The 46,038-nt window shown below is 52.6% G+C and carries 40 protein-coding genes and 1 pseudogene; 20 read left to right on the top strand and 21 right to left on the bottom strand.

Going from position 1 to position 46,038, the window contains the following annotated elements; translation table 11 throughout:
• The first annotated feature begins 175 nt into the window (after positions 1–175).
• A complete protein-coding gene (locus NP589_RS13030) occupies positions 176–532 on the top strand; it encodes a hypothetical protein (protein ID WP_064008375.1) in 357 nt (118 codons plus the stop codon).
• A 30-nt stretch (positions 533–562) separates the two neighbouring features.
• Here the strand turns inward: NP589_RS13030 and NP589_RS13025 are convergent, their stop codons facing one another.
• Positions 563–2,593, bottom strand: a complete 2,031-nt coding sequence (locus tag NP589_RS13025) for a methyl-accepting chemotaxis protein (RefSeq protein ID WP_256607383.1) — start codon at positions 2,591–2,593, stop codon at positions 563–565.
• Between the two features lie 423 nt (positions 2,594–3,016).
• Between NP589_RS13025 and NP589_RS13020 the strand changes: the two genes are divergently transcribed.
• The gene (locus tag NP589_RS13020; protein ID WP_064008377.1) at positions 3,017–3,412 is read left to right on the top strand and encodes a CBS domain-containing protein; all 396 of its coding nucleotides are present in this window, start codon (positions 3,017–3,019) and stop codon (positions 3,410–3,412) included.
• A 61-nt stretch (positions 3,413–3,473) separates the two neighbouring features.
• Here NP589_RS13020 and NP589_RS13015 read toward each other — a convergent pair whose 3' ends face one another.
• The 6 genes from NP589_RS13015 to greB form a co-directional block, all read right to left on the bottom strand.
• Positions 3,474–3,986 (bottom strand): hypothetical protein, encoded by a 513-nt coding sequence (locus tag NP589_RS13015; protein ID WP_256607382.1) that lies wholly within the window; start codon positions 3,984–3,986, stop codon positions 3,474–3,476.
• 269 nt (positions 3,987–4,255) lie between these two features.
• Entirely contained in the window at positions 4,256–4,822 is a 567-nt protein-coding gene (locus NP589_RS13010; protein ID WP_256607381.1) for a hypothetical protein, read from the bottom strand.
• Positions 4,823–5,005: 183 nt separating this feature from the next.
• A complete protein-coding gene (gene dtd, locus NP589_RS13005; protein WP_256607380.1) occupies positions 5,006–5,452 on the bottom strand; it encodes a D-aminoacyl-tRNA deacylase in 447 nt (148 codons plus the stop codon).
• Entirely contained in the window at positions 5,449–5,859 is a 411-nt protein-coding gene (locus tag NP589_RS13000) for a gamma-glutamylcyclotransferase family protein (RefSeq protein ID WP_256607379.1), read from the bottom strand. The genes dtd and NP589_RS13000 overlap by 4 nt, the downstream gene beginning before the upstream one ends.
• A complete protein-coding gene (locus NP589_RS12995) occupies positions 5,856–6,020 on the bottom strand; it encodes a hypothetical protein (RefSeq protein WP_256607378.1) in 165 nt (54 codons plus the stop codon). Before NP589_RS12995 ends, NP589_RS13000 begins: the two co-directional genes overlap by 4 nt.
• A 6-nt stretch (positions 6,021–6,026) precedes the next feature.
• Positions 6,027–6,518, bottom strand: coding sequence for a transcription elongation factor GreB (gene greB, locus NP589_RS12990; RefSeq protein ID WP_256607377.1), 492 nt, complete (start codon positions 6,516–6,518; stop codon positions 6,027–6,029).
• Positions 6,519–6,575: 57 nt separating this feature from the next.
• On the opposite strand from greB, the gene NP589_RS12985 reads away from it, so the two are divergent.
• The 3 genes from NP589_RS12985 to NP589_RS12975 all read left to right on the top strand — a co-directional run bounded on the left by NP589_RS12985 (position 6,576) and on the right by NP589_RS12975 (position 10,420).
• Positions 6,576–7,052 (top strand): FKBP-type peptidyl-prolyl cis-trans isomerase, encoded by a 477-nt coding sequence (locus NP589_RS12985; protein ID WP_256607376.1) that lies wholly within the window; start codon positions 6,576–6,578, stop codon positions 7,050–7,052.
• 275 nt (positions 7,053–7,327) lie between these two features.
• On the top strand, positions 7,328–8,809 hold the full coding sequence (locus NP589_RS12980) for an SUMF1/EgtB/PvdO family nonheme iron enzyme (protein ID WP_256607375.1): 1,482 nt from the start codon (positions 7,328–7,330) through the stop codon (positions 8,807–8,809).
• A gap of 378 nt (positions 8,810–9,187) precedes the next feature.
• Positions 9,188–10,420, top strand: coding sequence for an SUMF1/EgtB/PvdO family nonheme iron enzyme (locus NP589_RS12975; protein ID WP_256607374.1), 1,233 nt, complete (start codon positions 9,188–9,190; stop codon positions 10,418–10,420).
• Between the two features lie 82 nt (positions 10,421–10,502).
• On the opposite strand, the gene NP589_RS12970 is transcribed toward NP589_RS12975, so the two are convergent.
• The 6 genes from NP589_RS12970 to ppc form a co-directional block, all read right to left on the bottom strand.
• The gene (locus NP589_RS12970) at positions 10,503–10,982 is read right to left on the bottom strand and encodes a hypothetical protein (protein WP_256607373.1); all 480 of its coding nucleotides are present in this window, start codon (positions 10,980–10,982) and stop codon (positions 10,503–10,505) included.
• A 69-nt stretch (positions 10,983–11,051) separates the two neighbouring features.
• Positions 11,052–12,785 (bottom strand): TolC family protein, encoded by a 1,734-nt coding sequence (locus NP589_RS12965; RefSeq protein ID WP_256607372.1) that lies wholly within the window; start codon positions 12,783–12,785, stop codon positions 11,052–11,054.
• Positions 12,786–13,001: 216 nt separating this feature from the next.
• Positions 13,002–14,312, bottom strand: a complete 1,311-nt coding sequence (locus NP589_RS12960; protein WP_256607371.1) for an HlyD family secretion protein — start codon at positions 14,310–14,312, stop codon at positions 13,002–13,004.
• Positions 14,305–16,398: a peptidase domain-containing ABC transporter gene (locus NP589_RS12955; protein ID WP_256607370.1), complete on the bottom strand. Its 2,094-nt coding sequence runs from the start codon at positions 16,396–16,398 to the stop codon at positions 14,305–14,307. The genes NP589_RS12960 and NP589_RS12955 overlap by 8 nt, the downstream gene beginning before the upstream one ends.
• 21 nt (positions 16,399–16,419) lie before the next feature.
• A complete protein-coding gene (locus tag NP589_RS12950; RefSeq protein ID WP_256607369.1) occupies positions 16,420–16,860 on the bottom strand; it encodes a hypothetical protein in 441 nt (146 codons plus the stop codon).
• A 151-nt stretch (positions 16,861–17,011) separates the two neighbouring features.
• On the bottom strand, positions 17,012–19,933 hold the full coding sequence (ppc, locus tag NP589_RS12945) for a phosphoenolpyruvate carboxylase (protein ID WP_256607368.1): 2,922 nt from the start codon (positions 19,931–19,933) through the stop codon (positions 17,012–17,014).
• A 113-nt stretch (positions 19,934–20,046) separates the two neighbouring features.
• Between ppc and nhaR the strand changes: the two genes are divergently transcribed.
• From nhaR to fucP, 6 genes are all read left to right on the top strand, one after another.
• On the top strand, positions 20,047–20,949 hold the full coding sequence (gene nhaR, locus NP589_RS12940) for a transcriptional activator NhaR (RefSeq protein WP_256607367.1): 903 nt from the start codon (positions 20,047–20,049) through the stop codon (positions 20,947–20,949).
• A 91-nt stretch (positions 20,950–21,040) separates the two neighbouring features.
• The gene (locus NP589_RS12935) at positions 21,041–21,511 is read left to right on the top strand and encodes an RDD family protein (protein WP_256607366.1); all 471 of its coding nucleotides are present in this window, start codon (positions 21,041–21,043) and stop codon (positions 21,509–21,511) included.
• A 288-nt stretch (positions 21,512–21,799) separates the two neighbouring features.
• On the top strand, positions 21,800–22,471 hold the full coding sequence (locus NP589_RS12930) for a class I SAM-dependent methyltransferase (RefSeq protein ID WP_256607365.1): 672 nt from the start codon (positions 21,800–21,802) through the stop codon (positions 22,469–22,471).
• On the top strand, positions 22,468–23,145 hold the full coding sequence (locus tag NP589_RS12925) for a thiopurine S-methyltransferase (RefSeq protein WP_256607364.1): 678 nt from the start codon (positions 22,468–22,470) through the stop codon (positions 23,143–23,145). The genes NP589_RS12930 and NP589_RS12925 overlap by 4 nt, the downstream gene beginning before the upstream one ends.
• A 295-nt stretch (positions 23,146–23,440) precedes the next feature.
• The gene (locus NP589_RS12920; protein ID WP_256607363.1) at positions 23,441–25,633 is read left to right on the top strand and encodes a glycoside hydrolase family 3 N-terminal domain-containing protein; all 2,193 of its coding nucleotides are present in this window, start codon (positions 23,441–23,443) and stop codon (positions 25,631–25,633) included.
• Between the two features lie 21 nt (positions 25,634–25,654).
• The gene (gene fucP, locus NP589_RS12915; protein WP_256607362.1) at positions 25,655–26,911 is read left to right on the top strand and encodes an L-fucose:H+ symporter permease; all 1,257 of its coding nucleotides are present in this window, start codon (positions 25,655–25,657) and stop codon (positions 26,909–26,911) included.
• A 14-nt stretch (positions 26,912–26,925) separates the two neighbouring features.
• On the opposite strand, the gene NP589_RS12910 is transcribed toward fucP, so the two are convergent.
• From NP589_RS12910 to NP589_RS12900, 3 genes are read right to left on the bottom strand one after another with little or no spacing between them, the layout of a single operon-like run.
• Positions 26,926–28,020 carry a protein-glutamate methylesterase/protein-glutamine glutaminase gene (locus NP589_RS12910; protein ID WP_064008392.1) on the bottom strand — a complete coding sequence of 365 codons (1,095 nt, stop codon included), beginning with the start codon at positions 28,018–28,020 and terminating at the stop codon, positions 26,926–26,928.
• Between the two features lie 38 nt (positions 28,021–28,058).
• Entirely contained in the window at positions 28,059–28,655 is a 597-nt protein-coding gene (locus NP589_RS12905; protein ID WP_064008393.1) for a chemotaxis protein CheD, read from the bottom strand.
• Positions 28,652–29,443: a CheR family methyltransferase gene (locus NP589_RS12900; protein WP_256607386.1), complete on the bottom strand. Its 792-nt coding sequence runs from the start codon at positions 29,441–29,443 to the stop codon at positions 28,652–28,654. Before NP589_RS12900 ends, NP589_RS12905 begins: the two co-directional genes overlap by 4 nt.
• A 182-nt stretch (positions 29,444–29,625) precedes the next feature.
• On the opposite strand from NP589_RS12900, the gene NP589_RS12895 reads away from it, so the two are divergent.
• The 6 genes from NP589_RS12895 to NP589_RS12870 all read left to right on the top strand — a co-directional run bounded on the left by NP589_RS12895 (position 29,626) and on the right by NP589_RS12870 (position 36,098).
• Positions 29,626–30,834 (top strand): methyl-accepting chemotaxis protein, encoded by a 1,209-nt coding sequence (locus NP589_RS12895; protein ID WP_305891003.1) that lies wholly within the window; start codon positions 29,626–29,628, stop codon positions 30,832–30,834.
• Positions 30,835–30,854: 20 nt separating this feature from the next.
• Positions 30,855–31,223 (top strand): response regulator, encoded by a 369-nt coding sequence (locus NP589_RS12890; RefSeq protein ID WP_020481515.1) that lies wholly within the window; start codon positions 30,855–30,857, stop codon positions 31,221–31,223.
• Positions 31,224–31,254: 31 nt separating this feature from the next.
• Positions 31,255–31,587, top strand: coding sequence for an STAS domain-containing protein (locus tag NP589_RS12885; protein WP_256607361.1), 333 nt, complete (start codon positions 31,255–31,257; stop codon positions 31,585–31,587).
• Complete coding sequence (locus NP589_RS12880; protein WP_256607360.1) at positions 31,584–33,773, top strand: chemotaxis protein CheA; 2,190 nt, start codon at positions 31,584–31,586, stop codon at positions 33,771–33,773. The genes NP589_RS12885 and NP589_RS12880 overlap by 4 nt, the downstream gene beginning before the upstream one ends.
• Positions 33,774–33,894: 121 nt before the next feature.
• Complete coding sequence (locus NP589_RS12875; protein ID WP_371929670.1) at positions 33,895–35,535, top strand: methyl-accepting chemotaxis protein; 1,641 nt, start codon at positions 33,895–33,897, stop codon at positions 35,533–35,535.
• Between the two features lie 17 nt (positions 35,536–35,552).
• On the top strand, positions 35,553–36,098 hold the full coding sequence (locus NP589_RS12870) for a chemotaxis protein CheW (protein ID WP_064036905.1): 546 nt from the start codon (positions 35,553–35,555) through the stop codon (positions 36,096–36,098).
• Positions 36,099–36,113: 15 nt separating this feature from the next.
• On the opposite strand, the gene NP589_RS12865 is transcribed toward NP589_RS12870, so the two are convergent.
• From NP589_RS12865 to rpiA, 5 genes are all read right to left on the bottom strand, one after another.
• Positions 36,114–36,503, bottom strand: a complete 390-nt coding sequence (locus NP589_RS12865) for a bacteriohemerythrin (protein ID WP_256607359.1) — start codon at positions 36,501–36,503, stop codon at positions 36,114–36,116.
• A 23-nt stretch (positions 36,504–36,526) separates the two neighbouring features.
• Positions 36,527–36,940: a bacteriohemerythrin gene (locus NP589_RS12860; protein WP_256607358.1), complete on the bottom strand. Its 414-nt coding sequence runs from the start codon at positions 36,938–36,940 to the stop codon at positions 36,527–36,529.
• A 23-nt stretch (positions 36,941–36,963) separates the two neighbouring features.
• A complete protein-coding gene (locus NP589_RS12855) occupies positions 36,964–38,841 on the bottom strand; it encodes a methyl-accepting chemotaxis protein (RefSeq protein ID WP_256607357.1) in 1,878 nt (625 codons plus the stop codon).
• A 142-nt stretch (positions 38,842–38,983) separates the two neighbouring features.
• Positions 38,984–40,657 carry a formate--tetrahydrofolate ligase gene (locus NP589_RS12850; RefSeq protein ID WP_256607356.1) on the bottom strand — a complete coding sequence of 558 codons (1,674 nt, stop codon included), beginning with the start codon at positions 40,655–40,657 and terminating at the stop codon, positions 38,984–38,986.
• Positions 40,658–40,866: 209 nt separating this feature from the next.
• Entirely contained in the window at positions 40,867–41,544 is a 678-nt protein-coding gene (rpiA, locus tag NP589_RS12845) for a ribose-5-phosphate isomerase RpiA (RefSeq protein ID WP_256607355.1), read from the bottom strand.
• Positions 41,545–41,734: 190 nt separating this feature from the next.
• Between rpiA and ilvA the strand changes: the two genes are divergently transcribed.
• From ilvA to NP589_RS12830, 3 genes and pseudogenes are all read left to right on the top strand, one after another.
• On the top strand, positions 41,735–43,273 hold the full coding sequence (ilvA, locus tag NP589_RS12840; RefSeq protein ID WP_256607354.1) for a threonine ammonia-lyase, biosynthetic: 1,539 nt from the start codon (positions 41,735–41,737) through the stop codon (positions 43,271–43,273).
• Between the two features lie 586 nt (positions 43,274–43,859).
• Positions 43,860–45,737, top strand: coding sequence for a type II secretion system protein GspD (locus NP589_RS12835; RefSeq protein WP_256607353.1), 1,878 nt, complete (start codon positions 43,860–43,862; stop codon positions 45,735–45,737).
• Positions 45,734–46,038 (top strand): annotated as a pseudogene (locus NP589_RS12830) (hypothetical protein); the annotation flags it as partial. The gene NP589_RS12835 and the pseudogene NP589_RS12830, both read left to right, overlap by 4 nt.

Raw genomic sequence — 46,038 nt, 5'->3', positions numbered from 1 at the left:
TTAAACCTAAGCTGTATATTCTGTCCGGTCGCGTGGCCCGTTACAAATGTGCAGGACTGAACTTGAAATATTTAAAGTAATACTTGACCCAGATGAGAGTATTATCCTGCCATCAGGCATATTTGCCAGACCTACGACTTGATTATAAGAATAGCTAGACGCTACTGGAGGACACATGGCTTCACTTGATATGCAAGGGGCTTACGATTTGAGCAATGCCAAAATCAACGAACTAATCACCGAAAGCGCCGAGGGCAATTATGCCTTGGGCATCATCAATCAGAAAACCAATAAATTTGTCGTCAAATACGTCGGCCGCTCGGAAACCGATCTAAACGCCCGTCTGAAGCAACATGTCGGCAGGTATCCCAAATTTAAATTCAGTTATGCCGCATCGCCCAAGGCCGCGTTCGAAAAAGTCTGCCGAAACTACCATGATTTCGGCGGCTCGAAAAAACTGCTGAATCACGTACACCCGACGCGGCCGGCGGATGTCGATTGGAAGTGCCCTTGCTGCAACGCGTTCGATTGAGCTTTTGAGCCGAGTACTTTCAAACCGTGGCTAATAGGTTGCGGAGTGGTTGAAAAAGGCGAAACAGGCTTTCAAGCTCTGCGCCGTTTCCGGCGGCATGAACTCATTGAATTTGACGCCGTAGTGGTGTTCGCCGTCCACGGCTTTGTGCCAGACTAGGGTACATGTAAGCTCCAGCGGTAGTTGGGTTTCATATTGCTGGATATTGTCGTAAGGAATGCGTAGCTGAACGGCAATGGCGCTGTTTAGCGGGCAGGGCAGTGCCACAGGTAAGCGCAGACAGGCGCCGGACATGCTGAAATCGGCGGTGACCCCGTCAAGCACCAAATCGTTGATTTCGATATGCGCCAGCAAATAGTGGCTGCTGCGTGGGAATTTGCGATGTTCGTTGGCGGCGGGTTTGGCAGTCCACTGCGCATCGAAACTGAAGTGCTCGAGCATGGTGCGCATTTTTTCGGTGACCACATAGAGATCGTCGCTGATAGTCCGGGTGATGTGCACCTTGGATTCGTTTTGTCCCAACGCCTCGAACAAAGCTTGCACTCTGGCTTGCAACTGGTTGACATTGTCCAGTTGGTGTTGAGCGACCATGGAAATTTGTTGCGCGGTACCCGCGTTTTCCGCTATCTGGTCGACAATCTCGTTAATGACTATGCTGGTGGTTTCGGCTTTTTCCATACCTTGTTTGGTGGTCTGGATGATGGAACCCATCGCGTGCGTGTTTTCTTCTATGATTTTGGTTAGTTCCCCAATAATACTGGCGATTTCGGCGGTAGCGCTGGAGGCGTTTTGCGCCAATTTGCGCACTTCATCGGCTACCACCGCAAAGCCTCTGCCGTATTCGCCGGCTCTGGCGGCTTCGATGGCGGCGTTTAAGGCCAATAGATTGGTTTGCTCGGTGATGTTGCGGATGGTGGTGGTAATATCCTGAATTTGCCGATTGGCTTGGCGCAACGCCAGGGTTTTCGCTTCCGCGCTTTCCACTTCTTTCACAACCCGGCGCATTTCATCCAGATTTTCGTTAACGGCGACGATGCCTTTTTGCGCGGTGTTTTGCGTTTCCTGGGTGCGGTGGCGGATTTCTACGGAAAAGCGTTCGACTTCTTCGGTGGTGGTACGTAATTGTTCAGTGGCGGTTTTTACCTCGGATGAGCGAGCTTGTTCCGAGCGGTTGGCATTGGAAATACCGCCGGAGATATTGGATATTTGGTAGGAAGACTGGCCGATTTGCTTGCTAACCGCGTTGATCTCGCGCATATGACTGGTCAGTTCCTGGCCCATCAGCTTCATAATCGCCAATAGACTGCTGGTATCGTTTTTCTCGGTAGCGACGTTGATGTCTAGCTGGCCCTTGGCGATACTGCCGGCTATTTTCGACGCATAGCTGGGTTCGCCGCCCAGTACGGTAAATAATTTTCGCATCAGCCAGACATTTGCGGACACGATCAATAACAAAGCCAGGCCGGCAACCGTGGCGCTGACCGTGAACATTTGGCTTTGCATCTGGTTTTGCTGCTGCGAGGCGGCGTTGGCTTGTTGTTCCAAGGTGCCGGCAAGCTGATTGAGTTTGTTGGCCAGAATTTCCGAGGCCGCATCGAAGCCATCCGCCGGGGCTTTCATGATCAGGTTGCCGGCTTCCCGACCTTGCTGAAAATAAGCGTCCGCCATGCGTTCGCCGGTGGCGTAAAGCTCACTCACGGCGTTATCGGCATCTTTAATCGCCAGCTTCATGTCCGGCATCATCGTCAGTAAACTCGTCAGTTCCGCATGAGCGGCGTTTTTTTCCGCTAAGGCCTCGCTGTAATCGTCTTCACCTACCGCTGACGCATCGGTAAGAAATTGCTGGATTTGCACTACGTGATAGCGAACATTTTTAAACGCCAGGGTAGCGTTTATCAGACGCTGTTTTTCGGCTTCCGCTGTTTGTAGTTTGTCATGGCTGATCCAAACAAATAGATTACCGACCACCAGTAGTAGAGCGACCGTGGCAGTCAATACGGTCAACAGTTTGCGTAAGGAAAAATCCTGGGGGCCGGAGTGATTACTAAGGGGGTTAAGCATAAGGGGTATCCATATTCAGCAGAAACGTCAATGTGCGGTTTGACAAGTTTAGACTGATACGCGAGCTGCACAGTCATTTTGTAGCGTATTAGCCCGACCCTTGAGTGTCGTGTTCCCGCGCGGGTGGGGGCGCAATTGCCAAAGGCCCGGTAGAGAACTCCCGCGTTCTTGGAAATAGCCGTTACAGGGAATTGGCGGCTGGGGTAAATAGCGGATTAGCCAGTTATCCCGGACTTGGTTTCCGACGCCGAAATCGCTACGTATTTCGGTAGCCGTTGCTTCCATGTTGCCGGGAATAATAAAGCTAGCTAGTGCGGGGAATTTTTATAATAATCGCATAGGGCAGAAGTTAGCTGATCGCTGAACCGGTCGCTTGCATGGCTGTCCAACCGTAGAATAAAAAATAATAACAGGAGGTACACCATGCTAGCCAAAATAGCTGTAGTCGATTATATGTCGACCAAAATCGTTACCGTTACCCCCGATACCGAAATTTCTCAGGCGGTTAAAATCTTACTGGACCACAAAGTGACTAGCGTGCCGGTTGTGGACCAGCAAGGTAAGTTGGTGGGGATATTTTCCGAAAAAGACGGCATGAAAGTGTTTGTCGAATCCGCTTACAACCAAAGCATGGCCGGAAAAGTCGGGGAGTTCATGAGCAAAGACCCTCAATTTGTTAATGCCGATGCCAGTCTCGTGGATGTTGCCAGCAAATTTCAGGAATCGCCGACCAGGAGTTTCCCGGTTTTTCAAAACGATCAGTTTGTCGGCATGATCAGCCGGGTCGATGTGTTAAGAGCGTTGTTAGCCATTCGCTAGATGTTTTAGTTCAAGGACAGACAGCCATTCCTCGCGAGTCGTTGTCTGTGCCTTGTCCAGCTTATTGCCGCACGCCGGCGGACACATAGGTACCCATGATGGTATCGGTGCAAGTCGCGGTAATCTTCGCGCCGTTCGGCGTTACCGTGCCGGTGCAATTACCCTTCGATACCCAGCCGTTTTGGTACTGTGCAGTGTAATCGTAAGTCAGGGTTTGATTGATCAGATTGCCGCTTCCCTTTGATGTGTAGCCTACGCCTTGCGCTAGCATCCCCCACCCCTGGAATTCAAAACTGTCGCTCCGTTGGTCGATGTGGGTGCCGCCCGCACTCGGCGCGGCGGGGTTATACCAGTCGCCGCTGATGTCGATGACCGGCAAAGTCTCCACTACTGCGGGTTTTGTCTTGGCAAGCGGTGGATAAGTTGCCGTCGCGATTTGCTGCGTCGGGGGCGATTCGGCGGTCTTTTGCTGTCCAGTCAATTTATCCCAGTTAGAGATGATGGCGACGCTGATCGAACCGATTACACCAATGATCGCGGCGGCGATAGCGGGATTTTGATTGGATTCGGCCATGAGGTCCTCTATTGCTGAATAAAAATGTCTGGCGGCCTGTTGTGGCCTGATTTGAGAATTTAGCGCAGATATAAGCTATTCGGCAATCTAAAAGATGCACTTGTCGGCTGTTGAATAAGTTGGCGGCTAGTCTAGCCGTCCGGAGAAGCGTGGTATTGGACTTTTTGAAGGGCTAGGGCAAGCCCGAAGAGCGGGATTTGTTTGATCGGGTTTAACTGCGGATGGTGTAGTCGCCGCAGTTAAACCCGAATCTGATCTGAGATTACAAATTACTTATCGCATTTATGCGCGGAGCCGCAGCAATCGGCCATGTCACCGCCGTGCTTTTTGCAATGATCCGCACTGCAATCATGGGCTGCGCCGCCTTGGTGATGGGCGCAATGGTGGCTGCTGCAATTGGCGGCAGCGGCGGCTTCGTGATGCGCACAATGCTCGGTGCCGCATTGGTGGGCGCTGGCATTGGCATCTTGCGCGCAATGTTGGGCACAGACTTTGTCTTTAGCACCTGGGTGATCAGAGCAATGTTTCGTGCAATCGTGTTCCGCTGCCGCTTTATCGGCGCAATGTTTCAGGCAAGCTTTGCCTTTTTTACCTTTGTGTTTGGCGCAATGCTCGACGCAGTTATGTGCTGCGGCATCGGCTTTATGTTTAGCGCAATGTTCCGGTGACATGGCGGGTGCGGCTGGCGCGGGGGCAGCAGTTTCAGCCGGTACAGCGGTTGCTGGCGCCACTACCGCAGGCTCAGCAGTTGCTTCGACCGGTTTTGCCGATTCGCATCCTGTCAGGGTTAGCAAAGCCGGCAAGGTTAAGGCGATTAGCAAATGTTGAAGTTTCATATGTATTTCTCGTTTGGTAATTAATGTGGCGCAATTGTAGGGGGGAAGGTGCATGTTAGGCAAATATAATTGTGTTATTTAACACAGTTATATTTATCGGTAGGCGCACGGGTCTTACGGATGTTGATTCAAATATGGGCTTGGCTTGACCCAAAGCGTCGGAGTAAACGGGGTGATACAGGATTACTTTTCCAGACAACGCAGCGTAAACGTCACCGGCCCATCGTTGACCAATGCCACTTTCATGTCGGCGCCAAATTCGCCGAATTGGCTGGATGGGTATATCTCCAGCGCGCGCTTTTGTATATAAGCGAATAACTCACGGCCCATTTCAGGTGGAGCCGCCGAGGCAAAACTGGGCCGGTTGCCGCTATCGGTGTTGGCCGCCAAGGTAAATTGCGGTACCAGCAGCAGCCCACCCTGAATATCGCGCAAACTCAGATTCATTTTGTCGTCGGCGTCCGCAAAGATTCGGTAATTTAAAATCCGTTCCAGCAAGCGGTCGGCTTGCTTGGGCGTATCGGCATTTTCAACCGCTACCAGCGCCATAATGCCGGTGCCGATCACGCCGATGTCGATACCGTTTACCGTGACTTTGGCTTGGGTGACGCGCTGGATAATGCTGATCATGAGTGTTCCTGCAGATAGTTAAGATAGTCGCCGTCGTCGATACGTATTAATCCGTCCAGCGACCGATTGTAAAGATAGATCCAAGCAGAAACGGTTTGTCCACCTGGCAAACTTACCTGTAACTCACGGCGGATGTATTCATGTGGCTGCGGAAAATGTGCGGCGCATTCTTCGTAAATATCAAGAGCCGACAGCGTTCGCTCTGGGTCTTGCATCAAGTAAATTTCACCTGTGATTAGAGCGGTTCCACCAGCGATAGCGCCGGGATAGCCAGAGATTTCGTATAATTCGCCGAACGCGGATGCGCTGCTGATGAAATCGCAAGCGTCGAGAAAGGGGTGTTGGCGTTGATTTTGGCGATTTCTGCGCAGAGTGCCATAAACAAACAGGTATTGCGTTTGTGTCATGAATAAATGCGGTCGACCAATTCCTTGAACCAGCGTGGACGGATAGCAATGATATACAGCATGGTCAATCCCAGTAGCGGAATCGGACCGATTTCTACAATAGTCAGCAGCAGGATGATCACGAACCATTTCAAACGTGTAAACGAGGCTTGCGTGCTCATAGGTTTTCAGTAACGGATTGCGGTAATGTAATACCGCGTTTCCTGCTCGGCGTAACGGACTGCTATTTCGTCATCCAGATTTTTCTTCAATAGCGCCTTAGCCAGCGGCGAATCCAGGCTGATCAAGCCGCCCGTGGTATCGATTTCATCTGCGCCGACGATGCGATAAGTGATTTCGTCGCCGTCCATGGTTTCCAAGGTCACCCAGGCGCCGAAAAACACCTGATTCCGATTAGCCGGCTTTTCGGACACCACAGTCAGAGACGGCAAACGTTTCTGCAGATAATGAATGCGCCGGTCGATTTCCCGCAGTTCTTTCTTCCGGTAGATATACTCGGCGTTCTCAGACCGGTCGCCCTCTGCCGCCGCCGCCGTCAAGGCAATGGTGACGTCCTTGCGGCGTTCCCAGAGCTGTTTCAGTTCGGTTTCCAGTGTGCGATAGCCTTCGGCGGTGATGTACGGCGAAGATTTAGGGCGGGGCGGTCGCCAGCGTGACATGTTTTTTCGGGAAAAAGGTTATATGATGTCGGCTTTTTTCATCCAGCGAAGACGCTTATGCAAATCACAGACAAAACAGCCGTTACCATCCATTATACCTTAACCAACCAAGACGGTGAGCAGCTGGATAGTTCCAGAGGCGAAGAGCCTTTGTTGTATTTGCATGGCGCGGGCAACATTATCTCCGGACTAGAAGCTGCGTTAGCTGGCAAGCAAGCCGGCGACAAATTCAACGTCACCATCGCTGCAGACCAGGCCTACGGTGAAGTCTCCGAAGAGATGATCCAAGTGGTCTCCAAAAAAATGTTCGACGGTATGGATATCGATATTGGCATGCAATTTCACGCCGACGTTAGCCATGGCCCCGGCATCATCACCATCGTCGAAATCGACGGCGACGATGTCACCATCGACGGCAACCATCCCTTAGCTGGCGAAGATTTGACCTTTGACGTGGAAATTATCGCCGTCAGACCAGCCACTGCCGATGAAATGGCCCATGGGCATATCCACGGTGCAGGCTGCCACCACTAATATCTCATTCCCTCTGCCGACAGTACAACTACGTTAAGGCAAGCTGCTTCCCCCTTTGAAAAAGTACCCGCAGGGCACAAGGGGGATCGAGGGGGATTTAGTCATAAAATCTCCCCCTAACCCCCCTCTTTTCCACAGAGGGGAAGTTGCCACAGCAAACCTCAACTCAACGGCATTGTCCCGCCGCGTTAGCGCGCAGCCACAGCGGCGCGCGCCGTTCCGCATTTTTTGCATTACAATCCGCAAACTATCAATTTCCAAATACCGGGGTCTAAGTGGCCGACATATTCCTGAGTTATGCCAGAGAAGACGTAGCCAAGGCTAAACTGCTGGCACTTGCCCTGGAAAATCAAGGCTGGTCGGTATTTTGGGATCGCTCGTCTATTCAGGTCGGCCATGATGTCGATGAAGTGATCGAACTAGCTATCGAAAGAACCGGCTGCATGATAGTGGGCTGGTCCAGCGCGGCCAAACACTCCGACTGGGTACGCGGTGAGGCAACGATAGGCCGCGAACGGCGAATCTTACTTCCGATATTATTCGAGCTAGTCGATCCGCCCATCGCCTTTCGCGCAGTTCATACTGAAGACTTTTCCAACTGGCGCGGTGACAGTAATGATCCTGCCTTTGTAGCCTTGTGTAACGCTATCCGGCAACGGTTGGGGCAAACACACGCAGGCTTTGACGCCTCAATCTCTGAAGTGCAAACCACTCAAACCGCCGAGTTTGATCTGCCGGAGAAGCTAAAACGCGGCAAATTGGCGCTGGGATTGGCTGTTGCAACAGCGCTTATCATCGGAGTAGTGTTTTACGACTTTTATTCGGTGTTGAATCGCGCGCCTGATGGTGTAGACACATCTGTTTTGGAAAGTAGCAAAAACAATCCTTTGACTCCGTCGTCTGAGAAATCGCCACTGTTAAACGGCCCAGTGCAACTGGTAAATCCCGAGCCTGCGCAGCTTCTGGTCACCCAGAAAGATTCGGAAAAGACCCCGTCCTCGATAAAACAGCCCGAAATGATAACGATACCCGCCGGCGAGTTTTGGATGGGGTCGGCTGAAGAGGACCCAAAAGCTAGCGAAGACGAAAAGCCCCGCCATAAAGTTAAACTTGGCGCGTTCTCCATCGGCAAATATGAAGTGACCCAAGCCGAGTTTGCCGCGTTCGTCAAGGCAAACGGGTATGACGCCTTTGGTTGTAGAGTGTCCAATGGCTCCGAGTTTGCAATGAATGCCGAAAGCAATTGGCAAAACCCAGGCTTCATACTAAATGATACTAGTCCGGTCGTGTGCGTCAGCTATGAAGATGCCGTCGCCTATATTCGTTGGCTCAACGCTAAAACCACAGGCGGCTACCGGTTGCCCAGCGAGGCCGAATGGGAATACGCCGCCCGTGCAGGCAGTACGAGTGACTTTTTCTGGGGAAATGCCGATGCCGAGCAGTACGCTTGGTTTTCGGACAATTCTGACGGTAAAACCCTAGCCGTGAATGATGCTCGTATCAAACCCAATGCCTTCGGTTTGTATCACATGGTAGGCAATGTTTGGGAGTGGGTGCGGGATTGTTATACTGGAAATTACGTCAATACGCCGAAAGATGGTACCGCCTGGGAACCGAAAGAATGTGAACACCGGGTGTTGCGGGGCGGCTCCTGGGAAACCTACCGGGCTTACCTGCGTTCGGCGCTGCGTTACTGGGAGACCTTTGGCCACCGCAGCAGCAATATTGGCTTCCGTCTCGCCCAGGACTTACCCTAAGCACTTTGGTCTTTTACCTTTTTCGGTTTTGGTTTTTCACTTGCAGCGGCCGCCAGGCCGCTGGCGATTTTTGGGGGGCTATGAAAGATAGCATGCCACAAGCCGTGCAAAGTTGCCATGAGTTGTTTAAACGGTTGATTAATCTACATACATTTCTCATCGTGCGTCATTTTTTCGCGGTGTAAACCGTCATACCGGCAGGGATTGCCGGTATCCAGTCCACAGGGATGTGGAAAGTCCCAAACCATCCATGGCTTTTAGGTTCCAGCAATCCCAGCTGTAACGACGGTGTCTCAAGCCCGCAAAAAGGCTCCGCGCCGATTTTGGTCCTGATGATTTACAATTGACATAACTAAACTTCACCTAGTCGAGGATCGCTTGGCCGACATTTTTTTGAGTTACGCCCGCGCGGATTTAACCAGGGCTGAATTACTGGCAACTGCGTTGGAACAACAAGGCTGGTCGGTGTTTTGGGATAGTGCGTTGTTGGCAGGCCAGGACTTTCATGATCAGATAGAAGACGAGATTGGCAAGGCCGGTTGCATGATAGTGGCTTGGTCAGAAGCGTCCCGGAAGTCGCAGTGGGTTAAAGGCGAGGCGACGTTGGGGCATAGACGAAAAATTCTTGTACCGATTTTATTGGATGCAGTTGATCCACCCATCAACTTCTTATCGCTACATACCGAAAACTTTGTTTCCTGGAATGGCAAAACCGATAGCCATACGTTCATTCAACTTAAACGTGCTGTCGAAAGACTATTGAGTGTGGAAAGAGGGCAGAACACCGCCGATTTAATTAAACCATCGCGCGAATTGCTACAACCCACTGAACCGCTAAAATCGAGTTCTGATCACCGTATGGTAAAACTCTCATTACCTCGGCACTTGGTCGATAAGTATAAACATCTGTTAAGACCCTTAGAACCAGAAATGGTAGTGATTCCCGCCGGCTCATTTCAGATGGGCAGCAATGAATACGAGGACGAAAAGCCGGTCCATATTGTCACTTTCGCCAAGCCGTTTGCGCTAAGCAAATACCCGGTGACCTTTTCGGAATACGATTATTTTGCCGAACAAACCGGTGCAGCTAAACCGCACGACGAAGGTTGGGGCCGAGGGCGGCGACCGGTGATCAATGTGAGTTGGGAAGATGCCTCGGCTTATGCGCGTTGGTTGGTGGAAACTACCCATAAGCGTTATCGGCTACCTAGTGAGGCCGAGTGGGAATATGCCGCTCGCGCCGGTAGCGCCGGCGACTATTTTTGGGGGGATGCGCATGCTACCGAATATGCTTGGTTTTCAGAGAATTCCGGCGGTAAATCCCTGCCGGTAGACGATGCGCGTATCAAAGCTAACCAATTTGGTTTGTATCATATGGCCGGCAATGTTTGTGAATGGTTAGAAGATCTCTGGCATGAGAGCTATAACAATGCTCCAAATAACGGTTCAGCGTGGATACACCAAAACGCTGGTAGTGAATATGGCCGAGTGCTACGGGGCGGCTCATGGTATAGCGGGCGGGACACCCTGAGTTCGGCAGAACGTAACTGGCTTGTCCCTGCGTCTTGCACCAACGACCTTGGCTTCCGTCTCGCCCAGGACTTACCCTAAGCACTTTGGCCTTTTACCCTTTTTCTCTTTGGTTTTTTCACTTGCAGCGGCCGCCAGGCCGCTGATGATTTATATTAGCCAGCTAAGGGTTTTGAAACGCAGCCGCCGTCAAGTCTTCCACCTTAGCAATGTCCGCCAGCGCCTTGGCGTATATCAATAAATCCAGTTGCAATAGTTTCAATGCCGCACGAAATTCCCGGCATTGCTGCGGGTCGTTGAACGCGCCGGCCAGCGAACGTTTATGCCATTCGGCGGTAAACGGCCGGACGATTTGATTGAGCACCACGATGGCGACCTTGCTGAACTGGATGCAGTCGCGGCCTTTGCGGCGCAGAATATCGCGCGTCACCGCAAACAAACTGTGTACGCTGTTCAAAGCGGTTTGTTCGTCGCCATCCGTGTCGGGCAGCGGCTGAGTGACGATGCGGGTCAGCATTTCCACATATAATTCCCAGGCGGCGTCGCGGTCAGCTTCCTGCGGCTCCCACTCGCTTTCCAGGAAGCCGATATTGATTTTCAGTTTACTGAGGCCCCAGTTTTCAAAGCATTTTGCCAGTTTCATTGCTACGTCCTGATTCTGATTGGTGCGTTATTGTCGGCCGGTTTGTTTATCTTGAGGTAAATCTAGGATTTACGGCTTGGCATTCGCCAAGCCCAAATCCACCCGGCTATGTCCGAGCAGAGTCCCGGTGGCAAACGCCAGGTCTATCATCGACACTTGATAGTCGCCGATCGCACGCACCTCGCGCAACTGCGCTTCACCAAGGCGGGTTAGCGTTTCCAATACCTCGGTCATCGTCCGCAGGCCTTCCTTAAATTGCTTCAGTTCGGCGTCATAGTTAAGGCCGGCCAGTACCACGTTTTGGCGGGTGGCTAGAATACGTTGCCAGTTTTGGCTCATTTGATCCAAGGCATCGTAGATTTCCCGGCGCACGCTCAATTCGCGCAATTGTTGCGTGGTCAGACGCTGCATGCGCTCCTGCACGGCCCGGTCCAGACGCGCGCGGCGCAATTCGTTGCTGAGCGGGATTTCCACGCGTAAGCCCACCGACCAATCCGAAAAATTGCCGTTCAAGGTCTGATCGAAGGCGCCGCCGTAGGACGAGGTGTCGCGACCCAGCGCGGCGTAGTTGTAGTCCAGCATGAACATCGGCAAAGTCTGATTGCTGAGATAATCGATCTTTGTTAAATCAGCGGCCAGCTTCAATTCCAGTTCCAGTAACTCCAACCGGCCGTCCAAGGCGCGCTGCGCCAGTTGTTCGCGGTCCAGATTAAATTCCAGCAGGGTCGGTGAGGTATCGGGGATCAGCACAGTTTGTGAATCCAGATCAAGATCCGCTGCGTTCAATAATAACTTCAGCTGGCGTTGGCGGATCTTTAAGCTGGTTTCGGCGATGATCAGCGACTCCAGGCGTTCGGCCACGCCGATTTCGGCACGGTTGATTTCTACGCTGGCGGTCAAACCTTCCGCCACCCGTTTCCTCACCATGTTCAGGTTGTTGGAAGCGTTTTCGTATTGTTGGCGGCGTACGTCTAATTCCCCCCAGGCGACATATAGGCTCCAATATGCGCGCTCGACCATCGCCAACACGCGAATTGCTTGCAGGCGAGTTTTCACGTCTACTGCTTGTTGCTCGTAACGGGCAATGCGGATTCCGGCCACGTTGTTGGAAATACCCGCATCGCGCAGCAAAGGCTGGCTGATGGAAAACCGCAGCGCATTTTGATACTGGTCGGATGCAACACCGCGGAACTGGCGCTTGCCGTCGAACGGTGAACTGACCGTCACTTTTGCCCCGGTACGCAAGGGAATGACGATACCGGCTTCCATATCCAGCACTTCGGTTTCCTGCGGCACGGCGGTGAGTTTGTCGATTTCGTTTTTCAGCGGCGAAGAGGGATCGACCGGGGTAAAACTGACGACATCCAGATTTTGCGCCGGGGTGTTTTTCTTACCGTATTTGGCCTTGGCAAAAATCAAATCGTCGAATTTGGCTTCTTCCTCGCTGACCGCAGTGGCGGCGATTTTCGGGTCGGCCTGGGCGATTTTCAGGTCCAGGTTGTTTTCCAAGGCCATGCTGCGCACCGCTGAGATAGATAACTGCTTGCTGGCTTCCGGCGCAGCTTTAGGCAGTTCCGGTTTGGTCGCGCTGGGCGGGGGCAGGATGGTGGCCGATTTTGGCCGGCCTTCCTTAAACTTGGGCAAGGCCTGCTCTACAGTTTGCGGCGGCAACTGTGAGATGGCCGGCAGCGGCAACCCTTCATCGGGTTGCAGGCGTTCTTCCACGCGCTTGACCAGTTTACGATCGGGACTGGTATCGAGATATTGTCCGCAACTGACTAGTAAGGGTACAAAGAGCAGCACACTTATCCGCCTTGTTAAACCTGGGTATTTTTTCTCGGGTACGCCGTTTGGGCTGAGCCGGCCGAAGCCTGGCGCCCTAAGCCCTTCGAAAGGTTCGGGGCGAACGATACGTGAAGTCCGAGTTAATAACGCGTCAGCCCACCCCGTGCTCGACTCGGCGAGAATCAGGGGCCAGGGTGACCAACATAGCTTGATTGCAAAACGATTCATAAGCGCTTATTTCAATTTTTGCCTGACCAGATCGGTCGCCGGCGCTTCCGTAGTCATTTGCGGCGGAAAGGCATTCAGTTGACGCCACAGTTCGTAAGCCATCGTTACGCGATTCAGCAAGACCCAGCCTTTCACCCGCACGCCTTGGCGGGCGAAGCGTTCAGTTGGCCAGGGGCGGTCGTTGGGATCGGGCACGATCAGCACCCGGAATTTACCCTTGCCGTCGTCGGTAGAATCCACAAAAGCGACCAAACCGCCGAAGGTGCCCACGGCCACTTCCGGCCAGCCGGCGAATTGTAAGGCCGGCCAGCCCTCGAATTGCAGACGCGCATGCCGGCCGGGGGTGATCAATACCGCATCGTTGCCGTCCACCCACAGTTCCACCGCTTTCACATCCATGTCCGGCACCAATACCAGCAGCGGATCGCCTTGTCTGACGATGTCGCTTTGTGGATTGGCCAGCAGTCTGAGGATGCTGCCGTCGCGTGGCGCTCTGATTTGTTGGGATTGCTGGCGGGACACATCCACCTCGCTTTTCAACAAGCTGCTGCGGCTGTCTTCCAGTTCGCTCTGAGTCTTATTGGCCGACGCGGTCGCCGAGTCGATACGCGCCTGGGCGTCGGCGCGAATCCGGCCGATTTCCGCTTCGGCGGCGCGTTGTTCGGCCAAAGCGCCTTCCAGACTGGCTTGGGCGCTGTTTAAGCTGCGTTGCGCCACGATACCATCGCGTTGCGCAACTTCGTAATCGCGCTGCGACACCAAGCCGTCGCCGATCAAGCGTTGCAGACGCTGGGTTTGTACGCTAGCCGTTTCCAGCGTCGCGCGCGCCGAGGCAATGGCTTCACTGGCCGAGCGCGCTCGTTGTCTAGCGACATCCAGCCGGTATTGTGCGGTAGCCACTTGTAAATCGCGGGTAGCAATCAAGTTGTCGATTTGCAGGCGGTAAGCCCGGAGCTCGTCTTCCTTGGCCGCCAATTTTGCGGCGGCTGCCGCGCGTTGTTGTTGCAAGCGTTCGAGCAACTCGGGATCGACATCGGTGATTTCCATCAGCAAATCGCCGGCTTTCACTTTGGTGCCTTCTTTAGCATGCCAACTGACGATGCGACCGGAAACCGGAGCATCCAAGTTCTGTTGGCGTTCTAGCGGTGCAAAGGCCGAGACCCGGCCGTTGCCGTTGATGTTTTGTTGCCAGGGTGTCAGCAGCAGGGCAGGCGGGGTCAACAGAAATAACCAGACGCAAGCGCGCGCTAAACTGCTGACCAGGCGCGGGGTGTGTGCCGCCGATAGTGCTGACAGCCTAATCTGTAACTCAGTCATGGGCGGCTCTCGGCAAATGTATCTCGCGCCCGCAAAGTGCGGCCAACTCCTGTGAGCCGGTCAGCAGTAATAGCGTCCAGGGCGCATCAGCGGCAAATAGTGCCGATGCCAGCTTTTGCTGCAATTGGGCATCCAACGCATCGAGTATGCCATCCACGATCAACAAGGCCGGCCGTGAGGTGATGGCTCTAGCCAACATCACTTGTATGGCTTGGCTATTTGCAAGCGGCGAGCCGCCGGGACTCATCACGGTATCCAAATCCATGCCGGTCAAGCCTACCTTGGCCAGGGCTCGCTCGACATCGGCAACGCTAACGTTCGCATCGCCGAGCCTGACATTTTCCAGGATACTGTCGTGAAAAATCTCCAGTCGGCTGACCACCGCGATGTTCTGCCGTAAGCTACTCAGGCGCAGATCATTCAAGGCCTGACCGTTGATTTGAATCTGCCCGGCTTGTGCTTGGCGCATCCCGCTCAATAGCGAGGCCAGGGCGGTTTTGCCGCTGCCGGGGCCGCCTAAAATCGCGATTTTTTCGCCCGGCTGTACGTGCATGGAAAAATCGGAGAACAACGGCCGGTGCGAATTGAAGCCAAATTTCAAATTGCTGATCGTTAAAGACGCCGGACCATTAAATTCTGCATCCACCTCAGCTGAAGCTTCTAAAGGCAAATCCAATAAATGACCGATCTTGTCCGTGCCGGCCATTAAGTCGTAAAAGCCTTCCAGATGCTTGCCGAACTTGATCAACGCCAGTAAGGCCGACGATACGATCAGTTCCGCCGCCACCAATTGACCCAAGGTTAAGTGGCCGTCTATTACCAGATAGCCGCCGATAGCCAACAAGGCCGTACTGGCGATGGCGTATAAGGCCACAGAGCCGATCACTTGGCCCAACAGCACACGGTAATGCTGGCGTTTGGCTGTTAAATAATCCAGCGCCAGTTGGTCGGTACGGTTGGCGGCCATCGTGGCACCGTTACCGAATTTAAAGGTCTGGATATTCCCGGCAACGCTTTCCAACCAGGCTACCAAGGCATATTTGCTGATGGATTCCTGAATTGCGGTTGTGACCGCGCCGCGGCCCAACAAAAATACTATCGCTGTGATAGCCAACAGCAAAACCACATCGAACGCCAGCAGGAAAGGGTGATAGAAGGCCAGCATGATCAGGCCGACGCAGGTTTGCACCACGGTGCTCAAACCGTCCAAGAGCAGTGAAGAACCGGCTTTTTGCAAGGTCAATACATCGAAAAAGCGATTGACCAGTTCCGCGCCATGTTGACTGTCATAGGTATCGCTGCGCACCCTGGGCAAGCGATAGGCCAAGTCGGCGGCCAGACGCACGAAAATCCGCCGCTGCACGATTTCCACCAGATAAGATTCCAGCACATAGACCGCGCCGGCGAAGCTTAGAAAGAAAAACAGGATGGTCGCCAACACGATTAAAGGCTGACCCATGCCGCCCATCGCCACGGTATTGACCAGCGCTTGCACCGCCACCGGCGAAGCCAGCGCCAGTAAGCCGGAGCCCAAAGCCAAGCCCAACAATAGCCAGAGATCGTGGCGATCAGCTCGTAACAGTTCCAGCAAGCGTCGGAATGGCGGCATGTGCGCGTGATGGTCTTGGCTGACGGCATTCTCAAACGGCGCCTGAGCTTGCGCTAGCAGCCATTCGCTAATACCGGCATCTGATCGGCCCAGTAATTTACCGATGTCAGCAGGTTTGACGAGGCGCTCTTCGATGACCTCGCCTTGGGCCAAAGCCACTCTGACTTTGCCGCCGCGAAATCCGTACAGGACTATCCAGCCGTAACCGTCGGACAGGCTGGTTAGTAACGGGGTTTGCGGGGCAGAGGCATTTGCGGCGGCGGTAGGCGTGAGCAGCACGCTCTCCATGTTCAAGCCCAAATGGTCGCCTATAGCGACCAGCGCTGCCTGGCTATCGTCACTGGCTGATTCTATCAAGCGCTCCGTAGGTCCTTGGGCTTGGTTGTGCATCTCCAGCAGGCCGAATAAAAACTCCAGTAGGGTCAGCGTCGATTGTTTTCTGTGCGGGTGTTCCTTAAATCCTGAGGCGGTGCTCATACGTAACGAAATCCTATCGGTTTAAACGAATAACAGCATGGTCTTGCCGAGTATGCTCAGCAAAAGTGTCAGCTTAAGGGTAGCGAGTAATTTGGCCGGGCCGGCTTTTTCACACCAGTTTTGCCAGGCGGCTTCGCATGCCTGCAATATCGCGAGATATGCTTTATACGACAAGTGCCAAACCACGGTACCGAGCAAAGTCAGACCGGTCCAAAACACAATGAATTCGGCCTGACGCGGGGTTACCCCGAACACATGTTCCAAAAAATGCTCGGCCAGCATTTCGACTACTTCGATCGCCAGATGCAGAATGTGCCATAGAAAGGGTAGCAAGGTGTCGCCGAATTTATACAAGAATATCAGGCTCAAGATTGCCATGGCAGGCTTGTTTTCAAACAGCCAGCGCCCGGTATTAATGATGATAACTCTAAACCAGTGTGCCAATGCGTAGGCTTTTTGCATGGTTCTCCTCCCTTTTAGAGTCTGCCGAAAAAGCCCCTTCTCACCGTTGAGGGGAGAAGGGCGCATTCGTTATACGATGTCTTGGTTACAATACAATTAGTTTACAAATAAACTAAATTCTCTCCACTGGACTGGCTTTGCTTTTTAAGTCTCAACCTGTATTGCGCATGCCCGCGGCAATGGCATTAATACTGCGCAACAAGGGTTTCATCCATGGGCTTTCTGCGGCATTCTCGGTATTAATCTCCCTCAGCCGCCGGATCAAAAATACTTGCAGGTAATTCAGCGGCCCCAGGTAAGCGTCGCGGCGTTGCAAGGACGCTGCGAGTGCCGGGTTTTCCGCGAGCAAGCGGTCTGCGTTGGTTATCTCCAAGATCCACTCCACGCAGCGCTGGTGCTCGCCGGCTATCAGGTTGTAAACGCGCTTGCCGGTTTCCGGATCGGCGCACAATTGCGCGTATTCGCGGGCAATGTTCATGTCGGATTTACTCAGCGCCATTTGCGCGTTGCTGAGCAGATTGCGGAAAAACGGCCAGTCGTTATACATCCTGCGCAACGTTTCCAGGCGCTCCGGTTTGCCGGCGCACCAGCTGGCCAGGCTGAAACCGATGCCGTACCAAGCCGGAAAAGTCTGCCGTGATTGGGCCCAGGCGAACACCCAGGCAATAGCGCGCACCGAGTTTTTCGAGCGATCCAGTTTTTTGCGATGCGAAGGCCGCGAACCAATGTTCAAGCCGCCGATTTCGCCTACCGGCGTGGCTTCGTAGAAATAATCCAAAAAGCCGGGTGTGCGTTCGGTTAAGTCACGATAACTTTGCTCACCTATCCTCGCCAATTCGTCCATCACCGTCAAATCTTCCGCGCGATCCGCCGGTATGGCTTGCACCAGGCTGACGCTGGCTTTAAGCAAGCCGGTAACGCCCATGGTCAATTCGTAGACTGCGGTTTCCATATTGTTATACCGATAAAACAGCACTTCGCCTTGCTCGGTAAATTTGATCTGGCCGCGCACGGTATCGGGTGGCTGCGCCAGGATCGCTTCGTGAGTCGGACCGCCGCCGCGACCGACGGTGCCGCCACGGCCGTGAAATAATCGGCATTTCAAACCGTAACGCTCGCTGATGGCGATGATTTCCCGTTGCGCGCGCGATAAGCCCCAGGCCGAGGCCAGGATGCCGCCATCCTTGCAGGAGTCGGAATAGCCCAGCATGATTTCCTGGCGGTCATCGCTGACACGCAACAACTCCCGATAGCAATCGGTATCGAATAGCTGGGTCAGCACCTCGGAAATGCGGTTTAAATCGTCGATAGTTTCGAACAGGGGGCTGACGCCGATATGACAATGCCAATGCCCGCCAATTTTGCCGACCAAGCCGGCTTGCGCCGCCAGCAACAACACTTCCAAGACATGGCTGGCGGCGTGGGTCATGGAAATCACGTATTTTCCAAAACAGTTCGGGCCGATTTCCCGGCGCATTTTCGCCATCACCGTAAATAATTCCAGCGTTTCGCGATTGGCTGGCGTCAGCGCGGCGGCGTCGAACATCAAACCGCCCGGTGCGGCGATAGCCTCGGCTAACAATGCGATGCGCTGTGCTTCGTCCAGCGCCAGATAATCGATGTTCAGTGCCGCGGTCAGAATTTCCGCGACGGCTTCACTGTGACGAGTCGATTCCTGCCGAACGTCGAGTTGCATCAGGTGAAAGTCAAATACATCGGCCAGTCTGATCAAATCGGCTAGCTCCAACTCGGCTATATTGGCGTCGCCATGGCCGCGTAAGGATGCATCGATCAGGCGCAGATCGAGTAAAAACTCCGCGACGCTGGCATAGGCGTGGCGATTGGCTTGTTCCGGTTCGCCTTGCAACTGTTGTTGAACCCGATGCAAGGTGCATTGCATACGGTATTTCATCAATATCAATTTGTGCCGGTAAGGCTCTTGCAAATACGGTTTTTCCAAGTCCGCTACCGCCGCGCCCAGCATAGTGCGGTCGGCGTGCAGGCTGTCGATAAATTCAGGCGCCAATTCACACAGGCCATACGAATGCGACAACTGGCCGCGCAATTGATCCAGGCGTGCCAGATATTCCTGCATGATGGTTTGCGCCTGCATGCGCAAAGCCAGTTCGGTGGTTTCCGGCTTTACATTCGGATTGCCGTCACGGTCGCCGCCTATCCACGAACCAAAGCGCAGAAAACTGGGGATGCGGATTTGACTGGCAACGTCGGCGCCGAACACATCGCTAAGTGAACGTTGCAAGTTCCGGTAAACCAAAGTGGTGGCCTGAAACAGCGACAGGGAAAAGTAAAACAGGCCGGCATCGATTTCGTCCGCCACGCCCAGTTTGCGGGCGCGCACTTCGTCTGTTTTCAGCAGCAGTTGAATCTGTGCTTGCAGTTTATCCAGGGCCTCGCTGCGCTGTTGGCTGCGCAGGCGCGGATCGTCCAAGGCTTCCTGGCTGAGGAACACGTTGCGCAAGGCGCTTTTCACGGTGCGGCGTTTGGCTTCGGTGGGGTGGGCGGTCATCACCGGTAAATACAGCATCTCGTCCAGCAAAATCTGTAGTTTGTCCGCGTTGACGCCGCTGTCGCGCAATTTGATCAGCGTATCGTGAAACGAGCCGGGCCAATAGCGACCGGTCTGATTTTGCCGCCGCAAATTCAGATTATGCGATTCTTCGGCGATATTGATCAGACTGAAATAGCCGTTAAACACCCGCACTACTTCGCCTATTTCTTCGGCATCCAGGTCTTCCAGAATTTCCATGAATTGGCGACGGCGGTTGGCGCTGCCTTCTCTGATCAGACTGGCAAACTTGCGCTGCAATTGCGCGACGGCGTTGGCTACTTCCGGCTTAGCCTGCGCAGCCAGGACTTTTGTTAATATCGAGCCGAGCAGACGAATCGAGCTGCGTAGATCTTTGTCGTCGCCGTGAGCATCGCCTAAGCGATCGCTGAGGATTTGGCTGGCGCTTACATTGTCCAGTTCGAATGCCGACTTGCCATAATCCGCCAGTTCGGTTCCTGTGCCAGGGCCTATATTGTCATTGTGCAGCGCTTTTAGCTTTTGCATATTCAGTTCTCACGGTGATTGTCGGTTGGTCGATAGCCTAACGCAGCATTTTGATATTGTTAAATAGAATGTTTAGAATAAAAGCATCGTAAATTTCTATGTATTAAGTGCTAGTGGAACGAATCAACTATCAACATTTGTTTTATTTCTGGAATGTCGCCCGCGAAGAAAGCATCACGCGAGCGTGCGAGAAACTGCATTTGGCGCAGCCTACCATCAGCGGCCAATTAGCGGTGCTGGAACAGCAAATCGGCGAAAAACTGTTTTATAAACAAGGCCGTAAGCTGGCATTAACCGACACCGGCCGGGTGGTATTTAATTATGCCGAAGAAATCTTTTCGCTGGGCAGAGAGCTAAGCAACACCTTAAAAGGCCGCCCGACCGGAAGAGCCTTGCGTTTGGTGGTGGGCGTCGCGGATGCGTTACCGAAAATGGTGGTTTACCGTTTGATAGAGCCGGCATTTCGCTTGCCGGAACCGGTACAGATTCTTTGCTACGAGGACAAAACCGAGCGGCTATTGAGTGACATGGCCATGCAAGGCATGGATTTAGTGTTGTCCGATGCGCCGCTGACACCCACCAGTGGCGCCAAGGCCTTTAATCATCTGCTGGGCGAATGCGGAGTTACCGTGTTTGGTGCGCCGGCCTTGGCCGTGACCTATAGGCAAAACTTCCCGCGCTGTTTGAGCGGCGCGCCGTTCTTGCTGCCGACCGCCAATACTTCGTTACGGCGCTCGCTGGATCAATGGTTCGATGCCGAAAGCATCAGTCCGGCCATCCAGGCTGAAATTGAAGACAGCGCGTTGATCAAAACCTTCGGTAGTGGCGGGGTGGGTTTGTTTGTCGCGCCGAGTAATGTTGAAGCAGAAATCCAAAGCCAATACGGCGTGGAAGCCATCGGCCGTATCGACTCGGTACATGAACGTTTTTATGCGATTACCATGCGCCGCAAACTCAAACATCCGGCCGTGACTGCGATTTTGGAGAATGCACGGGATAAATTGTTTCCGGAATAATTTCCGCGAGATTTGTTGGTACGGAGGTTCGTCAATTGGAGCAGGGCAGGCTATGATTTCTTATCCCCGTTAAACCAACAAGGAGTAAGGCATGAACCCCGAAGACTTAGAACTGGTCGGCTTCTGGCCGCGAGTCGGCGCGTCGATTATCGACAGCATCCTGATGGCTATGATTATTTTGCCGATACTGATGGCATTTTACGGCGAGGAATATTGGTTCAGCGAAAGCTTTGTCCAGGGACCGGTGGATTTACTGGTTTCCTATATTTTTCCCGCAGCGGCAGTGATTGCCTTTTGGGTCGCCAAGCAGGCGACCCCGGGCAAGATGGCAATCTCCGCAAAAATTGTGGATGCAAAGACTGGCAACCCGCCGAGCACGGGTCAATTCATCGGCCGCTATTTTGCCTACTACCTGTCAACCTTCCCGCTGGGGCTTGGCCTTCTCTGGGTGGCTTTCGACAGCCGAAAGCAAGGCTGGCATGACAAGCTCGCCGGCACCTTGGTAGTTCGTCCGAAAAACAGGGCGGGTAACTCAAAGACATTCATGGATGGGAAGTACTAGCCTCAATTTAAGTTTTGGCGGCTTAGGGGAACCACCAAAGCCGTAAAAAAGTAACAGCCATCAAATCGCCTGGATGGCGATGAATCGATCCAGATTCAGTGATTACGTTATCCTTAATCATAGCTGCCGCCTTGCTAACTCAAGCAATGTGTTACCCTGCATAAACAGTTGCCCGGCCCTGGGCAACTCCGCGAGTGCCTTTTCGGCCTGCATGCCTCTTTTCAGTAAGCGTTGTGCCCTTCGATCAGAACCTTTTCCTGATACACAACCTTGTCGCTGTAACCCCCAATGCCAGATTATCGTGTTAAATTCGAGACCGTCACCGTTGCCGGTTTCGATTATGTCATTCGCTCGTTAGCCGATTTGCAGCAATATGCCGATCCGCTCGGCGAGGCCGAATCGGTCGGGATTTCGTCCGCCAGTTGGTCGCTGTTCGGGAAGGTATGGCCGTCAGCGCGCGTGCTGGCCTTGGCCATGCATAGTTTCGATTTGGTGGGGAAGCGCATCCTGGAAATTGGTGCCGGCTTGGGCTTGGCCAGTCTGGTGATTCATCGTCGGGCCGGCAATATTACCGTTAGCGATTGGCATCCTTTGAGCGAGACATTTCTTAACGAAAATCTGCTGCTAAATAAGCTGGGGCCGTTGCAATATAAAACCGGCAATTGGGCCACCGGCAATCCCGGATTGGGCCGCTTCGATCTGATTATAGGCAGTGATGTGCTATACGAACGTCAACAGCCTGCGCAGCTGGCGCACTTTATTGATCGGCATGCCGCCCGGAACGCGCAAATCATTATTGTCGATCCTGATCGCGGCAATCGGGTAGGATTTTGCCGGGAAATGACCGGTTTGGGCTATGGCTGTACCAGCCGGATTGCCGAACGTCTGACTGAAAACGGCGAGCGTTACAAAGGTCGGTTTCTGACCTTCAGTCAAGCTCTAGTTGGGGAAGCGGCATGACCGGGCGCGACAATACCTTGTGGTTGCAGTTTTGGCGCGACCGGCGTACCGATTTTCACCAGATTGCCGTTAATAGTTTGCTGGCGCAATTCTGGCCTAGCCTGAACGCGGCCCCAGGCAGCCGGGTCTTCGTGCCGCTGTGCGGCAAGAGTCTGGATATGCTTTGGCTGGCTGGGCAAGGACATCAGGTCATCGGTGTCGAATTAAGCGAAGTAGCGGTAAAAGCCTTTTTTAAAGAAAACCGCCTGCGGCCGGTGCGGCGGCGAGTCGGTAAATTTACGCTGTGGCGTAGCGGCAGATTAAGTATTTTGTGCGGCGATTATTTTGCGCTGACTGCCGCCGAATTAGGGCAAATTAATACCGTTTACGACCGCGCGGCCTTAACCGCATTGCCCGAGGACATTCGCGGGCACTATGTGTCGCAGTTACGGCGCATCGTGCCGGAAACGGCGACCATCTTGCTGTTGACCGCGGAGGATCTTGAACTGGAACCGCTTAGCAATGAGACTGACGATGTGTCCGACGAAATCATCGCGTTATACGGTAAGGATTTTGTGATTGAGCTGAGTCATGTGCAACGCATAGACGAGGTGGATTCGCAAGCGTTTGCTGCGGGCGAGGCCGGGCTGTACAAGGTGTATCACCTGTCCTGTAAAACGCCAAGCCAGGCCTGATTTTGCTAAATTGTCTATGGCGCGATTGCTCATAAAATAGGGGACAGCGCTGTCAGGTCTGGATACACTATTCCGGCTGCTTCGTTAACGTGCGTCTATAGCGTGACGAAATTCATAACCATAGCTTTCTTTTAAACAATAATTGCGAGCGCCTTGCTATCTTTGAGCAGACCTTTGCCGTGCGGACGGCAGGCATACAAATCGATTGAGCGGGCATCATTCAAACCAAATAAATCTCTTGAAAACAAAACCAGCTTTTTTAATTCTTTCCCTATTCGTGGCCTTGGAGTCCGGCGTGAGTGCACAAGAAACAAACGACAATGTTGAAGCGCAGGTTCAGGCCTTGCTGGCGCAAATGAGCCTGGAAGAAAAAGTCGGGCAGATGACCCAGATCGATTTCAGCGTGGTTTCGGTGGTGAACGGCGAAGTGGCCGATAATCCGATTGATCAGGCCAAACTGGAAGATGCCATATTGAATCGGCATATCGGCTCGATACTGAACACGCCCACCACACCGAATAATCAAACCCAGCCCATCGAAAAATGGCGGCGGATGACCCAGGCGATACGTGAAGTGGCCGCGAAAAGCCGGCTGAAAATTCCAGTGCTCTACGGTATCGATGCGATTCATGGCGCCACCTATACCGAAAACGCGGTACTGTTTCCGCAAGCTATCAGTATGGCGGCAACGTTTAATCCGGATCTGGCTTTCAAGGAAGGCGCAGTGACCGCTAGGGAAGTGAAGGCCTCGGGATTGGACTGGAATTTTATGCCGGTGATGGACATCGGCCGGCAACCGCTGTGGCCGCGCTTGTGGGAAACATATGGTGAGGACGTGCATCTGGCGGTGACGATGGGTAGTGCCTATATCCATGGTCATCAGGGCGAGGACTTTGCGGACGCCGACAAAGCGCCGACCTGCTTGAAACATTATGTTGGCTATAGCTATCCGTTAAACGGCAAGGACCGAACCCCGGCTTGGATAGGCGAGCGGGCTTTACGCGAATATTTTCTGCCGGGTTTCGAGGCCGGCGTGAAAGCCGGGTCGCCGACGGTGATGATCAATTCCGCCGAGGTGGACGGTATTCCCGGGCACGTCAATCATCATTACCTGAACACCATTTTGCGCGACGAGATGGGCTTTAAAGGCTCTACCGTGTCCGATTGGGCGGACATATCCCGTTTATACACCCGCGACAAACTGGCGGCCTCGCCGCGCGAAGCAGTGAAGATGGCGGTGATGGCCGGCGTGGATATGAGCATGGTGCCTTTCGATTACTCGTTTTACGACTTGCTGCTGGATCTAGCTAAAACCGGCGAAGTGCCGATGACTCGCATCGACGAAGCGGTGACGCGCATTTTGCGGGTGAAGTATCAAAGCGGGTTGTTTGATAGACGCGAGCCGGATTTAGCGGTAGCAGGTAATTTTGTAACTGAGGAGGCTGTGGCCGCTAACCGGCAAGCGGCGCGGGAAGCGATCATTCTGGCGAAAAACGATCAACATATTTTGCCCTTGAAAAAGCAGGCCAGCATTCTGGTCACCGGGCCGACCGCGAATTTGTTGAGCGTGATGAATGGCGGCTGGACCATCACCTGGCAGGGTGCCGCAGAGCATTTGTACCCTAAAGACAAGCCAACTTTGTTACAAGCCCTGCAGCAAAAAACCAGCGGTAAAGTAACCTATGTGGGCGGGAAAAACTTCAGCGACGAAATCAATATCGAGCAGGCTGTAACCCAGGCGCGGCAGCACGATGTGGTGATTTTGGCGTTGGGCGAAAAAACCTATACCGAAACCGAAGGCAATCTTGAATCCCTGCACCTGGACCCGGTGCAGTTGCAATTGGCTAGAGCGATATTCGAAATCGGCAAGCCGGTGATTTTAGTCACGTTCGGCGGTAGGCCGCGTATCATCACCGAAATAGCTAACAAGGCTCAGGCCGTGGTGTTGGGCTTTTTGCCGGGTATGGAAGGCGGGGCCGCGCTAGCCGATATTTTGTTCGGCGATACCAATCCCAGCGGTAAATTGCCGATTTCCTATCCGCGCGATACCAACGATATCGTGATGTACGATCACAAGCCGATAGAGGCTTTCGAGAGCAATCAGTATCGGCCGCTGTATCCGTTCGGCCACGGATTGAGTTACACCACGTTCCAGACCAGCGATCTGCGCTTGAATAAAGACAGCATTGCCATGGGTGAGAATATCGATGTGACGGTTAAAGTGAAAAATACCGGCGCTCTTACCGGTAAGGAAACCGTGATGGTGTATCTGCACGATGTCGCTGCGTCGGTTTCGCGGCCGGTGAAACAGTTAAAGGCGTTTAAAAAAGTCGAGTTAAAACCCGGCGCGGAGCAGACCTTGCAATTTAGCTTAACGCCGCAGGATATGTCCTTTATCGGCGTGGATATGAAACGCATCGTCGAGCCGGGTGAATTTGAGGTGATGGTCGGTAGTGAAACCGCTCGTTTCCAGGTCGCGAAACCTTAACTCAATTTGTGGGATTAACTCATGCCGGATCAACAAAACCAGGGTAAACCATCGTATGCGGGCTCGTTAAGCATTCTGACCTCGCTGTTTTTCATTTGGGGCTTTATCACGTGTCTTAACGACATTCTGATTCCGCACTTGAAGGCGGTGTTTACGTTGAGCTACACCCAGGCGATGTTGATCCAGTTTTGTTTCTTCACGGCCTATTTTTTGATGTCGGTGCCTAGCGGTTATCTGGTGGAAAAAATCGATTACAAGGGCGGCATCATCGTTGGCTTGGCGATTGCCGGTTGCGGTTGTTTACTGTTTTATCCGGCTGCGGGTCTACATTCCTATCCTTTGTTTTTGGGCGCGTTTTTTGTGTTGGCGTCTGGGATTACCTTGTTGCAGGTGTCCGCCAATCCTTATGTGACGGTATTAGGCGATCCGCACACCGCATCCAGCCGCTTGACTTTGACTCAGGCCTTCAATTCCTTGGGAACCACGCTGGCGCCGTATTTTGGCGCGTTGTTTATTTTGTCGAATGCGGTAAAAAGCGCCGAGGAGATAAAACTGCTGGACGCTGAGCAATTGTCGGCTTATCAAACGGCGGAAGCGGCGGCGGTGCAAAATCCGTATTTAGGTCTCGCGGCGGTATTGTTTTTCATGGCCGCAGTCTTTGCAATGCTTAAGTTGCCGAAGATTAACCAGCAAGCCGAGGCTGGTGATGCGCACGAAGAGGGCGGCAGTGCCTGGCAATATTCGCATCTGGTGTTAGGCGCGGTGGCAATTTTTGTCTACGTCGGCGGCGAAGTGTCGATTGGCAGCTTTCTGGTTAACTTTCTAGGTGAGCCGGATATCGCCGGTTTGGCTGAGCAAGATGCCGGCAAATACGTTTCGTTTTATTGGGGCGGGGCCATGGTCGGCCGGTTTATCGGGTCGGCGGTGATGCAGAAAATCCATCCCGGCAAGGTGCTGGCGTTCAATGCCTTGGCGGCGGCGGGTTTGGTGTTGGCGACGATGTTGGGCAGCGGTACGCTGGCTATGCTTACCATCCTGGCGGTGGGCTTGTGCAACTCCATCATGTTTCCCACCATCTTTTCACTGGCCTTGACTGGCTTGGGCAGCCATACCGGTCAAGGCTCCGGCATTCTCTGCGCCGCTATCGTCGGCGGGGCTGTTTTACCGCTGTTGCAAGGCGCGTTTGCCGATCACATCGGCATTCAGCACGCATTTTTTATCCCATTTCTTTGCTACTTGTATATCGCTTATTACGGCTATCGCTGCCGCCAACTGTAGATAAAATCGGCCATTTAACCTTTCAAGAATTTTGCCCGGTTGGGCGATTGAATGATCAAATTCGGGATGGCCGATAAAGGCAGTTCGCCGTCGGTGCCACCTAGCTTCACCGCTTCCTTGGGCATGCCGTAGACCACGCAACTGGCCTCGTCTTGGGCGACACAGAGCGCGCCGGTATCGTGCAATTCCTTCATGCCGTGCGCGCCGTCGTCGCCCATGCCGGTCATAATTACGCCTAGCACGTTTTTGCCGGCGGCTTGCGCTGCGGATCGGAACAGCACGTCTACCGAGGGACGATGGCGGCTGACCAACGGACCATCCTTGATTTCCACCCGATATTGCGCGCCGCTACGCCGCAACAGCATGTGTTTGCCGCCGGGCGCGATCAAGGCCAAGCCGGGAATAACCCGGTCGTTTTGTTCGGCTTCCTTGACGGTGATCTGGCACAGGCTGTCCAGCCGTTTGGCGAATGCGGCGGTAAACGCCTCCGGCATGTGCTGGACGATGACGATACCGGGTGTGGTGCGCGGCAGTCGCGTTAATACGTATTCCAAGGCCTGGGTGCCGCCGGTTGACGTGCCAATGGCGACGACGCGGTCGGTGGTTTCCGTCATCGAGATCAGGCTGGTAGGGGAAAGTACCGCGTCGGCGGTTAATTTCGGGCTGCCATCCACGGGTTTGCTCGATGGGCCCGCTGATTTTTTCAGTCTGGCATGCGCCGCACCTTTGATGGCATCGGCCAGCAGCGTTTTTGAGTCTTGCAGAAAGCCCTTCAGGTTAACGGTGGGTTTGGTGATGATGTCGACAGCACCGGCGCTCATGGCCTGCATCGTGACTTCCGCGCCTTTGGCAGTCAGCGTCGAGCAGATTACTACCGGAGTGGGATGTTCGTGCATCAGCTTTTTCAAGAACGTGATGCCGTCCATTCGGGGCATTTCGATGTCCAGGATAATGACATCCGGCCAGTCTTTTTCCATGCGAGTCAAGGCAAAGATCGGATCCGGCGCGGCACCGATAACTTTTACGCCAGGCAGGCTATCGAGCAATCCGGTTAATACCTGCCGGACCACTGCGGAGTCGTCGACTATAAATACTTTTGTGTCTGTCATAGTGTCTTTGGGGTTGCCTGTTAATTGTCTTGGATTGTCTACCAGAATTCGGCACTGCTTCTGGATTTTTCATGTTCGTCGATATTTTTCTTCCAGTAGCGACGTTCTTCTTGTTCCAGTAACACTTCTTGGTTGTGGTCGATTTTTTTGATAAACACCGAATAGTCGCTACCGACGAAATGCACGTTTCTGCCAATGTTGCCGCCAAGACAGGCACTAAGCATAGGAATGTTTTCTTTTTTTAAAAACTCTTTTATGAATAAAACATTCACATCGCCCACGGTTTGCTTTCGGTTTTTGTCTTCCCGCAGCTTTAAAACATTGCCGCCGCCAAAACATTTGGCTTGTAGATTCAGCCGGTTGGCGCCGAGTTTCATCATTTCGTTGATCAGCAACTCCATCGCGTAAATACCGTAGCGGCCTTCGTCGGATTCGATGATAGGCATGTTGTTGGAGTGGGAGCGATAAGCCAGCAAAAAATGATTCATACCGAATACCCGGTTGATTGGATCGTATAGGCAGGCTGCCACGCAAGAGCCCAACAGCGTCGAAATGACTTCCGGTTTGCGGGAGGCATAGAATTCCCCCGGGTCGATCACGATACGTTGGGTATCTCGGAAGGGCAGGCTTTTCATGGTTTGCGATAAATTGACGGTTTGATCATTTGTAACTGTTCCGTGACCCGATGCAGGCTTTCCGAATGGCTAATAATGAAATGTCCGCCAGGCTTCAGAGCGGTGGTCAATCGTTCTACCACCTGTTTTTTGGTGTCTTGATCGAAATATATTAGAACGTTACGCAGAAAAATCACTTCGAACTTACCCAATGCAGGCGGCAGTACGTTCATCAGATTGACCTGATCGAACTTGACTCGACTGCGCAGCTTGCTATCCACGCGAAAAAAACCTTCCTGGCTGCGCACGCCCTTCAGACAATATTTTTCTAGCAGCCGTTTATCCATATGATCCAGTCTGTCCAGCGGATATACGCCTTGCCGGGCAATGTCCAATACTCGGGTACTCAGGTCGGAACCGAAAATCTCCCAATTGCGCATGCCTAGGTTCTCCGCCAATACCATCGCTAAAGTATAGGCTTCTTCTCCTGTCGAACTGGCCGCACTCCAAACCCGAAATTGTTCGCCGCGCCAAGGTTTAAGAATCTGCTGCTGGAAGAATTCGAAATGTTTGGGTTCCCGAAAAAAATAGGTTTCATTGGTGGTCAGAATGTTGACTAGTGTTTGAAATTCATGTGGGTAGTCGGGGCTGATAGCCAGCTGATAGTATTCGCCGTAACTATGCAGTTGGTAATAGTCGAGCCTCTTGGCTAGCCGGCTGGCTACCATGACTTTCTTTTCCGGTGTCAGAGCGATGCCGGCATGGTCGTAAATCAGACATCTGAAGCGTTCGAATTCTTCGGTCGTGATAGGGGCGATGCTAATAAAGATTTCTCCGTTAGTAAGGATTTGTGAATCAATTATGTCAGTAATTAATTACATGAATTGCTGAGAACTTAACAATAACTAAAAACCTAAGATGGTACTGGGTTGAATGCAAGTCTAAAACTCTCTACTATCCTTTACATACTCAAAACCCAAACGGAATTACCATGCTTCGAAAACCTTATCCCATAGCCAAAAGCCCCGGTCCACTTGGTTTTTATCTGTTGACGGTCGGGCTGGGAGTGATAGGTGGACTGTTGGCTTGCGTGCAAACCGGTTTCAGTTTGATCAGCATGGGAGCTACCGTTGCGCTTGGCTTTGCCGGCGTTCTGGTGGGGTCTACTTTGTATAACAAACAGCAAGCCGTATTAAACGAAGTCAATAAGGCTTGGCGTGGCGACGAAGATTTAAAACTGCAAGATCTTGAAGCTTATGCCATCGAGCTGGAGCGTTTGTTTCTGCAAGTAGTGCCGATTCTGCTCAGACAAGTACAGACCTCCAGAACACATACCGAACAAGAAATCACCGTGTTGACCAGCCGTTTCGCAGCTATGGTCAATCAATTGGAGCGGCTAATATCCGGTGGCGCGCAGAGCCGTCAAGGCCGGAGCGTTGACGTGTTATTCAGCGAAACCCGGGATGCCTTGACTGCGGTTTTAAAAGTTTTAAGTCAAATTCAAGACGTTGAGCACGCGGTGGTCGACGAGGTTCGTAAGCTGTCCGCGCATACCGGGCAGCTGGACACCATGGCGCAGGAAGTGCGCAAGGTTGCCGAACAAATCAATTTATTGGCGCTTAATGCCGCCATCGAGGCTGCCCGGGCAGGCGAAAATGGCCGGGGGTTTGCGGTTGTGGCCGACGAAGTCCGTAAACTGGCCGGTTTTTCGTCGTCTACCGGGGAAAAGATCAGCCACGCTATCGCCGATATTAACAAAGCCATGGCCTCCACCTTGAAAATGTCAGAAGCATCCGGCTCTTCCGACGACAAAGCGATACGCGATGCCGAACACGCCATCCGCACCGCACTCGACGATTTGCGGGTAGCTTTGGATATGTTCAGAAACGATGCAGACCAACTGCGCGGCAACAGCGCGCAAATTCGCGATGAAATTTTCTCGGTGTTGACAGCCTTCCAGTTTCAGGATCGGGTCAGCCAAATGCTGTCGCATGTCGAACACAATCTAAACAGCCTGCAAAGTGCGGTAGACGCCACGCGTAATAGCGGCGAGCGCCAGGCGAATAGTCTCGATGTCGGGGCAACTTTAGCCCAAATGGAGCTCAGCTACACCATGCCTGAAGAATTATTGAATCACTCTTCCGGAACGGCAGTGAGTCACCAAAGTACTTCCGCCAACGACGAGATTACCTTTTTCTAAATTTAATGAAGGATTGAGTAATGGCTAAAACCATCATGATTGTTGACGACTCGGCATCCATCCGGCAGGTGGTCGGTATTGCCCTTAAGGGCGCCGGCTACGATGTGATCGAAGCCTGCGACGGCAGGGATGCACTGAATAAATTAACCGGACAAAAAATCAATCTGATCATCACCGATGTGAATATGCCGAATATGGACGGCATAACCTTTGTTACGGAAGCCAAAAAATTACCGGCTTACAAATTCACTCCGATGATGATGCTGACTACCGAAGCCGCCGACGATAAAAAGCAGGCTGGCAAGGCGGCGGGCGCGAAAGCCTGGCTGACCAAACCGTTTCAGGCCCCCACTTTACTCGACGCGGTGTCTAAATTGGTGTTGCCTTAAAAACAACTCCGCCGCACAAGGGGAGAAAACCTTGGCTATCCAACTAAAACAACAAAAAAAGGGCGTCACCCAGCTAGCTATACAGGGTGAATTAACCATTTATTCGGTGCTGGAACACAAACAAGCACTATCCCAGTATCTAAGCTCGGCTAAGGACATCCAAATCGATCTTGCCGATGTCACTGAAATAGATAGTGCCGGTTTGCAATTACTGATGTTTCTGAAGCAGGAAGCCCTTAGCCGCGATATCAGCTTTAGCCTTAGTCAACATAGCGAGGCGGTCGTTGAAGTGCTGGAACTGCTTAACCTTAGTAAGCATTTCGGTGACCCTATCGTTATCTCTGCAGACTGGAAATCATCATGAGCGAATTAGATGCTGCCTTAACGGTTTTCGCCCAAGAGGCCGAAGAGTTGTTAACGGATATGGAAGACGCTTTGCTGTCCCTGGAGACCAAACCGGACGATAGCGAAACCATCAATAGTTTATTCAGGGCCATGCACACCATCAAAGGCTCTTCCGGATTGTTCGGCTTCAACGCCATTGTCGGCTTTACCCACGAAGCGGAGTCGGTTCTGGATAAGGTGCGTAACGGCGAACGCGGTATCGACGCGGAATTGATTTCTGTCTTGTTGGACAGTAAGGATCACACGGCTAAATTGATCGAACATTGTTTGACGCAGAAAGAAGCGGCATTACCGGCAAGTTTGGCGGCGGACGGAGAACGTTTGATTCGGCAGTTGACCGGACGGCAAACTACCGACATGCAGCAGAGCGACGATAGCGTCCAGCTGGAAATCGAAGGTGGCGGCGAAATATCGGTGGACGATAACTGGCTTATTTCTTTGGAGTTTCAGAAAGATGCCTTCAGAAATGGCATGGACCCCTTGTCGTTTATTCGCTATCTGCGAACCTTAGGCGAGATTAAACAAATTCTTACCGTAGCCCCGGAAATGCCGGTCGGTGACGACATGGATCCGGAAAGCTGCTATTTGCATTTCAAAATTGCTTTTCAGAGCGATGCGAACAAACAGACGATAGAAGCGGTGTTTGATTTTGCCTCTGACGATTGCGATATCAAAATTTTACCGCCCAATTCCAAGCTGGAGGAATATTTAAATCTGTTGAACGCTCAGGATGACAATCATGTTAAGCGTTTGGGCGACATGTTGGTGCAGGTTGGCGCGTTAACTCAGAACGATGTCAATCATGCCTTGCAAAGTCAGCAGGCCAACGTTGATGCGGAACAGGAAGCCCCCGGCAAACCACTGGGTGAGATCCTGGTCGAGCAACATGTGGTACAGCAGCCATTAGTCGATCAAGCGCTTAAAAAACAGGAGCAGACCAAACAAAAGCTGGCAAGCGAAGCCAATTACATTCGGGTCGATGCCACCAAACTAGGCCATCTGATCAATTTGGTCGGCGAACTGGTGATTTCCAGTGCGGCGATGAATTTAATCGTTGAGCGGCACGGCCTCAGCGATGCCGGCGATGTGGCCGCCAGCATGAATGCCTTGGTCAGCAGTATCCGCGACACCGCATTGGAATTGCGCATGGTGCAAATCGGCGAAACCTTTTCCCGGTTTAAGCGCGTCGTTCGCGATGTTAGTAAGGAGTTGAATAAAGACATCGAACTTTATATCAGCGGCGGTGAAACCGAGTTGGATAAAACGGTGGTCGAAAAAATCAACGACCCGTTAACCCACTTGATTCGCAATGCTCTGGATCACGGCATTGAAAGCCCCGCGCAGCGCGTCGCCGCCGGTAAGCCGGCGCAAGGTACCGTGCAACTCAACGCCTATCATGAATCCGGGCATATAGTGATTCAAATTGCCGATGATGGCTCAGGATTGAACAGCGAAAAAATTCTCGACAAGGCATTAGCCAACGGCTTGATTAAACCCGATCACGATTTGTCCCAACAAGAAATTCATAATCTGATATTTGCCGCCGGACTTAGCACCAAGGATAAAGCCACCAATTTATCGGGGCGCGGTGTCGGGATGGATGTGGTGAAAAAAAATATCGAAGCCTTACGCGGCTCAGTCGAGATAGACAGTATAGAAGGCGAGGGCACCACGATTTCCATACGCTTGCCGCTGACCTTGGCGATTATCGACGGTTTCATGGTCGGTACCGGTCAGGACCGCTACATCATCCCGCTGAGCATGGTGGACGAATGCATCGAGATGAACGCTAACGAATGCGAGATCGATGAAATACAGCATTACATCAATTTGCGCGGTCAGGTTTTGCCATATTTGCGCTTGGGCGACTATTTCCATAACCAAATCGCCGACATTAATAGAAAGCGCGAAAGCGTGGTGGTGGTCAAATTCGGGCAAACCAAGGCCGGGTTTGTTGTCGATGAATTGCACGGCGAGCACCAAACCGTGATCAAGCCGCTTGGCAAAGTGTTCGAAAGATTAAACGGCATCACCGGCGCAACCGTGCTGGGCGATGGCAATGTCGCGCTGATTTTGGACGTGCAGGGTCTTATCGACTCAGCAATCAGCTCTAAACACCGAAAAATACCTGCCTACAAACCATGAAACGCCAGTGTGCTCGCTGGCATTCGATTTTGCCAATTCTAAGGTGGCGTTTTCGCAGCGCACGATAAACCCTTGAGCAAAGAGCTCCATTTCCTAGGTTTAATTTACAAGGGATAAGAAAATGAAAATGACCGTAGTAAGAAAAATGATTTTATTGGTTCTGGTAGCCATTATCGGTTTGGCGGCTGTCGCCTGGATAGGCCAACGCAGCATGGCGAGTGTCTATGAAAAGACAAATTTCGCCAATCTGAACACGGTGCCGGCCCTAGCTGCCTTGGGTGATGCGGGCCAACGGCTCGGACGTTTGCGGGTTAGGGTCTATCGCCTGGTGTTGACAGAGGATTTGTCCGAAAAATCCACGGTTGAAACGTCCATCAAAGATGCACAAGATGGTATCGAAAAGGCGTTTGTACTGGTGGAAAAGACAGTTGACGATGAAAAAGACCGTATGATGTTTGATGAGATGAAAAAATCGTATAAGGAATATGCGGTGTCCATTGAAAAGATCGTCCAAGTATCTAGAAAAAACAACGATGTTGAAAGTCGCGCAGCGTTAGCGGCTGGCGCGCCGATTGCCGAAGAATTTAACGGCACCATCGATAAATTTCAGGAATATGTCATTGAAATGGGCAAAAAATCAGCTGATGAGGCCGCGACAGAAAAGGAAAACGCAACTTTTATGGTGAACGTGATCAGTGCATCGATCTTGATATTTACCGGGATATTGGGCTGGGTGATTACCCGTGGCATTATTTTGCCGCTGAATGAACTCCAACGGGTGGTGGATGCACTGGCACAAGGTGAATTTAGTACCGCGATTAACATTAACCGGGAAGACGAAATCGGCGTGGTAGCCAATGCCTTGAAAGATATGCGCGGTCACCTAGTCAGAGTGGTACAGGAAGTACGTTCCAATTCTGAAGCCTTATTGAGCGCCTCGCAGCAAGTGAGCGCAACTGCGCAATCGATGAGCCAAATGGCCACCGAGCAGGCTGCCAGCGTCGAGGAAACGACTTCATCAATTGAGCAGCTTAACTCTTCGGTGCAGCAAAACACCGAAAACGCCCACGTTACCGAACAAATGGCCACCAAATCGGCTGGTGAAGCGCGGGACGGTGGTAATGCAGTTAACGAAACAGTGACGGCAATGAAGCACATAGCAAAAAAAATTGGTTTGATAGAGGATATTGCCTACAAAACTAATTTGCTGTCGTTAAACGCTGCGATTGAAGCGGCCTCGGCGGGCGAGCACGGCAAGGGCTTCGCGGTGGTGGCGGCAGAAGTGCGTAAGTTAGCGGAAAGTAGTCGGGTAACCGCCGAAGAAATCAACGAGTTGGCAACTAATAGTGTTGCGATAGCCGAGAAAGCAGGTGCCTTGATCAGTGCTGTGGTGCCCAACATCTCTAAAACAGCGGATTTGGTACAAGAAATCAATGCCGCGTCGATCGAACAATCCAGCGGTATTAATCAGATCAACGAAGCCATGCGCCAGTTGGATAAAGCTACTCAGCAAAACGCCGCCAGTTCAGAAGAGTTAGCTGCGACCTCCGAAGAATTGAACGGCCAAGCCACCCAACTGCAGCACGCAGTAGCTTTCTTTAAGCTTGAGGAGAATAAGAGAGCTCAGAACTCAAGATCGGCTCCACCGGCTCCGCGTCAAAATCGTGGTCCAATTAAGCCCAATTATGTTGCCAAACCCGTTCCTATGAGTGTAGGGGATGGTTCGTTAAATTTTAACGACCAAGATTTTGAGCGCTTTTAGTCTCTGGAGAGCAGACCATGAGTAATCTGATTCGGAGAGAAACCGGCCACGCAGTGGCGGTTCAGGAGCAGGTAGGGCAATACCTGACTTTTTTAGTGGGGACAGAAAGTTTTGCGGTCAGCATTCTGGATGTTAAGGAAATTATCGAGATTGCCAACGTGACGCGGGTGCCGTTGACACCGGACTATATTCACGGGGTGATCAATTTGCGCGGCAGTGTGGTGCCGGTTATAGATTTATCGGCGCGTTTAAGCCGGCATTGCTCGGAAGTCAGCAAACGCAGTTGTATCGTGTTGGTGGCGGTTGAAACCAGCGAGGGTTCGCAACTGATAGGGATGTTGGTGGACGAGGTCCGGGAAATTTTGGAAATTCCGCCCGCCAACATCCAGCCGGCGCCGGATTTCGGCACCGACATTCGTACCGATTTTATTCAAGCCATGGCGCGTGTCGACGACGTATTTATTATACTTTTGGCGATTAGCCGGGTGCTGTCGCTGGACGAATTATCGCTATTAAGCGATTTGGCGCAATCTCAAGAGCATCTGGTCGCCAATTCGGACTAGGTTTTGATCAAGGAGCTATGCTGGAAGATTTTTTAAGTATTCTCCCAGCAGCTTATCTTCTTCAAGGATATGTACCAACACCCATTGGCTGACAAATACTTTTATGTCGGCAGGCTGCCATTGCCTGTGGTAAATGGTTTGGGAAATGTCGTTCAACCTGTCCAGCATTTGGTTATGCGTTGCGACATGCTGGGCATATCCCGGATAGCGATGGTCTTTCATCAAATGTTCTTCGGCTTCGAAGTGCTCGCGAATGTGCTGATAAAACAGTGCAAACAAATGCGTTAACGTTTCGCTAGTGTCGGCTTCAACAATTCTATTCGCCAGATCGAACAATTGCCTGTGCTGCGCATCCACCGTTGCGTGACCTATTTTGTAGTCATCTTGCCAGATAAACTCGCTCATATTCAGGCCTCGTTGTTGTTAAATTAAACGGTTAGTAAATTGTTTGATTTCTGATCTTTGTGGATTTTGAAATAAGCATTAATCGCTGCATCTTCCTCCACTATATGGTTTATCCAGTCGCGCATGAAGCCAGACACGTCAAGTTCCTGTAGTTTTTGCTGACTGATTCCATGACTAAACTCGACCAGCTTCTCCAGCATCAGATTATGCGTTTGCACATGATGTTGATATTCCGGATAGCCGTGTTGTTTCATAAAGGCTTCTTCAGCGTGAAAATGTTCCCTGACATGTTGATAAAGCAACATGATGTTTTCGGCTAGCGCTTGAGTATCTCTCGAGGCTACCAGTTGGTTGGCTAGACGGAATAATTCTCTGTGCTGCTGGTCAACCGTTTCGTGTCCGAGCAGATATTGATTTTCCCAAACGAATTCGTTCATGTTATTCCCGTAATCTTTTTCTGTTACTGCATCTTAAAAAAGCCAACTTCCCGCATGAGCGTTTGGCTTTGATCGTTTAATTCTTCAGCAGTTGCGGCCAATTGCTCTGAAGCTGCCGCGTTATGCTGAATCGCCGTATCCAATTGTCCTACCGCTTGACTGATTTGGCGGACGCCGGCCGCCTGTTCGTCGGAGGCCGTGGCTATTTCCTGTACAAGCGTAGCGGTTTTTTGAATGCTGGGTAGCATTTGGCTAAAGATACGGCCGGCGTTTTGGGCGATGTCCAGGCCTGTATTGGCTAGTTCGCCGATTTCGTTGGCGGTATCCTGGCTGCGGGTTGCCAACTTCCGAACCTCCGTCGCCACCACCGAGAAGCCGGCGCCGTGTTCGCCCGCTTTGGCGGCGACAATCGAAGCGTTTAAGGACAGCAAATTGGTTTGGTAGGCAATGGCTTCGATTAAGCCGATTTTTTCGGCGATTTTGTTCATCGCCTCTACGGTGTCTCTGATTGCTTGTTCACCGCTCTGCGCCGATTCGGCTGCGGTAAGCGCTATTTTTTCCGTGGTTTGCGCATTCTCATGGTTGTGTTCCACCGACCCGGTCAATTGTTCCAGTGCTGCGCTGGTTTGTTCGATACTGGCTGCTTGTTCGCAGCTGCTTTGACTGAGTGTTTGCGCGGCATTATTGACTTCATTGGAGGCTTGAGCGATTTGCTCCGAACAACTGCCGATAGTGCCAATCACATCGGCCAGACGTTTTTGCATGGTCAGCATCGCGGCGAAAATACCGACATGTTGCTCCGCTTGCGGCATGCCGCGCCGTTCCAGTTTGCCGGCAGCGATATTGACCGCAAGATTATTTACCTGCAACGGTTCGCCGCCCAACTGATTGGCTATATCCTTGCGCAGTATCCAAAATAACGAAAAAGATAAACCCGCCACCACAAATATAAACACGCCGTTCAACAACAAGCGGCGACTAGCATTGCTTTCAATCGCCTTAGACGAGTCTATGGTGTCCTTGGCAATATAGTTTTCCACATCTTTCAATAGATTGATCTTGCCGGTTTGCATCGCAAACCAGTGGGCCGGGTCTACCCCAAAACCGCCCTTATCGGCATGACCAAGAGCCTTGCTGCGCATCGCCGCGGTTTCGTCAATGAATTGTCCGCGCAGGGTTTGTTGTAAAAAATCCAGGTACTGTTGGGGGGCGACCGAGGCAAAAATATCCAGATAAGTATTCTGAAAAGCGATCAAGGTCACCAGCTTTTCATACATGCCCAGCCCAAAAGCATCCTTGGCGAAGGTGTTGGCCAATACCGCCCGCTCCACGCCCGCTTGTTCCTTGCCCTTCAGGAAATTGGCGTAGGCATCCAGCTTATGATTGATTTGCACATTGGTGCTCAACTGCGGCAATTGGGCAATGATCGCCAGATAGGCTGCATTTAGATTGGAATAGTAATTGATGGTGGTTTCGCCGCTGGCGCGCAAGGCGGTGACTGACTGGCGAGTCTCGTCGAGTTTGTCGATTTGCCGGTCCACCGCCGCCAAACCGGCCGTCAGATTGGTTGCGGCGGCTTTGGTATCGAATGTTTTCAGAAAAGCATTCAGTTGTTTGAGTTTGCCGTCGGTGGCTAAGCGTTGTTGCTCCAGTTCTGCCTTGAACTTCTGGCCGCCGCTGCCCAGATGCCCGACCGACAACCCGCGTTCTTTTTGTAATTCATGTACCAGATCGCTGGCGTACACGGAAAAGTCGGCTAAAGAGATAATCTTTCTCGCTGACTGCATCTCCACTATATGAGTGTAAACCACGAAGGAGGCCATCAACAGTAAGCCCGCTAAGGGTATCAGCGATAGGGCTGCTATTTTGTGGCTGAATTTAACGGTATGTAGGTCGAGCATGTCCACTCCCGGCGACTATTTTCTTAATAAAGCATAGTCCAGGGTACCTATACCTGCCACGCAATCTATGCAAGCAAACGGGCCGATTGCGTTCGAAAAAACTCGCTGAATCGACCCCCGTTCGCCTTTCTATATTTGAGATTTAGAACAAACCGCTGATCACGCCGTCGTCGCTAATATCGATACGTTCCGCCGCCGGTACTTTGGGCAAACCCGGCATCGTCATCATGTCGCCGGCAATTGCCACAATGAAACCAGCGCCGTTCGCGAGTCGCACTTCGTTGATTTCCACAACATGGTCGGATGGTGCACCCTTGGCGTTGGGATTGGTAGAAAACGACATTTGGGTTTTGGCCATGCAGACCGGGAAATGACCGTAGTTGGCTTGCAGCGCCTTTAGCTCCGCAACGATTTTCGGGCTGGCGCTGATTTTTGCCGCACCGTATAACTTGGTGGCGATAGCTTCAATTTTATTCCACAGCGGCAGTTCGCTGTCGTAGACGTAGCTAAAGCCGGGTTCGCGGTTGTCGACGATGTGCAATATCTCCTGAGCCAGCTGTTCCGCACCGGCACCGCCGTGCGCCCAATGTTTGGCGACTACGCATTTCACGCCCAGCGCTTCGCATTTCTTCTGTAGCAGGGCGATTTCGGCGTCGGTGTCGAAAGTAAAGTGATTGATACTGACAACGCAGGGCAGGCCGTAATGCTGCGTGATGTTATGCAGATGGCGTTCCAGATTGGCAAAACCTGTTTCCAGTGCGGCCAGGTTTTCCTGGTTCAAGTCGTCTTTGGCTACGCCGCCGTGGAATTTCAATGCACGCACAGTGGCGACCAATACCACTGCCGAGGGCTTTAAACCGGACATGCGGCACTTGATGTCCAGAAACTTTTCCGCACCCAAGTCGGCACCAAAGCCGGCTTCGGTCACCGCATAATCGGCCAGTTTCAAGGCGGTTTTGGTGGCGGTGACGGTGTTGCAGCCGTGGGCGATATTCGCAAACGGGCCGCCATGGATAATCGCCAAATTATTTTCCAGGGTTTGCACTAAATTCGGTTTGATCGCGTCTTTTAAAATAGCGGCCATCGCGCCGTGGGCTTTCAGGTCGCTGGCATAAACCGGCGTGACTTTATCGGATTTGTAGCCGATGACGATGCGGCCCAAACGCTCCTTCAAGTCGGCGCGGCTGGTAGCCAGACACAGGATCGCCATCACTTCCGACGCCACCACGATGTCGAAGCCATCTTCGCGCAAATAGCCGTTGGCCGGCCCGCCTTGGCCGATGGTGATTTTACGCAGCGCCCGGTCGTTCATGTCGATCACGCGCTTCCATTGGATGCGACGCGGGTCTATGTCCAGTTTGTTGCCGTGATTGATGTGGTTGTCGATCAGTGCGGACAACAGGTTATGGGCTACGCCGATGGCGTGGAAATCCCCGGTAAAATGTAAATTGATGTCTTCCATTGGCACGACTTGCGCATAGCCACCGCCGGCCGCGCCGCCTTTTACACCGAAGCAGGGGCCAAGCGATGGCTCGCGCAGGCAGATAATGGTTTTCTTGCCCAAGCGGTTTAAGGCATCGCCCAAACCTACTGTGGTGGTGGTTTTACCTTCGCCCGCCGGGGTGGGGCTGATCGCGGTGACTAAAATCAGTTTGCCGTCGGTTTTGTCGGTCAGGCTGTTGACATATTCCAGGGAAATCTTGGCTTTGTAATGACCGTAAGGGTCCAGATGTTCGGCGGGAATGCCGAATTTTTCGCCGGCCAAATCAATAATCGGGCGCATGCTTGCCTGTTGGGCAATTTCAATGTCAGACATGGTAGTTCCTAAAATACTCTGAGAAGCGTTGCAGTTTTGCAGAGCAGCCGGCGGCTGCGATGGGCGGATATTGTAGAGTTCAACGGCTTGGGCAGCCAGAAATTTAATGGAGAAAAGCCGGAAGCGCCCAATGAATAAGTGCGCTTCCGGCGTTTCGGCGATTAAGGTCGTCGCAGCGGACAACCTGTCGTCATAACAGGTGCGGCGGTTTAGTAAGTGATCACTTCGCTGCCTTTGCCTACCAACACCACATCCGCGGCACGGATCGCAAACAGACCGTTGGTGATCACGCCAGGGATATTGTTAATGGTCTTTTCTAATTCGACTGGATCCAGAATGCTCAAATTATGCACATCCAGAATCTCGCAAGCGTTGTCGGTGATATAGCTCGCACCGGTGTCCTTGTTCATGCGCAATTCGGGTTGGCCGCCCAATTTAGCCAATTGGCGGGCCACGAAGCTGCGAGATAAGGGCAATACTTCAACGGGTAATGGAAACTTGCCCATCACGTCCACGCATTTGCTTTCGTCGACGATGCAGACAAATTTTTTGCTGGCGCCAGCGATGATTTTCTCGCGAGTCAACGCGCCACCGCCGCCTTTCAGCATTTTTTTATGTGGGGTAACTTCATCCGCGCCGTCCACATAAATATCCAGATCGCCGGATTGATTCAGGTCGATGACGCGAATGCCGATAGATTGTAAATGTTCGGTGGTTTTAGCCGAGCTGGATACCGCGCCTTCGATGTCTCGTTTGAAATCGCAGTCGCCCAGCAGATTAATCAAATGTGTAACCGTGGAGCCGGTACCCATGCCAATGATGGGTACGTTTTTTAAATATTGCAGGGCAGCCTGAGCGACTTGTTTTTTTAATTCGTCTTGAGTCATGGTGATGGTCCTGATGGATTGCTCTTATAAATCTGACACGGCGTTTAACCCGTCATTGTGTGGGATAATACCCGATTGACGCTGATCTCTCAGCAGTTTTTACGCCGACAAGGCTCCAGGCAGCTTCGCCTACACAGCCCCAGGACCAACGCATGGACGGCAATTGCGCCAGCAGTTGCCGAGGACAAGAATGCAAAAATACATAGAAAAGATATTGCGGGCAAAAGTCTACGACGTTGCCGAGGAAACCCCGCTGGATTTTGCCGCTACGCTGTCGGAGAAAATCAACAATAAGGTCTATCTAAAACGCGAAGATTTGCAGCCGGTGTTCTCTTTTAAGCTGCGCGGCGCCTACAACAAAATCGCCTCTCTGACACCCGGGCAAACCGCTCACGGCGTCATCGCCGCGTCGGCCGGCAATCACGCCCAAGGTGTGGCCTTGGCGGCCAAAAAATTGGGGATCAAAGCCCTGATCGTGATGCCGAAAACCACGCCGGAAATCAAGATCAAGTCGGTCAAGGCGCGCGGTGCGAAAATCGTGCTGCACGGCGATTCTTATGACGATGCTTACGCGCATGCCATGGAATTGGTCGCCGAGAAAGGCATGACCTTCATCCATCCTTACGACGACCCGGAAGTGATAGCCGGGCAGGGTACGGTGGGGATGGAAATCCTGCGGCAGCATAACGGCGATATCCAAGCGATATTCGTGCCGGTCGGTGGCGGTGGACTGGTGGCCGGCATCGCCGCCTATGTCAAATTCGTGCGCCCGGATGTCAAGGTAATCGCAGTAGAACCGGATGACGCCGACTGTTTGAATCAAGCCCTAATAGCTGGCCAGCGCGTGATATTGGAACAAGTGGGATTGTTCGCCGACGGCGTGGCGGTGAAACAAATCGGCGAGGAACCGTTTCGCATCGCCCGGCAGTATGTCGATCAGGTGATTACCGTTAGCACCGACGAAATTTGCGCGGCGATCAAAGACATCTTCGACGATACCCGCTCGGTCGCCGAGCCGGCCGGCGCGTTGGCGGTGGCGGGATTGAAAAAGTACGCGGAACAGCAACACCTGCAACAACACACGCTGATAGCCATCGACAGCGGCGCCAATATCAATTTCGACCGCTTGCGCTACGTTGCCGAGCGCACGCTGGTCGGCGAACATCGGGAAATTCTATTGGCCGTAGAAATACCGGAGGTGCCGGGCAGCTTCTTGAGATTTTGTAAAATGATAGGCAAGCGCAGCATCACCGAGTTCAATTACCGCTATTTCGATGCGCGCATGGCGCAGGTGTTTGTCGGTATCAGCAGCAGCGGCGCGGAAAACGACCGGCAGCATCTGATCGAGCAGCTGGCCGAAGACGGTTTTCCAGTGACCGATATGACCGGCAACGAACTGGCCAAGGACCATATCCGTTACATGGTCGGCGGTCATGCGCCATTCGAGTTGAAGGAAAGCGTCTACAGCATCCAATTTCCCGAGCGCCCCGGCGCACTACTAAAATTTCTGCTGTCGCTGGGCAGTCAATGGAATATCAGCCTGTTCCATTACCGCAATCACGGCGCAGCCTTCGGCAAGGTGTTGATTGGCCTGCAGATCGACGGCGAGCAGCGCCGACGCTTTGAGCAATGCTTGTCGGTTTTGGGCCTGGCGTATCGGGATGAAACTGCAAACCCCGCCTACCGCCTGTTCGTTGGCGGTAGCGAATCTGCCGACATCGGCGGCTAACGTTCTCCGCTCCCGTTTAGCGTCCCAATCTTAGGGTCTATTTAAAAAATCTCCCCCAGCCCCTCTTTTTCAAAGAGGGGAGCATAACTCTGCATTTCCGAGCGATCAGAATTGCCGGAGGTTATTTCCCTCTAAATCCTTAAACCAACAAACCAAATGCTTAATGTCCTTAAGCGCTTCGGCAAATTATGGCGCCAAAATCCTTAACGCCCGGAATTATTGGCAAACAATTCGGGATTTACTCCTAACGACAACTGGGAATTAGCCAACATACAATGCGCGCCATTTTGTGCTACGGCGATTTGAATATAAAGATGCTTCTGTCAGACCCAATCAACCGTGGTTCCCGCCTGAATGCGGGTGTCCAAGGCCATGGAAAGCGTGCTTCGACTTATCCATGCGGTTTGGACGCGGCCAGGGACAGCTTGATCAACGGTTTATACAACGTGGCGGAAGCATCTTTATATTCAAGTTCTAAACAGCCTACTAATACGAAAACGGCAATCGTCTTGGGACTTAAGCGTCCGCGCGCGCCGAGATTTTCGATAAGTGCAAAACATGAATTATCAAGTTACTGAGGCTGTAATTGAAAATCGTCAAACCACTGCACATCAAGGTGTTATGCATGCTCATGCTGCTGTCGGCAGGCTTTAGCGTGCTTGCTGCCGCTAAGTCTTTCGAAATTCAGGAACTGGAGTTCAAAAACTCCCAGGTCTCGGACATCATCCGGGTACTGTCCGAGGATGCTAACGTCAATATCGTCGCCACGCCGGACGCCGGCAAAAAGAACGTCACTATTTTTCTGAAAAAAGTCTCCCTGGAAGACGCGATCCGCACCATTTGCCGGATCAGCGATCTTTGGTATCGGCGTGATGACGGTGATAGCGGCACCTTCAGGCTGATGACCAAGGAAGAATACGGCAAAGACCTGGTGATGGGCCAAGACGACAATGTCCGGGTATTTCAGTTGCGCAATCCCAATGTCATAGCGGTAGCCATGGCTATCGAAAGTCTTTACGGCAACCGGGTGCGGGTATCCTACGGTAATGCCATGATGTTGAGTGGTATGGGCGGAATGAATGGACGGGGCGGCAACAACCGCGGCGGCGGTTTCGGCAATAACCGGGGCATGGGTAATACCGGCTTCGGTGGTGGTATGGGCGGTGGCTTCGGTGGCGGATATGGCGGCGGTTTCGGTGGTGGATTTCAAGGCGGTTTTGGCGGTGGCAGCGCCGGCAATATGTATGGCGGCCGTAACAACCGCTTTTCTGGCGGCATGGGAAATCAAGGTGCTGCCGGTGGCCGCTACGGTAATTTGCAGCAAGGTTTCCGCGAAGAAGTGCCCAAGGATTTAAGCGTCGAACAACTCGCCGAACTCGGTGCCGACGGCAAACGCGTCGATCCCGGCGAACTGTCCGAGGTGTCCGGCATCAACAAAGTAATATTCGTCACCATCAACGCCGAGCATAATCAGTTGATCGTCAAGACCAGCGACAATGCAATTCTTAAATCCATTTCCAGTCTGGTCGAACAGCTCGACAAGCCGCAGAACCAGGTGATGCTGGAAATGAAGATTATCGATGTCAAGGTTGGCGAAGACTTTAGCTCCCTGTTCAACTTCGAGATCAAAAATACCAAGATTCAAGGCGACAGCCTCAACCCCTTGATCATGGGCGGTGCCGCAGCCATGACCGGTGGCGGCAGCTTTGTATACGAATTTCTCAGCGACAAAATTAAGGCCAATATCGAATTTCTGGAAAAAAACAACCGTGTCAACGTGGTCTCCAACCCCATGCTGGTGGCCTCCAATCATCGCCCGGCCAACCTGTTTGTCGGCGAAGAGCGGATCATGGTACGTGGTTATTCCATCGACAATATCGATAACCTCAACACCACCCGCACCATTACCACCCCGGAAACCGAGCTGGAAGAAATCGGCACCACGTTGGAAGTCACCCCGCACATCAACGCCGACGGCACCATCCACATCCAGCTCAGACAGGAAAACTCCACCCTTAACGAAGGCGCGGCTTCCATTCCGGTGACCAATAACACCAGCGGCGAAGTCGTGGACTTGCCGGTGGACACCATCACCACCGCCCGCATGGAAGGCGAAATTTTCGCTAGACACGGCTACACCGTCGCGGTGGGTGGCTTGATTCGCGACAGCTTTTCCCGCAACCGACGCAAGGTACCCTACCTTGCCGACATCCCGGTGCTCGGCAACGTGTTTAGACAGACCGTCGATGCCGACAGCAAATCGGAAATGGTGCTGTTGATCACCCCCTACGTGCTGAACCAGGGCAACGATCACCACGAAGAATACGATCCCACCGACAAATACCACCGCTACGCGCCGGATACCGCCATGCAAGCCAAGCCGGTGCCCAAGCCGGAAAATCCCGACGAACCGGTGTGCGGCGAGTTTTGCGCGCCGCCGCGCCTAAGGGAGTCGGATCAATGAGCCGCAGATATGTCAGATGTGTTTTGGGCCTCTTCCTGTTGGCTTGCAACGCCTGCCAGCCCAACCACATGGGCCTGGATGCGCCAGCCGATATTGCTACCGAAAACTGCTATGCCTACCGTTACGGCGATAAGTTACGCAAGATCAATTTCGCTCAAGCCTTCGATTGGTGCCATCGCGCCGCCGACTCGGGCGACGCCAACAGCCAAGCCTTATTGGGCGAACTGTATTACCTGGGGCTGGGCGGCCCGCAAGACCTGACACTGGCGGCGCGCTGGTTCGAAGCCGCCGCCCGCCAAGG

The sequence above is a fragment of the Methylomonas rosea genome (assembly GCF_024505055.1).
GTDB lineage: Bacteria > Pseudomonadota > Gammaproteobacteria > Methylococcales > Methylomonadaceae > Methylomonas > Methylomonas rosea.
Note: the sequence above shows the minus strand (reverse complement) of the source record. Positions and strands in the feature narration are given on the sequence as shown.

Bases quoted from the DNA above. Each gene is read 5' to 3' on its own strand.
- greB (WP_256607377.1), bottom strand. From the start codon at position 6,518: ATGTCACGCTGGCGACCGCCCCGCCCTAAATCTTCGCCGTACATCACC.
- NP589_RS12905 (WP_064008393.1), bottom strand. From the start codon at position 28,655: ATGAAAAGCCTGCCCTTCCGAGATACCCAACGTATCGTGATCGACCCG.
- NP589_RS12985 (WP_256607376.1), top strand. From the start codon at position 6,576: ATGCAAATCACAGACAAAACAGCCGTTACCATCCATTATACCTTAACC.
- NP589_RS12970 (WP_256607373.1), bottom strand. From the start codon at position 10,982: ATGAAACTGGCAAAATGCTTTGAAAACTGGGGCCTCAGTAAACTGAAA.
- NP589_RS12860 (WP_256607358.1), bottom strand. From the start codon at position 36,940: ATGAACGAATTCGTTTGGGAAAATCAATATCTGCTCGGACACGAAACG.
- NP589_RS12930 (WP_256607365.1), top strand. From the start codon at position 21,800: ATGCCAGATTATCGTGTTAAATTCGAGACCGTCACCGTTGCCGGTTTC.
- NP589_RS12850 (WP_256607356.1), bottom strand. From the start codon at position 40,657: ATGTCTGACATTGAAATTGCCCAACAGGCAAGCATGCGCCCGATTATT.
- NP589_RS12935 (WP_256607366.1), top strand. From the start codon at position 21,041: ATGAACCCCGAAGACTTAGAACTGGTCGGCTTCTGGCCGCGAGTCGGC.
- NP589_RS12890 (WP_020481515.1), top strand. From the start codon at position 30,855: ATGGCTAAAACCATCATGATTGTTGACGACTCGGCATCCATCCGGCAG.
- NP589_RS12910 (WP_064008392.1), bottom strand. From the start codon at position 28,020: ATGACAGACACAAAAGTATTTATAGTCGACGACTCCGCAGTGGTCCGG.
- NP589_RS13025 (WP_256607383.1), bottom strand. From the start codon at position 2,593: ATGCTTAACCCCCTTAGTAATCACTCCGGCCCCCAGGATTTTTCCTTA.
- NP589_RS12895 (WP_305891003.1), top strand. From the start codon at position 29,626: ATGCTTCGAAAACCTTATCCCATAGCCAAAAGCCCCGGTCCACTTGGT.
- NP589_RS12995 (WP_256607378.1), bottom strand. From the start codon at position 6,020: ATGAGCACGCAAGCCTCGTTTACACGTTTGAAATGGTTCGTGATCATC.
- fucP (WP_256607362.1), top strand. From the start codon at position 25,655: ATGCCGGATCAACAAAACCAGGGTAAACCATCGTATGCGGGCTCGTTA.
- NP589_RS12870 (WP_064036905.1), top strand. From the start codon at position 35,553: ATGAGTAATCTGATTCGGAGAGAAACCGGCCACGCAGTGGCGGTTCAG.
- NP589_RS13000 (WP_256607379.1), bottom strand. From the start codon at position 5,859: ATGACACAAACGCAATACCTGTTTGTTTATGGCACTCTGCGCAGAAAT.
- NP589_RS13020 (WP_064008377.1), top strand. From the start codon at position 3,017: ATGCTAGCCAAAATAGCTGTAGTCGATTATATGTCGACCAAAATCGTT.
- NP589_RS12880 (WP_256607360.1), top strand. From the start codon at position 31,584: ATGAGCGAATTAGATGCTGCCTTAACGGTTTTCGCCCAAGAGGCCGAA.
- NP589_RS12950 (WP_256607369.1), bottom strand. From the start codon at position 16,860: ATGCAAAAAGCCTACGCATTGGCACACTGGTTTAGAGTTATCATCATT.
- NP589_RS12925 (WP_256607364.1), top strand. From the start codon at position 22,468: ATGACCGGGCGCGACAATACCTTGTGGTTGCAGTTTTGGCGCGACCGG.
- NP589_RS12955 (WP_256607370.1), bottom strand. From the start codon at position 16,398: ATGAGCACCGCCTCAGGATTTAAGGAACACCCGCACAGAAAACAATCG.
- NP589_RS12875 (WP_371929670.1), top strand. From the start codon at position 33,895: ATGAAAATGACCGTAGTAAGAAAAATGATTTTATTGGTTCTGGTAGCC.
- NP589_RS12960 (WP_256607371.1), bottom strand. From the start codon at position 14,312: ATGACTGAGTTACAGATTAGGCTGTCAGCACTATCGGCGGCACACACC.
- ilvA (WP_256607354.1), top strand. From the start codon at position 41,735: ATGCAAAAATACATAGAAAAGATATTGCGGGCAAAAGTCTACGACGTT.
- NP589_RS13010 (WP_256607381.1), bottom strand. From the start codon at position 4,822: ATGAAACTTCAACATTTGCTAATCGCCTTAACCTTGCCGGCTTTGCTA.
- NP589_RS13030 (WP_064008375.1), top strand. From the start codon at position 176: ATGGCTTCACTTGATATGCAAGGGGCTTACGATTTGAGCAATGCCAAA.
- NP589_RS13015 (WP_256607382.1), bottom strand. From the start codon at position 3,986: ATGGCCGAATCCAATCAAAATCCCGCTATCGCCGCCGCGATCATTGGT.
- NP589_RS12855 (WP_256607357.1), bottom strand. From the start codon at position 38,841: ATGCTCGACCTACATACCGTTAAATTCAGCCACAAAATAGCAGCCCTA.
- dtd (WP_256607380.1), bottom strand. From the start codon at position 5,452: ATGATCAGCATTATCCAGCGCGTCACCCAAGCCAAAGTCACGGTAAAC.
- ppc (WP_256607368.1), bottom strand. From the start codon at position 19,933: ATGCAAAAGCTAAAAGCGCTGCACAATGACAATATAGGCCCTGGCACA.
- NP589_RS12865 (WP_256607359.1), bottom strand. From the start codon at position 36,503: ATGAGCGAGTTTATCTGGCAAGATGACTACAAAATAGGTCACGCAACG.
- rpiA (WP_256607355.1), bottom strand. From the start codon at position 41,544: ATGACTCAAGACGAATTAAAAAAACAAGTCGCTCAGGCTGCCCTGCAA.